Origin of the sequence: Paenibacillus sp. NPDC058177 (genome assembly GCF_042883835.1) — a bacterium.
Classification (GTDB): Bacteria; Bacillota; Bacilli; order Paenibacillales; family Paenibacillaceae; genus Paenibacillus_AQ; species Paenibacillus_AQ agri.
On sequence record NZ_JBHVVB010000004.1, the window covers coordinates 1 to 57,671 of the forward strand.

General features: G+C 48.8%; 54 protein-coding genes, 1 tRNA gene and 1 pseudogene (1 of these 56 running past the window's edge). 44 read left to right on the forward strand and 12 right to left on the reverse strand.

Annotation, left to right across the window (positions count from 1 at the left end):
• Positions 1 to 210 precede the first annotated feature (210 nt).
• Together ACFVU8_RS17230 and gyrA are read right to left on the reverse strand one after the other, a co-directional pair.
• A complete protein-coding gene (locus tag ACFVU8_RS17230; RefSeq protein WP_387428802.1) occupies positions 211 to 1,308 on the reverse strand; it encodes an HD-GYP domain-containing protein in 1,098 nt (365 codons plus the stop codon).
• A gap of 222 nt (positions 1,309 to 1,530) precedes the next feature.
• Positions 1,531 to 4,065 carry a DNA gyrase subunit A gene (gene gyrA, locus ACFVU8_RS17235; protein WP_379466690.1) on the reverse strand — a complete coding sequence of 845 codons (2,535 nt, stop codon included), beginning with the start codon at positions 4,063 to 4,065 and terminating at the stop codon, positions 1,531 to 1,533.
• 351 nt (positions 4,066 to 4,416) lie between these two features.
• On the opposite strand from gyrA, the gene ACFVU8_RS17240 reads away from it, so the two are divergent.
• Positions 4,417 to 5,274 carry a YheC/YheD family protein gene (locus tag ACFVU8_RS17240; RefSeq protein ID WP_387428805.1) on the forward strand — a complete coding sequence of 286 codons (858 nt, stop codon included), beginning with the start codon at positions 4,417 to 4,419 and terminating at the stop codon, positions 5,272 to 5,274.
• A gap of 108 nt (positions 5,275 to 5,382) precedes the next feature.
• Here ACFVU8_RS17240 and gyrB read toward each other — a convergent pair whose 3' ends face one another.
• The 6 genes from gyrB to dnaA all read right to left on the reverse strand — a co-directional run bounded on the left by gyrB (position 5,383) and on the right by dnaA (position 11,920).
• Entirely contained in the window at positions 5,383 to 7,293 is a 1,911-nt protein-coding gene (gene gyrB, locus ACFVU8_RS17245) for a DNA topoisomerase (ATP-hydrolyzing) subunit B (protein WP_387428807.1), read from the reverse strand.
• 47 nt (positions 7,294 to 7,340) lie between these two features.
• A complete protein-coding gene (remB, locus tag ACFVU8_RS17250) occupies positions 7,341 to 7,589 on the reverse strand; it encodes an extracellular matrix regulator RemB (protein ID WP_066377786.1) in 249 nt (82 codons plus the stop codon).
• A 16-nt stretch (positions 7,590 to 7,605) separates the two neighbouring features.
• On the reverse strand, positions 7,606 to 8,724 hold the full coding sequence (gene recF, locus ACFVU8_RS17255; protein WP_066377787.1) for a DNA replication/repair protein RecF: 1,119 nt from the start codon (positions 8,722 to 8,724) through the stop codon (positions 7,606 to 7,608).
• A 234-nt stretch (positions 8,725 to 8,958) separates the two neighbouring features.
• Complete coding sequence (gene yaaA, locus ACFVU8_RS17260) at positions 8,959 to 9,186, reverse strand: S4 domain-containing protein YaaA (RefSeq protein WP_066377793.1); 228 nt, start codon at positions 9,184 to 9,186, stop codon at positions 8,959 to 8,961.
• 49 nt (positions 9,187 to 9,235) lie between these two features.
• Positions 9,236 to 10,378, reverse strand: a complete 1,143-nt coding sequence (dnaN, locus tag ACFVU8_RS17265) for a DNA polymerase III subunit beta (protein WP_387428809.1) — start codon at positions 10,376 to 10,378, stop codon at positions 9,236 to 9,238.
• Between the two features lie 195 nt (positions 10,379 to 10,573).
• Positions 10,574 to 11,920 carry a chromosomal replication initiator protein DnaA gene (gene dnaA, locus ACFVU8_RS17270; protein ID WP_175373533.1) on the reverse strand — a complete coding sequence of 449 codons (1,347 nt, stop codon included), beginning with the start codon at positions 11,918 to 11,920 and terminating at the stop codon, positions 10,574 to 10,576.
• 676 nt (positions 11,921 to 12,596) lie between these two features.
• Between dnaA and rpmH the strand changes: the two genes are divergently transcribed.
• The 12 genes and pseudogenes from rpmH to ACFVU8_RS17330 form a co-directional block, all read left to right on the forward strand.
• On the forward strand, positions 12,597 to 12,731 hold the full coding sequence (gene rpmH / locus ACFVU8_RS17275; protein ID WP_019914530.1) for a 50S ribosomal protein L34: 135 nt from the start codon (positions 12,597 to 12,599) through the stop codon (positions 12,729 to 12,731).
• A gap of 392 nt (positions 12,732 to 13,123) precedes the next feature.
• A complete protein-coding gene (gene rnpA / locus ACFVU8_RS17280; protein ID WP_175373532.1) occupies positions 13,124 to 13,474 on the forward strand; it encodes a ribonuclease P protein component in 351 nt (116 codons plus the stop codon).
• Positions 13,475 to 13,560: 86 nt separating this feature from the next.
• Positions 13,561 to 14,445, forward strand: a complete 885-nt coding sequence (locus tag ACFVU8_RS17285) for a YidC/Oxa1 family membrane protein insertase (protein WP_379466687.1) — start codon at positions 13,561 to 13,563, stop codon at positions 14,443 to 14,445.
• A complete protein-coding gene (jag, locus tag ACFVU8_RS17290) occupies positions 14,442 to 15,170 on the forward strand; it encodes an RNA-binding cell elongation regulator Jag/EloR (protein ID WP_379466686.1) in 729 nt (242 codons plus the stop codon). Before ACFVU8_RS17285 ends, jag begins: the two co-directional genes overlap by 4 nt.
• Positions 15,171 to 15,522: 352 nt before the next feature.
• Positions 15,523 to 16,899 carry a tRNA uridine-5-carboxymethylaminomethyl(34) synthesis GTPase MnmE gene (gene mnmE, locus ACFVU8_RS17295; protein ID WP_379466685.1) on the forward strand — a complete coding sequence of 459 codons (1,377 nt, stop codon included), beginning with the start codon at positions 15,523 to 15,525 and terminating at the stop codon, positions 16,897 to 16,899.
• Between the two features lie 149 nt (positions 16,900 to 17,048).
• Entirely contained in the window at positions 17,049 to 18,935 is a 1,887-nt protein-coding gene (gene mnmG / locus ACFVU8_RS17300) for a tRNA uridine-5-carboxymethylaminomethyl(34) synthesis enzyme MnmG (RefSeq protein WP_379466684.1), read from the forward strand.
• Positions 18,936 to 18,938: 3 nt separating this feature from the next.
• Complete coding sequence (gene rsmG / locus ACFVU8_RS17305) at positions 18,939 to 19,661, forward strand: 16S rRNA (guanine(527)-N(7))-methyltransferase RsmG (RefSeq protein ID WP_387428811.1); 723 nt, start codon at positions 18,939 to 18,941, stop codon at positions 19,659 to 19,661.
• A 1,002-nt stretch (positions 19,662 to 20,663) separates the two neighbouring features.
• Entirely contained in the window at positions 20,664 to 21,479 is an 816-nt protein-coding gene (gene noc, locus ACFVU8_RS17310; protein WP_175373526.1) for a nucleoid occlusion protein, read from the forward strand.
• Between the two features lie 232 nt (positions 21,480 to 21,711).
• The gene (locus ACFVU8_RS17315; protein ID WP_066377813.1) at positions 21,712 to 22,473 is read left to right on the forward strand and encodes a ParA family protein; all 762 of its coding nucleotides are present in this window, start codon (positions 21,712 to 21,714) and stop codon (positions 22,471 to 22,473) included.
• Complete coding sequence (locus ACFVU8_RS17320) at positions 22,466 to 23,311, forward strand: ParB/RepB/Spo0J family partition protein (protein ID WP_175373525.1); 846 nt, start codon at positions 22,466 to 22,468, stop codon at positions 23,309 to 23,311. The genes ACFVU8_RS17315 and ACFVU8_RS17320 overlap by 8 nt, the downstream gene beginning before the upstream one ends.
• 96 nt (positions 23,312 to 23,407) lie before the next feature.
• Complete coding sequence (locus ACFVU8_RS17325; RefSeq protein WP_387428812.1) at positions 23,408 to 24,574, forward strand: aminotransferase class V-fold PLP-dependent enzyme; 1,167 nt, start codon at positions 23,408 to 23,410, stop codon at positions 24,572 to 24,574.
• Between the two features lie 106 nt (positions 24,575 to 24,680).
• Positions 24,681 to 25,016: pseudogene (locus ACFVU8_RS17330) on the forward strand (DUF4446 family protein); the annotation flags it as partial.
• On the opposite strand, the gene ACFVU8_RS17335 reads toward ACFVU8_RS17330, so the two are convergent.
• Together ACFVU8_RS17335 and yyaC are read right to left on the reverse strand one after the other, a co-directional pair.
• Entirely contained in the window at positions 25,014 to 25,094 is an 81-nt protein-coding gene (locus ACFVU8_RS17335) for a hemopexin repeat-containing protein (protein WP_387429466.1), read from the reverse strand. The pseudogene ACFVU8_RS17330 and the gene ACFVU8_RS17335 overlap by 3 nt on opposite strands.
• Positions 25,063 to 25,668: a spore protease YyaC gene (yyaC, locus tag ACFVU8_RS17340; RefSeq protein ID WP_387428815.1), complete on the reverse strand. Its 606-nt coding sequence runs from the start codon at positions 25,666 to 25,668 to the stop codon at positions 25,063 to 25,065. The genes ACFVU8_RS17335 and yyaC overlap by 32 nt, the downstream gene beginning before the upstream one ends.
• A gap of 119 nt (positions 25,669 to 25,787) precedes the next feature.
• On the opposite strand from yyaC, the gene ACFVU8_RS17345 reads away from it, so the two are divergent.
• From ACFVU8_RS17345 to ACFVU8_RS17360, 4 genes are all read left to right on the forward strand, one after another.
• Positions 25,788 to 26,057 carry a putative Se/S carrier protein gene (locus ACFVU8_RS17345; RefSeq protein ID WP_387428818.1) on the forward strand — a complete coding sequence of 90 codons (270 nt, stop codon included), beginning with the start codon at positions 25,788 to 25,790 and terminating at the stop codon, positions 26,055 to 26,057.
• Positions 26,050 to 27,075 (forward strand): mechanosensitive ion channel family protein, encoded by a 1,026-nt coding sequence (locus ACFVU8_RS17350; RefSeq protein WP_387428820.1) that lies wholly within the window; start codon positions 26,050 to 26,052, stop codon positions 27,073 to 27,075. Before ACFVU8_RS17345 ends, ACFVU8_RS17350 begins: the two co-directional genes overlap by 8 nt.
• Positions 27,075 to 27,287, forward strand: a complete 213-nt coding sequence (locus ACFVU8_RS17355; RefSeq protein ID WP_066377834.1) for a DUF951 domain-containing protein — start codon at positions 27,075 to 27,077, stop codon at positions 27,285 to 27,287. Before ACFVU8_RS17350 ends, ACFVU8_RS17355 begins: the two co-directional genes overlap by 1 nt.
• Before the next feature lie 43 nt (positions 27,288 to 27,330).
• A tRNA-Ser gene (locus ACFVU8_RS17360) sits at positions 27,331 to 27,421 on the forward strand.
• 373 nt (positions 27,422 to 27,794) lie between these two features.
• Here ACFVU8_RS17360 and ACFVU8_RS17365 read toward each other — a convergent pair.
• A complete protein-coding gene (locus ACFVU8_RS17365) occupies positions 27,795 to 27,992 on the reverse strand; it encodes a YjzC family protein (protein WP_066377836.1) in 198 nt (65 codons plus the stop codon).
• A gap of 213 nt (positions 27,993 to 28,205) precedes the next feature.
• On the opposite strand from ACFVU8_RS17365, the gene rpsF reads away from it, so the two are divergent.
• The 21 genes from rpsF to ACFVU8_RS17470 all read left to right on the forward strand — a co-directional run bounded on the left by rpsF (position 28,206) and on the right by ACFVU8_RS17470 (position 52,204).
• Positions 28,206 to 28,490: a 30S ribosomal protein S6 gene (gene rpsF / locus ACFVU8_RS17370; RefSeq protein ID WP_025706808.1), complete on the forward strand. Its 285-nt coding sequence runs from the start codon at positions 28,206 to 28,208 to the stop codon at positions 28,488 to 28,490.
• Between the two features lie 48 nt (positions 28,491 to 28,538).
• Complete coding sequence (ssb, locus tag ACFVU8_RS17375; RefSeq protein ID WP_175373518.1) at positions 28,539 to 29,051, forward strand: single-stranded DNA-binding protein; 513 nt, start codon at positions 28,539 to 28,541, stop codon at positions 29,049 to 29,051.
• A gap of 20 nt (positions 29,052 to 29,071) precedes the next feature.
• A complete protein-coding gene (rpsR, locus tag ACFVU8_RS17380) occupies positions 29,072 to 29,344 on the forward strand; it encodes a 30S ribosomal protein S18 (RefSeq protein WP_019914552.1) in 273 nt (90 codons plus the stop codon).
• A 556-nt stretch (positions 29,345 to 29,900) separates the two neighbouring features.
• Positions 29,901 to 31,898 carry an endonuclease MutS2 gene (locus tag ACFVU8_RS17385; RefSeq protein WP_387428822.1) on the forward strand — a complete coding sequence of 666 codons (1,998 nt, stop codon included), beginning with the start codon at positions 29,901 to 29,903 and terminating at the stop codon, positions 31,896 to 31,898.
• A gap of 311 nt (positions 31,899 to 32,209) precedes the next feature.
• Entirely contained in the window at positions 32,210 to 33,931 is a 1,722-nt protein-coding gene (gene opp4A, locus ACFVU8_RS17390) for an oligopeptide ABC transporter substrate-binding protein (protein ID WP_387428824.1), read from the forward strand.
• 220 nt (positions 33,932 to 34,151) lie between these two features.
• Complete coding sequence (locus ACFVU8_RS17395; RefSeq protein WP_387428826.1) at positions 34,152 to 35,105, forward strand: D-alanyl-D-alanine carboxypeptidase family protein; 954 nt, start codon at positions 34,152 to 34,154, stop codon at positions 35,103 to 35,105.
• Between the two features lie 359 nt (positions 35,106 to 35,464).
• On the forward strand, positions 35,465 to 36,490 hold the full coding sequence (locus ACFVU8_RS17400) for an LCP family protein (RefSeq protein ID WP_387428828.1): 1,026 nt from the start codon (positions 35,465 to 35,467) through the stop codon (positions 36,488 to 36,490).
• 191 nt (positions 36,491 to 36,681) lie between these two features.
• Positions 36,682 to 37,107 carry a CBS domain-containing protein gene (locus tag ACFVU8_RS17405; RefSeq protein WP_175373514.1) on the forward strand — a complete coding sequence of 142 codons (426 nt, stop codon included), beginning with the start codon at positions 36,682 to 36,684 and terminating at the stop codon, positions 37,105 to 37,107.
• A 175-nt stretch (positions 37,108 to 37,282) separates the two neighbouring features.
• A complete protein-coding gene (locus ACFVU8_RS17410) occupies positions 37,283 to 37,585 on the forward strand; it encodes a MazG-like family protein (RefSeq protein ID WP_175373556.1) in 303 nt (100 codons plus the stop codon).
• A gap of 6 nt (positions 37,586 to 37,591) precedes the next feature.
• On the forward strand, positions 37,592 to 38,509 hold the full coding sequence (locus tag ACFVU8_RS17415) for a DUF2232 domain-containing protein (RefSeq protein ID WP_175373513.1): 918 nt from the start codon (positions 37,592 to 37,594) through the stop codon (positions 38,507 to 38,509).
• 11 nt (positions 38,510 to 38,520) lie between these two features.
• Positions 38,521 to 40,527: a DHH family phosphoesterase gene (locus tag ACFVU8_RS17420; RefSeq protein ID WP_387428830.1), complete on the forward strand. Its 2,007-nt coding sequence runs from the start codon at positions 38,521 to 38,523 to the stop codon at positions 40,525 to 40,527.
• A complete protein-coding gene (rplI, locus tag ACFVU8_RS17425) occupies positions 40,524 to 40,970 on the forward strand; it encodes a 50S ribosomal protein L9 (protein WP_175373511.1) in 447 nt (148 codons plus the stop codon). The genes ACFVU8_RS17420 and rplI overlap by 4 nt, the downstream gene beginning before the upstream one ends.
• A gap of 1 nt (position 40,971) precedes the next feature.
• On the forward strand, positions 40,972 to 42,333 hold the full coding sequence (gene dnaB / locus ACFVU8_RS17430) for a replicative DNA helicase (protein ID WP_175373510.1): 1,362 nt from the start codon (positions 40,972 to 40,974) through the stop codon (positions 42,331 to 42,333).
• Between the two features lie 214 nt (positions 42,334 to 42,547).
• A complete protein-coding gene (locus ACFVU8_RS17435) occupies positions 42,548 to 43,834 on the forward strand; it encodes an adenylosuccinate synthase (protein WP_379466673.1) in 1,287 nt (428 codons plus the stop codon).
• A gap of 167 nt (positions 43,835 to 44,001) precedes the next feature.
• Complete coding sequence (locus ACFVU8_RS17440; RefSeq protein ID WP_175373508.1) at positions 44,002 to 44,679, forward strand: hypothetical protein; 678 nt, start codon at positions 44,002 to 44,004, stop codon at positions 44,677 to 44,679.
• Between the two features lie 309 nt (positions 44,680 to 44,988).
• Positions 44,989 to 46,563: a peptidoglycan DD-metalloendopeptidase family protein gene (locus ACFVU8_RS17445; protein ID WP_387428832.1), complete on the forward strand. Its 1,575-nt coding sequence runs from the start codon at positions 44,989 to 44,991 to the stop codon at positions 46,561 to 46,563.
• A 150-nt stretch (positions 46,564 to 46,713) separates the two neighbouring features.
• Positions 46,714 to 47,451 (forward strand): response regulator YycF, encoded by a 738-nt coding sequence (yycF, locus tag ACFVU8_RS17450; RefSeq protein ID WP_175373506.1) that lies wholly within the window; start codon positions 46,714 to 46,716, stop codon positions 47,449 to 47,451.
• Positions 47,448 to 49,277 (forward strand): cell wall metabolism sensor histidine kinase WalK, encoded by a 1,830-nt coding sequence (gene walK, locus ACFVU8_RS17455; protein ID WP_175373505.1) that lies wholly within the window; start codon positions 47,448 to 47,450, stop codon positions 49,275 to 49,277. The genes yycF and walK overlap by 4 nt, the downstream gene beginning before the upstream one ends.
• Positions 49,274 to 50,596 carry a YycH family regulatory protein gene (locus ACFVU8_RS17460; RefSeq protein ID WP_175373504.1) on the forward strand — a complete coding sequence of 441 codons (1,323 nt, stop codon included), beginning with the start codon at positions 49,274 to 49,276 and terminating at the stop codon, positions 50,594 to 50,596. The genes walK and ACFVU8_RS17460 overlap by 4 nt, the downstream gene beginning before the upstream one ends.
• 25 nt (positions 50,597 to 50,621) lie before the next feature.
• Complete coding sequence (gene yycI / locus ACFVU8_RS17465; protein WP_175373503.1) at positions 50,622 to 51,362, forward strand: two-component system regulatory protein YycI; 741 nt, start codon at positions 50,622 to 50,624, stop codon at positions 51,360 to 51,362.
• 35 nt (positions 51,363 to 51,397) lie between these two features.
• Positions 51,398 to 52,204, forward strand: coding sequence for an MBL fold metallo-hydrolase (locus tag ACFVU8_RS17470; protein ID WP_175373502.1), 807 nt, complete (start codon positions 51,398 to 51,400; stop codon positions 52,202 to 52,204).
• Here the strand turns inward: ACFVU8_RS17470 and ACFVU8_RS17475 are convergent.
• Positions 52,173 to 52,379 carry a hypothetical protein gene (locus ACFVU8_RS17475; RefSeq protein ID WP_175373501.1) on the reverse strand — a complete coding sequence of 69 codons (207 nt, stop codon included), beginning with the start codon at positions 52,377 to 52,379 and terminating at the stop codon, positions 52,173 to 52,175. The genes ACFVU8_RS17470 and ACFVU8_RS17475 overlap by 32 nt on opposite strands.
• A gap of 344 nt (positions 52,380 to 52,723) precedes the next feature.
• On the opposite strand from ACFVU8_RS17475, the gene ACFVU8_RS17480 reads away from it, so the two are divergent.
• The 6 genes from ACFVU8_RS17480 to cydD all read left to right on the forward strand — a co-directional run.
• Positions 52,724 to 53,965 carry a S1C family serine protease gene (locus ACFVU8_RS17480; RefSeq protein WP_175373500.1) on the forward strand — a complete coding sequence of 414 codons (1,242 nt, stop codon included), beginning with the start codon at positions 52,724 to 52,726 and terminating at the stop codon, positions 53,963 to 53,965.
• A gap of 290 nt (positions 53,966 to 54,255) precedes the next feature.
• Positions 54,256 to 54,456, forward strand: a complete 201-nt coding sequence (locus ACFVU8_RS17485) for a cold-shock protein (protein ID WP_039878010.1) — start codon at positions 54,256 to 54,258, stop codon at positions 54,454 to 54,456.
• A gap of 188 nt (positions 54,457 to 54,644) precedes the next feature.
• Positions 54,645 to 54,875 carry a cold-shock protein gene (locus ACFVU8_RS17490; protein WP_066377880.1) on the forward strand — a complete coding sequence of 77 codons (231 nt, stop codon included), beginning with the start codon at positions 54,645 to 54,647 and terminating at the stop codon, positions 54,873 to 54,875.
• A gap of 224 nt (positions 54,876 to 55,099) precedes the next feature.
• Positions 55,100 to 56,503, forward strand: coding sequence for a cytochrome ubiquinol oxidase subunit I (locus tag ACFVU8_RS17495; protein ID WP_387428834.1), 1,404 nt, complete (start codon positions 55,100 to 55,102; stop codon positions 56,501 to 56,503).
• Entirely contained in the window at positions 56,490 to 57,506 is a 1,017-nt protein-coding gene (gene cydB / locus ACFVU8_RS17500) for a cytochrome d ubiquinol oxidase subunit II (protein WP_066377886.1), read from the forward strand. The genes ACFVU8_RS17495 and cydB overlap by 14 nt, the downstream gene beginning before the upstream one ends.
• Positions 57,506 to 57,671, forward strand: the 5' portion of a protein-coding gene (cydD, locus tag ACFVU8_RS17505) for a thiol reductant ABC exporter subunit CydD (RefSeq protein WP_387428836.1). The gene runs 1,700 nt beyond the window's last position; only the first 166 of its 1,866 coding nucleotides appear in the window; the start codon lies at positions 57,506 to 57,508; its stop codon lies off the right edge, out of view. The genes cydB and cydD overlap by 1 nt, the downstream gene beginning before the upstream one ends.

Consider the following 57,671-nt stretch of genomic DNA (forward strand, 5'->3'; position numbering starts at 1 on the left):
GTCAAGCTCTTTTTTTGAATTTCGTTTTTCGAACTTCATTTTCGAGCTCGGCATCGTTATTTCTTGGCCGGAATTAGAATATACCATGTATAGAAAACCATTGCAAGTGTTTTTTTGAGAAAAACTGAACAGCTGCTATATATCTTTAGTTCTCTCTCCATAAAGCCATTAAAAGCCCAGGATATATAGCAGCTATACTGATGATATACATTAAGCAATGATTTCATCAATATACAGCTCACGTTCGGTAGCCAGGTTAACAATAGTGCCCTCAACCTGAACCATAGGCCGGGTAGGATGTGTGCGGTCAGTAAAGATAATCTCTCCATGACGACCATCACTAAGACGGATGCGTGTTCCGTTATACAGCTCTGTCGATTTCTGAATAAAGGTTTGAACGATAGCTGGGTCCAGCTTGCCGAAGCTCTCCGTTAAGATCTGCTCTAGCACAAGATAAGGCGACTGGGCCTTCTTGTAGGCTCTCTCCAGCGTCATAGCATGGAAGATATCCGCTACAGCTACAATCTTGGCGTATACATGAATCTGGCTGCCTTCCATCCGAAGTGGGTAGCCTGATCCATCCACCTTCTCATGGTGTTGCAGTGCCGCAAGCCTTACTCCCTCATTTATCGCCGTTACGTTGCGTAGCAATTGATAACCATAAGTAGTATGTCTGCGTACCTCTTCCTTTTCTTCGTTCGTTAAAGATTCAGGCTTCAGCAACAGTGAAGGGTCTACCTTTACGTTCCCTATATCATGCAGCAATCCTGCGAAGGCAGCCTGCAGCCAGTCCTTTTGCGGATAACCACACCATTGGGCAATCTTATATGAAGTCAACGCCGACAACACGGCATTATGATAATTGTAGTCCTGTTCGTTCAATGTCCGCGGCGCAAACTTCAGAACATGGTATTCCTTCAAATGGCCAATCAGTATTTCGAGTTGGTTTCTCAATTCAAGAATCGGGAGGGGTGCTGCCGCAGCAGAACGATAACAGTTCTTAATGAGGGCTATCATCTTCTCATATTCATCATGCAAAACCGAGTTTCGGGATAGTGTTGACTCATTGATGAGCGAACCTGTTTTTGCCGTAGCAGCTTTATTACCGGACTTGGCCGGCTCACTAGCCTTGGCCTCACTCTCGCTGCCCTCAATCTCCACCTGTTGAATCAAAAATGCCTGAAGAATCTCCATATCGCGCGGCAGCAACACCTTGCCCTTGGGAAACAACGTTCCTCCTAATGGCGTAACAACATCTTGTATAATTTTCGAACCTGGTTTAACTTCTCCAACTGTTATGTATGGCATAAGCTCAGCCCCTTTATTCACTAACCCATTAATAGTGACGCTCTTGTAGATTGAAACATATAACGTCCGGCTGATCGCAGTCCGAAGTTCCTTATTTCACCATGTCCCTAATTATAGTATGTAAGGGGGCAAGCGACCAGTATGAGGCAGGAGAATCCTGAATTTTATTTAAAAAAAGAGTGAAAGTCTCTGTAAAAGAAACTTCCACTCTTCAAATATACTTTATTCCAGATGATCGTCTTCGCTCTTCGTCTCTACTACTGACTCATCGCTTACGCTTTCCTCTGTAACCTGTCCTTCTTCGCCTTCCTCTGATTCAGACAAATCGTCCTCCTCATTCTTGTCGGCCCGGCAAAGGGTAGCCACTGCATCATCTTCACGAATATTGATCAATTTAACACCTTGTGCGTAACGACCCATGGTAGAAATGCCATCCATGCTGGTACGGATCAAAGTACCGCTGGTCGTAATGATCATAAGGTCCTCATCTTTCTTGACGACCTTCAGACCAACCACCAGACCGTTCTTGTCTGTAAGGTTGATCGTCTTGATCCCCTTACCACCACGCGTCTGGGAGCGATAATCGCCAGCTGGTGTACGTTTACCGTATCCCTTGGCCGTTACGATCAGCACCTCAAGATCCAGATCTACACAGTCCATACCAATAACATGGTCATTGCTGTCTAGGGTAATCCCTTTGACACCCGTTGCGCTCCGTCCCATCGACCGTACATCGTTCTCGGAGAACGTGATCGACATACCGCGCGCCGTACCGATAATAAGATTCTGCTCCCCGTCAGTCAGCTTCACTTCAATCAGGGAATCCTCTTCACGGAGATTGATAGCAATCAAACCGCCTTTGCGGATGTTGTTATAGTCTTCCAGAGGTGTCTTCTTAACGATACCTTCACGAGTGGCAAAGAAGAGATATTTATCACTGTCTGCATCCTCTACCTGAATAACTGCACTGATCTTCTCTCCCTGCTCGATCTGGATCAGGTTGATGATCGGCGTCCCCCGTGCAGTGCGGCCAAGCTCCGGAATCTCGTAAGCCTTGATCCGGTATACTTTACCCTTATCTGTGAAGAACATCAGGTAGTTATGGGAGTTACTCACAAAGAGATGCTCCACGAAATCCTGATCTTTCGTATCCATACCGATTACGCCGCGGCCTCCGCGCTTTTGACTGCGATAGGTCGTCACCGGCAGGCGTTTGATGTAGCCGGTGTGCGTAATGGTAATAACAACCTCTTCACGCGGAATCAAATCCTCGTCCAGGATGCTTTCTTCCCCGACGGTGATTTCTGTGCGGCGGTTGTCGGCATATTTATCACGCAGCTCCTGCAACTCATTGCTGATAATCTCTAGAACGAGGTGCTCGTTGGCCAGAATCTCACGGTATTCCGCAATTTTAGCCAGAAGCTCATTGTATTCGTTCTCGATCTTTTCGCGTTCCAGACCGGTCAGACGCTGCATCCGCATATCGAGGATAGCTTGAGCCTGCTCAATACTGAGGCTGAAGGTATTCATCAATCCTTCACGGGCAATGTCCGTGGTGCGGGAAGCTCTAATGAGAGCAATAACCTCATCAAGGTGGTCAAGCGCAATACGCAAGCCCTCCAAAATGTGGGCACGGGCTTCAGCTTTTTTCAGATCAAATTCTGTACGGCGGCGAATGACCTCAATCTGATGTTGCAGATAGTGGTACAACACATCGCGCAGATTCAGAATCTTAGGTTCGTTGTTTACAATCGCAAGCATGTTGATCCCGAATGTAGACTGCATCGAAGTATGCTTGTACAGATTATTCAGTACCACGCTTGGATTAACGTCACGTCTCATCTCTACAACGACACGCATACCGTTTCTGTCCGACTCGTCTCGAAGATCAGTAATACCGTCAATCCGCTTCTCACGTACCAGTTCGGCGATCTTCTCAACGAGCCGCGCCTTGTTCACCTGATACGGCAGCTCATGCACGATAATACGCGCCTTGCCGTTGTACTCTTCGATCGTAGCCTTCGCACGCATCGTAACCGAGCCCCGGCCTGTACGGTAAGCTTGGCGGATCCCTTCACGGCCCAAAATATATCCCGATGTAGGGAAATCCGGTCCTTGAATATATTCCATCAATTCCATTGGCGTAATCTCGGGATTACGGATCATTGCCTGTACCCCATCAATAACCTCTCCCAGGTTATGCGGCGGAATATTGGTCGCCATACCTACAGCAATACCAGATACACCGTTAACAAGCAGGTTGGGGTAACGGGAAGGCAGCACCACTGGCTCGTGCTCTTCACCATCATAGTTTGGTGCGAAATCTACGGTCTCCTTATTCAGATCCCGGAGCATTTCCATTGCGATTTTGGACAGACGCGCTTCCGTATACCGCATGGCAGCTGCCATGTCACCATCGATCGAACCGAAGTTACCGTGACCGTCAACCAGCATATAACGCATCGAGAAATCCTGAGCCATACGTACCATTGTTTCATATACGGCAGAGTCTCCGTGAGGGTGGTACTTACCGATAACCTCACCGACGATTCTCGCTGATTTCTTATGGGGTTTATCCGGAGACATTCCGAGTTCCGACATCGCAAACAGAATGCGCCTGTGAACCGGCTTCAATCCGTCCCGCACATCGGGTAAAGCCCGACTAACAATGATGCTCATTGCGTAATCCATAAATGAATCGCGCATTTCCACGCCAATGTCCCGGTCTTTGATTTGCGGGTTATTTTGTTCAGCCATGAGTGCTGGACCTCCTTCAGTTAAAAAACCGCTACCCTTTATTATATTACTTTCACAAAAGTAGCACAATTAAACATAATAGCCTTTTATCTTTTAAACCTGATTTCTTTTGTTCCTGTAAGGGTATATGCCCTGTCCGCGAACGCCCTCCACACATAGACTGTATAGAGAGAAAGATAGCTTTAATCGTTCCATGTTCGTCCAATAAAGCATAATCCCATATCCTTGTATTATACCATTGTTTAAAGAGCTTGTCCTGAAATTTCAGGCCACAGGAGATTAAGCTCCCTAAGGAGTTCTGCAAGCAAGACTCTAAGGAGCAGTACCTGCATATAACCTTTAAGGAGGAGAATGATGAAAATTCAACGAGTCTCCAGCAAATGGGCCAAAACAAATGCAATCCTTCTCAATCCCACATTATCAAATTACATTCCTGATACTCGCAAATACAATTTCTCTACACTTGTACAAATGCTCGCCGTGCACGCAACAGTGTATGTAAAGCCTGACCGAGGAACATATGGCAGCGGTGTGATGAGAGCCGAACAGCGAGTGGTCTCCCTGGCGCCCAGCATTCAGGCGGACGGCAGCGAAGACCACAAGGCGGTTCGGAAGGAAGAGAAAACGATGTACATTCTGCGCTACAACAAAACAGCGCAAATTTTTGCTTCCCCTCAGGAACTGCACGAGGCTATATTAGGCCGAACACAGGGGAAATTCTATCTGATTCAAAAAGGAATCGATTTGCTGCGGCATCATGACCGTCCATTCGACCTGCGGGTGCTGGCCCAGAAAACGCCGGTCGGCATCTGGGAAACCACCGGAATGCTTGGCCGGGTCGCAGCAGCGCAAAAAATTGTGACCAATTATCACAACGGAGGCCGCATTCTCCAGGTGAATACTTTATTCAAGGAGCATATGAACCCCTCTGAGTCCAGCACCGCCATCCAGCAGTTAAAGCAGCTTGGTGTTCAAATTGCAGGCCAGCTCGAGCTATCCTATCCGGGAATAAAAGAAATTGGTCTGGATGTCGCCCTGGATCAGCATCATGACATGTGGCTTTTGGAAGTGAACACCCTGCCTTCCATCATCGTTTTCAAGTTGTTCCCCGACAAATCCATCTATCGTAAAATCCACCGTTATGCCGTCGCCTACGGAAGGGTCAAGAAATCCGAGAGCACCCTTTCCTCCCGTCGCAAAGCACTCTGACGTCTTTTATTATCATTGTCTAAAAAAGAAAACCTCCGGCCTGCTTATTCCGAGCGGAATAGCAACCGGAGGTTTCTGTATTACTAATACTAGTTATTCTTGTTCAGCCTATACGTCAAGGTTCTTGACGGACTTGGCATGTTCTTGAATAAAGTCACGCCGCGGCTCGACATTGTCGCCCATCAGCGTATCGAAAATGCTGTCAGCCAGTATCGCATCTTCAATCGTGACTTGCAGCATCGTCCGGCTCTCAGGATCCATAGTTGTATCCCAAAGCTGCTCTGCATTCATCTCGCCCAGACCTTTATAGCGCTGGACATTGACTTTCACGTTCTCTCCGAAAGCGGCAATGATCTCATCCCGCTCTTTTTCGGTGCTGGCATACCGTACAACCTTGTTGCGCTCAATCTTAAAGAGCGGCGGCTGAGCGATATAAATATATCCCGTGTCGACCAGTTTACGCATATACCGGTAGAAGAACGTCAACAGCAATGTTCTGATATGGGCTCCGTCAACGTCTGCGTCCGTCATAATAACGACTTTGTGGTAACGTGCTTTGGACAGATCGAAATCATCCCCGATGCCCGTACCCAGAGCGGTAATGATTGCCCGAATCTCAGCATTGGACAAAATACGATCCAAACGGGCTTTCTCTACGTTCAGGATTTTACCGCGCAGCGGCAGGATCGCCTGGAAATGACGGTCCCGGCCCTGTTTGGCCGATCCACCGGCAGAGTCACCTTCGACGATGTACAGCTCACTGATGGAAGCGTCCTTGGACGAACAGTCGGCCAGCTTACCAGGCAGGGCACTGACCTCAAGCGCACTCTTACGACGAGTCAGCTCACGCGCTTTACGCGCAGCTTCACGGGCACGTGAAGCCTGCAGTGATTTCTCCAGTACACGGCGGGATACTGCCGGATTCTCCTCCAGGAATTCCTGAAGCTTTTCTCCGAACAGGGATTCTACAATACCGCGGACTTCACTGTTGCCGAGCTTGGTCTTGGTTTGACCCTCGAACTGAGGCTCAGGGATTTTGACGGAAATAATCGCCGTCAGGCCTTCACGCACATCATCCCCGGTCAGATTGGAATTACCGTCCTTGATCACACCGGATTTACGGGCATAATCGTTAATAATACGCGTTAAGGCGCTCTTGAAGCCCGATTCGTGGGTTCCGCCCTCATGTGTATTGATATTATTAGCAAAAGAATAAATATTCTCGGTGTAGGAATCGTTATATTGCAGCGCGACTTCAACCTGGATCATATCGCGTGAGCCTTCTACGTAGATAGGATCCTCGTGCAACGCTTCTTTTTTCTCATTCAGGTATTTCACGTACTCCACAATACCGCCATCGTATCTGAAGGCATTGGACACACCAGTGCGCTCATCTGTCAACGAAAGCTCAATTCCCTTGTTCAGGAAAGCCAGCTCACGAATACGGGTAAGCAGCGTCGTGTATTCAAAGATTGTAGTCTCGGTGAAAATCTCAGGGTCCGGATGGAACGTAGTTGTCGTACCTGTCTCTTCCGTCTCACCGGTAATCTTGATATCGTACTGCGGAACGCCACGTCTGTATTCTTGCTGGTGAACATGACCTTCACGTTTTACAGACACCACGACTCTCTCGGACAAGGCGTTCACTACGGAGATCCCCACGCCGTGCAGACCGCCGGATACCTTATATCCCCCGCCGCCGAATTTACCGCCAGCATGCAGTACAGTCATAACCACTTCAAGCGTCGACTTCTTGAGCTTTGTGTTCTCCCCTACAGGGATTCCCCGCCCGTTGTCGATAACGGTGATGCTGTTATCCTCGTGTATAATCACTTGAATCCGGTCGCAATAACCTGCCAGCGCCTCGTCGATACTGTTATCTACGACCTCCCACACCAAATGATGCAGACCTTTAGCGCTTGTAGAGCCGATGTACATGCCCGGGCGTTTCCGAACCGCTTCCAGCCCTTCTAGTACCTGAATCTGGCTCTCATCATATGTCGGTTGATTCATTGACATGCCTTCACCTACTTCTTTCAGATTATCTCTTTGTTACTGCGGTAGAGCTATATTTCCAACAGCATTTTAGCTCTTTTTTTGAGAGTGGAGGAGGAAATGGGGGAGTAGTACACGCTATTCTTGGTTACGACAATAGATTTCGCTTCCTCTTCGCCAATCCGAACCAGCTTCTTATCCTGCTGGGACTGAATGACGAACTGTTTCGATACCTTGGAAGATTTCTCAATCGAAATATCAAATATAGCAATCAGCTCTGATGACCGGATGATCTTTTCCCCGCCCAAATGAATATACATCTTCTTCCTCCGCTCTTTATAGCTCCACTTGTCCGTCACGGACATGATATAGGCTTGCGCCTTTTAATTTATCGGCATGCAGACCTTCAATTCCCGTAGCGGTAATGAATGTCTGTACCTTGCTTTGAAAGGTTTCAATAAGCTGAGTCTGGCGATAAGGATCAAGCTCGGATAGCACATCATCAAGAAGCAGCACAGGATACTCCCCGATCTCCTCATGGATCAGCTCGATTTCCGCCAGCTTGAGCGACAGAGCTGTCGTGCGCTGCTGTCCCTGAGACCCGTAGACCTGGGCTTCACGTCCGTTGATAAAAAAGGACAGGTCATCCCGATGGGGACCCGTCAGCGTCATGCCGCGCCTGATTTCCTGCTCTCTCGTTTGTGATAACTTTAACATAAAATTGTCTAATAAGACAGCTTCATCTTCTTCCTCTCTCTCGCCAAAAGAGGGCACGTAGCGCAATTTGAGCTCTTCTCCGCCATTTGTAATTCCCTTGTGGATGCTTTCCGCCCAGATCTGCAGCTTCTTTATGAATTCTTTCCTTTTTTTGACGATTTTAACACCATGCTCTACAAGTTGGGCATCCCAGATCTCCAGCATCTCAGTTCCGCCGGCGGGCTTGCCCCATAATTGCTTCAGCAGATTGCCTCTTTGCACCAGAATCTTCTGGTACTGCTGCAGGTGAAACAAATAGCCTGGCTGCACCTGTCCGATCTCCATATCGAGGAAACGGCGGCGAATACCCGGTGTACCTTTGACAATCTCCAGGTCCTCCGGAGCAAACATCACCACATTGAGCGATCCTACGAACTCACTCAGCCGGCGCTGCTCCAGACCGTTGACCTTCGCCTTCTTCCCTTGGGCAGAGAGACTGAGCTCCAGCTTCAGATCTCCGTATTTGCGCTGAATCTCGGCATAGATCTGCGCACTGCCGCTCGGGGCATCGAACGAGATTAGCTCACGATCCTTGGAGGTGCGGTGGCTTTTGGTCATCGCCAGGACGAACAAGGCCTCCATGAGGTTTGTTTTGCCTTGGGCGTTCTGACCGAGGATCAGATTGACATCCCCCAGGCTTTCCAGACGCAGCAGCCCGTAATTGCGATAATGCTGCAGGCCGATATTTTTAACAAACACGAAATGGTTCCTCCCAAGACCCCACAGGCGTGGAGTTTATGCTACAAAGCTTATTTCTTAAGCCAAAATCATGTGGTCCAAGATCGTATGAAGCTTCCACGAGCGTAAAATGCCCTAAAGCTTTATTTTATACCAAAAACACCGATTGTTGTAGTCTCGCAAATACTAGCCGTTCTTCGAACTCAAAAAAGCGACTCCGAAGAGCCGCTCTGATCACTAAGGGGTCTCCCCCTCTTATTTCTGCACTTCGCCGCCAATGACCTCGAACGTGCCTTCATCCTGCACTTCGATACGATCACCCGGATAGAGCTTTCTGCCCCGGCGTTCTTCCTTCTCCCCATTGACCAAGACTAGTCCTTCCTGCAACAGGGCCTTGGCCATTCCCCCTGTGGATACACAATCCGACAGTTTCAGAAATTGATCCAGCTTAATATATCCACTGTGGATAAGTATTTTTTTCATGATTTTTTATCCTTTCCACCACTTATCCACAGGCTCGTGAACAGTGAATTTAGTTAGTCGTACGATATGGCAAAATCACATACATGCTGCGGCTGTCATCAAGCGGACGCAAAATAATCGGACTCATCATTCCGGTGAAGGCAATGACAAGCTGCTCGCTTTCGATAACTTTGAGCACATCTAGCATATATTTGGAGTTGAACGAGATTTTGAGAGGTTCCCCTTTAAAATCAATAGTCTCCAGCTCTTCACGCACTTTACCCAGCTCTGAGGAACTGGAGGAAATTTCGATGCCGCCCTGATCCAGGGTCTGCATGCGGACAATGTTCGTTTTTTCCTCACGGGACAGCAAATAAGCACGGTCAATGGACTCACTTAATTTTTTTGTGTCCAAAGTTAGTTCTGTTTTGTATGCCGTTGGAATAATTCTAGAAGTATCCGGATAAATACCGTCCAAGATGCGGGAATAGAACAGCACTTTGTCGATTTTGAAGAGAACCTGGTTATCGGCTACGACAATATCCACCAGCATATTTTGGTCAGGGATAATTTTGCTCAGCTCGTTCAAGGTTTTACCGGCAATAACAACATTGCCAAAATGGACATTCTCTGTTCCCTCCAAATGGGCTGCCCGGGTAGCGAGCCGGTGACGGTCTGTAGCGGTGAACTTGAACTCGTTATCGCTCAAATTCCAGAGAATTCCCGTAAGAATCGGTGTCGTTTCCTGAGTGGAGATGGAGAATGCTGTCTGCTTGATCATATTTTTGAGCAAATCGCCCGGGATAGAGATCATATCATTTTCTTCGATGTTCGGCAGCACTGGGAATTCTTCCGGGTCCAGTCCTACGATCTGAATCTCGGTGGAACCAGAGGAAATATAGGTTTGGAAGCCTTCTTTGACTTCCATGTGGATTTCTTTGGACGGCAATTTCTTGATGATTTCGACGAAAAATTTAGCTGGAAGCACAACACTGCCTGGCTGCTCAACTTTTACTATGGTATGGCTATCATTCTCGGCAGAAATAAACGACTGAATGGAAATATCGGTGTCGCTTGCTGTCAAAGTTACGCCTTGATGGGTAACTTCCAGCTTAATCCCGGTCAGAATGGGAATAGTCGTTCTGCTGGAGATCGCTTTGGATACATGTCCAATGGATTCGTTGAGTTCGTTTTTGAGAATGCTTATTTTCATGGTTTCACTCCTAGCTGAAAATTGGGAAGTTGCGTTATGCAGTGAGTTGTTCACACCGTTTATAGATGATGAATTATTATAGTTATTTAATAGTATTAGTAGTAGGGGCGTCTAATATGTGGATAACCTTCGCAAGCCGCATAAAATTAAGCCTACCCACATGTGTATAGATTGTGTATAGGCTCTGTATTCCTCTTATGAAGGATTTTTAATTTTCTCCGCAAGATTATTTACCACTTTGTACAGCTCCTGATCGACCTTTAGTGATTGCGTTATTTTCTCGTGTGCATGAATAACTGTCGTATGGTCACGTCCCCCGAAAGCTTCACCGATCTTGGGCAAGGAATAGTCTGTTAATTCACGAGAGAGATACATGGCGATCTGGCGCGGGAAAGCTACGGCTTTCGTGCGTTTGCGTGCCTTAAAGTCCTCCAGGCGCAAATTGTAGTATTCACCAACTTTTTGCTGAATATCACCGATGGTAATCATCTTCGGACGGCTGGATGGAATGATATCCTTCAGCGCTTCCGCTGCCAGATGGGTGGTGACATCCTGATTGGTCAAGGAAGAATAGGCCACGACCCGAATCAGCGCACCTTCCAGTTCGCGAATGTTCGTATCAATCTGGTTAGCAATGTACATCATCGCTTCATTAGGGATGTCGAGGTTCTCCGCTTTCGCCTTTTTACGCAAAATCGCGATCCGTGTCTCCAGATCCGGCGGCTGAATATCCGTAATAAGACCCCATTCGAACCTGGAACGCAGCCGTTCCTCGAGAGTCGGGATTTCTTTTGGCGGTCGGTCACTGGAAATAATGATTTGTTTGCGTTCTTCATGCAGGGCGTTGAATGTATGGAAGAATTCCTCCTGCGTCGATTCTTTGCCGGCCAGGAATTGAATGTCATCAATAAGCAGGATGTCTACGTTGCGGTATTTGTTGCGGAAGCTTTCCCCACGGTTGTCACGGATGGAGTTAATGAACTCATTCGTGAATTTCTCGGAGGAGATATAAATAACCTTGTTATTGGGGTTATGCTCCAGCACGTAATGGCCGATCGCATGCATTAGGTGGGTTTTTCCGAGACCCACTCCGCCGTACAGGAACAAGGGGTTGTAGGCTTTGGCCGGCGCCTCGGCGACGGCCAGCGAAGCCGCGTGGGCAAAACGGTTGCCCGAACCGATGACGAATGTGTCAAAGGTATATTTGGGATTGAGCAGATGGGTCTGCGCCTCTTCGCGCGATACGGCAGGGGATGGGGCAGACTGCTGAATGATCAGCTCAGCCGGCTTATTCTCCTCGATGACGAATTTGACATCCACTTGTTGCCCGGTAACTTCCATAACTGTAGCTCCCACCAGCTTGGTGTAGCGACTTTCCAGCCATTCTACTGCGAATGTTGTCGGAGCCGAGATGATGAGTGACTGTTGGTTGAAGGTTAACGCTTTGGTTGCCTTAAACCAGGTATCGAAACTCGGCTTGCTCAGTTTGGATTGGATGATTGATAATATTTGCTGCCATAATTCGGAAGTATGGCTGTCCACAGACTGTCACTCCTTTAAATCTTCCAAATGTGGCATCAGCCATGAAGTGGAAATGTCGAAGAAAATATATAGATGCTGATATTTATCCCCAATACAAAGGACGAGGGGACAAAAAAATATGGATAAATTTGAATTGTTCACAACTTTATCCACAGCTTGTTGATAATATAGAGAGCAAACAAATCTATTCACATTCAAAAGTAATACCATCATAGCAAAAGCACCCCTGTTTTTCAATGATTCGGGCTATTTTATCCACAAATTCAATCACTTGTGTACAAAATTTAAGAACAACACTACATATTGTTGATAAATTGTTCACCGTTCGACATGAAGCGTCAGAGCTCCGATATTTTTATACACAGGTTGTCCTAGTTTGCGAACAATCGACTTCTTTTTTTAATCACAGGTGGATAAGTGTAGAATGCTGTGGATTATTTTTTGACGAATGGGGGTTGTGGATAATAGCCTTCTATAAGAGGGGAAGGAAGTCTGCAAAGACTGGTTGACTTTTGACCAATTATTGTGTTTAAATATATAAAGGTGTTTTCTGTGAGGATATGTCTTCAAACATTTAAATGATGATACTGTAGATACTGTCCCTACTTTAAGGACGGCCAAGCCGTTTCTGCTTAGATATGACAGTAATTAAGATCCTGTAAGGGAGGTGCAATACATGAGACCGACGTTCAAACCGAATGTGAGCAAACGCAAGAAGGTACATGGTTTCCGCAAAAGAATGAGCACGAAAAACGGCCGTAAAGTGCTGGCAGCTCGCCGCCTGAAAGGCAGAAAAGTTCTGAGTGCGTAAGTTAGGCCATTAAGGACCACTGCGGTGGTCTTTTTTTCAACATATAAGACTGTATTTGATCTCTATTCGTACTCCGCTTTCTTATAGTTCACATGTGAAACGGGTATCGTCTTTCGGAAAGGGCGGTACCCGTTTTTCGCTTGTTGCATTCATACTTTTCCGGTGAAACCCTGCGAAGGTCTAGATTACGCTAGTATGCGTCGGCTACACTTTGTGGGGCTATTCGTATACACCTATATAGGAAGTAATCGGAATTGTCGCACCGTTAAGCGTTGCTCAATCAGTGTACAAGCTGCCGTTTACGGCTATCGCCGGGTGAGTATACTACTAAATAGAAGGAAAAATTCCGGACAACCTAAAACAGACCGGTCTTTTCAAGTAAGGAGATTCTCGTGCACAAAAGTTTGCGATTACGAAACCGCGCCGACTTCAGCCGCGTATACCGCCATGGAAAGTCATTTGCCAACCACCAATTTGTGGTGTATTGGTTCAATAGAAAAGAGGTGGAGCGTTTCCGGCTCGGAGTGTCGGTTAGCAAAAAAGTGGGGAACGCTGTTGTCCGCAACCGGATGCGAAGACTCGTGAAGGAAATTGTCAGGCATCATGAGCCAGAGATCGCCAGCGGGTTGGATCTGGTGTTTATTGTGCGAAAAGGGGCTCTGTCCATGGAATACACAGAGCTTGAGAAAAGTGTGCTTCATGTGCTTCGCAAAGCCAAGCTACTAAAGGCTTCCCGCAAATAAGAAGGGCCGAAGAGGCTTGTTTATTTGTATTCATAATTATGGTATGATTTACGGTGCAATGGAATGTTCAAGAGAGGGGTTTTGAAGTGTCTCTAATGAAGACTAGACGAGGAAAATGGTTCTTCCTCATCGCTGTAATGGTGTTGATGATCGCTGTTTTGTCAGGTTGTTCTCCGTCAGCCACTGTTACACACACTACGGAGGATTTGAAGAATGGCGGTTTCTGGCAAAGTAACGTAGTTTATTATTTTGCTATCGCGCTGGAAACGTTCGCAAAGTGGTTTAACGGACAATATGGACTAGCCGTACTTGTTATGGTTCTTATTGTGCGCACGCTGATTTTGCCGCTTACCATGAAACAGGTGAAGAGTTCGCGTGCGATGCAGGCCATTCAACCGGAGCTCCAGAAGATCCAGAAAAAATATAAAGACACGCCTGAAAAAGTGCAGCAGGAAACAATGCGCCTCTTCCAGGAAAACAAGGTTAACCCGATGGCAGGATGTCTGCCGCTGATCGTGCAAATGCCGATTTTTATCGCACTGTACAACTCGATTTATTACAACCCGCATCTGCGTGAGCATTCCTTCCTGTGGCTGGAGCTTGGTAAGCCGGACCATCTGTTCATTCTACCGGCACTGGCTGCAATCACGACGTTCCTGCAGACCCGCATGATGACGAAGATGAACCCGATGCAGCAGCAGGGGCCTATGCAGTTCATGATGATGGTATATCCTGTCCTGATTTTCATCATGTCCTATAATTTCCCGTCTGCACTTCCACTGTACTGGTTCTACAGTAACATCTACACCATTGTTCAGAACTACTTCTTATACCGCAACAACGATACATCTAAATTCGCTGTCGTAAACTCCGCGAACGACAAGGAAGACAGTCCTGCGAAGAGCAAGAATACATCTTCCGCGAAGGGTAATGGCAGCAAGGCATCGAAGGGGGCCAAAAAGTCGAAATGAGCAAAGTCGTCGCGACAGGAAAAACCATTGAAGAAGCTGTAGAACGGGGAATAGCCCAGCTTGGCGTTAACAGGGACCGCGTTACAATCAATGTACTTGAACAGCCCTCAAGAGGATTCCTGGGATTGATCGGTGCTAAGGAGGCCAAGGTTGAAGTGACCTTGATCCCTGCACCGGCGCCCGCGGCGAGTGCTCCGTCAGTGCCTCAGCAGTCAACCAGAGAAAGTACACAGGAGGCTATCGGCGGTGTACCACGCCAAGATTCCGGACAACCGGGGGAAGAAGCTTACCAGCAAGCTGTACGTTTCATTGTGGATGTCGCCAAGAGCATGGGGCTCACGGTGGAAGTAGAAATCGTCCATGCCAAGGAATCGACTACTCTGCAAATATCCGGTCCCGATCTTGGACTGGTTATTGGCAGAAGAGGACAAACGCTTGATGCCTTGCAGTATCTGGCGAATATCGTAGCCAATCGCTACTCCGACAGCTTCATCCGTCTCGTCCTGGATGCAGAGAATTTCCGGGAACGACGCAAGAAGACACTAGAGGAGCTGGCTGATCGGCTTGCAGGCCGCGTCATCCGCACACGTAAAGAGGTTGTGCTGGAGCCGATGTCGCCTCAAGAACGGAAGATTATTCATTCCAGGCTACAGGATCACAAGCAGGTGAACACACTCAGCAAGGGCGATGAACCCAATCGCCGCGTCGTAATTACTTTGAAGTAGAGACTATATGCCGCAATGACTCCTAGTCTAATCTAAGGGGTCATTGCTTTTTTACAAATAAAACAGATTATATTAGATGAATAAAAGAGTGAAACAAAAAGCGAGAAGGAACGAAGGGGAAGTTTGGAACTGTAGGAGCGAATGCGATCGCCTGAAAGCTTTTCGTAGAAAAGCTGGCATCGAAAGCACAAGCTGTCCCCGGATTTCAACCGCTAGAAGCGGTATATATAGAAGAAATCTGGGGACAACAGCGACCGAAAGTCCAAACATTCTCCGTAGTGACGACTGAGCCTTATATTCGTATCTTAAGTTTATCTTATATAGTTTGTCATATAACGAGGTGAAAGACAGCATGTTCAGCGATACTATAGCCGCCGTCTCGACAGCGCTCGGAGAGGGCGGTATTGCCATTATTCGGGTAAGCGGCCCTGAGGCTATTCCACAAGTAGCTCCACTGTTCCGCAGTAGAGTTCCATTGACAGAAGCGGAATCCCATACGGTTCATTACGGGCATATCGTCAGCCCTGGGAATGGAGAAACCATGGAAGAAGTCCTGGTGACCGTGATGAAGGGTCCGCGCTCCTTTACAACCGAGGATGTTGTGGAGATCAGTGCCCATGGCGGTATTATTTCTGTGCGCCGTGTGATGGACCTGCTGTTGCAGCAGGATATCAGGCTGGCCGAACCCGGGGAGTTCACCAAACGGGCTTTCCTGGGAGGAAGAATCGACCTGACACAGGCTGAGGCGGTTATTGATCTCATCCGTTCCAAATCAGACCGTGCCTTCTCAGTAGCCCTGAAGCAAGTTAGCGGCTCTCTGTCGGAGCGAATTCACGCCCTTCGTCATACTTTGATTGAGACTTTAGCTCATATTGAGGTTAATATCGATTATCCCGAACACGATGTGGAGTCATTGACCGCTGAGTTTATTAAAGATAAGAGTAGTGAAGTGATGGAAGGCATCACTAAACTGCTGAAGACTGCAAGTGAAGGCAAGATACTTCGCGAGGGCATTACGACAGCGATTGTTGGACGTCCTAACGTTGGAAAATCCTCACTCCTTAACGCGCTGGCCCGTGATAATAAAGCGATTGTTACCGATATTCCTGGAACTACGCGTGATGTGATTGAGGAGTATGTAACCATCAATAACATTCCCCTGAAGCTGCTCGATACCGCTGGTATCCGTGAGACAATGGATATTGTGGAACAGATCGGGGTGGAGCGTTCCAAGGCTGCGGTCACCGGAGCTGACCTGATTCTGCTTGTGCTGAACTCCAATGAGGAACTGCATGAGGACGAATTGGCACTCATGGAACAAATCCACGGTAGACAATGCCTGGTGATCATGAATAAAATGGACTTACCGTCCAAATTGGATAAGGCCAAGCTGCTTGCTCATTTTGAAGAAAGCAGTATTGTCCCGATGTCCGTTCTGGAAGAGGAAGGTCTGGATAAACTGGAAGATGCTATTTCAACACTGTTCTTCGGTGGCAAGCTGGAGTCTGGTGATTTGACATATGTGAGCAACGTCAGACATATCGCCCTGTTGAAAAAAGCGTACAAATCGCTGCAGGACGCTTATGACGCTGCGGAGCAGTTCATTCCGATCGACATGATTCAAATTGATGTGCGGCTGGCTTGGGAACAGCTTGGCGAGATTGTCGGCGATACTGCTGCTGATTCGCTGCTCGACCAAATCTTCTCGCAATTCTGTTTGGGTAAATAGGCTTACAACCAAAATCGAAGCTGTCTCTTACGAACAGAGCCGCTACGGGTTCGAAAGGTTCTTACGACCCTCGGCTATGTTCACAGGAGAACGGTAATCACTGATTTTTAGGTTGAGCCATTAATTATTATAATAGGAGGCAACAGGACATGAGTTATGATGGAGGCAGCTATGACGTAATCGTCATCGGCGCCGGTCATGCCGGATGCGAAGCAGCTCTGGCTGCCGCCCGAATGGGCTGCAGTACACTAATGATCACGATCAACCTGGATATGGTAGCATTCATGCCCTGCAATCCGTCTATTGGCGGACCAGCTAAAGGACATGTGGTGCGTGAGATCGACGCTCTTGGCGGCGAGATGGGCCGTAATATAGATAAGACTTATATACAACTGCGGATGTTGAATACAGGGAAGGGGCCTGCTGTACATGCTCTGCGTGCACAAGCAGACAAGTACCTCTATCAACATGCGATGAAAGAAACGATGGAGAAGACACCTAACCTGACGCTGCGTCAGGGGATGGTAGAGCGCCTGATTATCGAAGATGGCCGCTGTGCGGGTGTTATTACGAAGACTGGAACAGAATATCACAGTAAGACTGTTATTCTGACTACCGGTACTTATCTGCGTGGTAAGGTGATTATGGGGGAACTCGCTTATGAGAGTGGACCTAACAATCAACAACCCTCCATTAAGCTGTCCGAGCATTTGCGGGAGCTGGGCTTTGAACTGGCCCGTTTCAAGACGGGTACACCACCGCGTGTACACAAGGATAGTATTGATTTCTCCAAGACTGAGATTCAACCGGGAGATAACAAGCCTAAATTCTTCTCCTTTGAAACAAAGTCTTCGGACAACGAACAGCTTCCTTGCTGGCTGACGTACACTTCGGAAGAGACGCATCAGATCATCAATGACAACCTGCACCGGGCACCTATGTTCACAGGGGTTATTGAAGGTACTGGTCCGCGTTACTGCCCATCCATTGAGGATAAGGTAGTCCGGTTCAGCGATAAATCCAAACATCAGATTTTCCTGGAGCCGGAAGGCAAAAACACATCGGAATACTATGTACAGGGTCTGTCCACGAGTCTTCCCGAAGATGTGCAGCTGGCCGTACTTCGCTCTATTCCTGGTATGGAAAAAGTAGAGATGATGCGTAATGGCTACGCCATCGAATATGATGCTATGGTACCTACTCAGCTCTGGCCATCTCTTGAAACGAAACGGCTGCCTGGCTTGTTCACTGCTGGACAAATCAACGGAACTTCCGGTTATGAAGAAGCGGCAGGACAAGGGGTTATGGCTGGTATTAACGCTGCCCGCAAAGTTCAGGACAAAGAGCCTGTTATTCTGGATCGTTCGCAAGGCTATATCGGCGTGTTGATTGATGATCTTGTAACCAAGGGAACCAACGAGCCATACCGTCTGCTCACATCACGGGCTGAATACCGTCTGCTGCTTCGCCATGACAATGCGGATCTGCGCCTGACGCCGATCGGTTATGACATCGGATTGATCAAGCAGGAACGTTACGATGCTTTTGTGGATAAGAAGGAGCGGGTAGAGCGTGAAATCATCCGCCTGCAAGAAACCAAGGTAAAACCAACGGAAGTGAATGCCATTCTGGAACAGTACGAATCTGCACCTATTGTGGATGGCAGCAACCTGCTGGTGCTCATGCGTCGTCCGGAAGTGGATTATAGTTTGGTCGATCAATTTTCCCCATCTCCTGTCGAACTGGATGAGGACATGAAGGAGCAAGTGGGAATCCAAATCAAGTACTCGGGTTATATCGAGAAACAGTTGCAGCATGTGGAACGTCTGCAAAAGATGGAGAAGAAGAAGCTTCCAGAGGATATTAACTACAATGAGATTCACGGCATTGCCATGGAAGCGCGCCAGAAGCTGTCTAACATCCGTCCAATCTCTATTGGTCAGGCTTCCCGGATCTCCGGAGTAACTCCAGCCGATATTTCCATCCTTCTTGTGTACTTGGAGCACTATAACCGGGTGACGGCGGCGAAAGGATAAGTTATGGATCAGACTGTAGCACAATTTACAGAGCTTCTGGGGCAGCATGGGATAAAGCTAAATTCTACCCAACTACATCAATTTGAGCTTTATTATCAGGAATTGGTGTCCTGGAATGAGAAGATGAATCTGACGGGGATTACCGAACGTGATCAAGTCTACACGAAGCACTTTTACGATTCCATTTCGCTGGCCTTTTATCTGAATCTGGAGGAGAGAGGAAGCTTAGCGGATATTGGCTCGGGTGCAGGCTTTCCAGGTATTCCTCTGAAAATATGCTTCCCGCATCTAAAGCTGACGATTGTAGATTCGCTCAGCAAGCGGATCAAATTCCTGCAGCATATCTGCGATACGTTGCAGCTGGAGGGTGTGCAATTGATTCATGGACGCGCTGAAGATATTGCCAGACAGGGTGCCCACCGTGATGCTTATGATGTAGTAACAGCTCGTGCAGTGGCACGGATGGCACTGCTGAACGAGTTCTGTCTTCCTTTTGTGAAGAAGAGTGGCGTCTTCGCGGCCATGAAGGGTAGCGATCCTGCCGAGGAATTAACGGAAGCTAAGTACAGTTTGAAGGAACTCCGAGGCCAACTCATGAAGGTAGAGCCTTTCAAGCTTCCTGTAGAGGAATCGGCACGGCATATTATTCTGGTTAGTAAGACAGCCACTACACCAGCGAAATATCCGCGTAAGGCAGGAATTCCTGCTAAAACACCGTTGGTATAAAATGTTTCACGTGAAACATCAGCAACCCTGGATTTCATAGTGGTTGTCCAAGAGCCACTCTCATCGTTGAAGATGGGAGTGGCTCTTTTTTTGTATCCGACAAATGTGTCTCAGATTTAAGCCTTCACTTGTGAATAGTTAATAAGCGGGGTTCATAAGTTGTGATTTCGTGTGTACGTGTTTAGTGCTGGCGAGTGTATTCGAAATCAATCAAGCTCTTGTTCTGATTACTCAGGGGGGTAACTGTACATAGAAGGTGGCAGCGATCATTTTTTATTAATAGAGATGGGGCCGTCTATATAAGATGGACAAAAGAAAATAACAGTAGCGAGAAGGGGTGAAGGTGGGAGCTGGGACTGTAAGGGAGCAGCGCTCGTCTGAAAGTCCGCTTCAGGAAAGGACTCGTTGAAAGCTCACGTCTAAAGTAAAAGCTGTCGCAAGATTTTAACTGCTAGAAGTGGCTATTAGAGAAGAAGTCTAGTGACAACAGCGACAGGAAGTACAAACATTCCACCTTAGTGACGACCTATCATAATGTTTTGATCTTAAGCTTGTCTTTATAAATATGCTGTTCATTTAAAATAAAAGCAGGTCGTTATATAAGGTGAACAAAAAATAACAAAGAGCGAGAAGGAACGAAGGAGAAGGTTTGGAATTGTAGGAGCGATGGCGCCTGCCTGAAGCTTTCCATAGGAAAGCTCGCATTGAAAGCATTGCAAGTGACGACACTCACGACACTCACTTATGAAATGTAAAGAGACGCATATTTGATAAATGCAGGAAAAATAGGTCTATATGGAGAATAGGATTATAGAAGAAAAAGTGATAGAATAATATAGTAAGAATTTTATGGGGAATAAGGCTCTCTTCAGTATTTATAGCGGGGGAGAGGGAAGAACTTGCTGGCCTAGGCGAGCAGTTTCCATTGCTGTACGATATGCTTTTACCGGGAATAAGGTCAAGAAGATCGTACTATAACGAAATTAGGTGGTTATGAACGGAATGAAAGAACAATTCACCAAGCTTTTTGGATTTTCCGAGCGGAGCAGCGGAGATGAGATCAAACAAATCCCGGTTCATGAGGTCATCAGCAGTCCTTATCAGCCACGGACAATATTTGATGATGAGAAGATAGACGAGCTGTGCCAGACGATAAAGACGCATGGCGTGATTCAGCCTATAGTCGTTCGCATGCGCGAATCACAGTATGAGATCATTGCCGGTGAACGTCGCTGGCGGGCTGTGAAGAAGCTCGGTATGGAGACCATTCCAGCTATTGTTCGCGAGTTCAATAATTCCCAGGCGGCCTCTATTGCATTGATCGAGAATCTGCAGCGAGAGGATCTAACCTCTATCGAGGAAGCCTACGCGTATCAGAAATTGATTGATCTTCATCAATTGACTCAGGAAAGTCTGGCCCAACGGATTGGTAAGAGCCAATCAACCATCGCCAATAAAATAAGGCTGCTTCAGCTTCCTGAAGAAGTGAAGACAGCGCTTATGGAACGCCAGGTAACAGAGAGGCATGCACGTTCATTGTTGTCTCTGGATAGTGTGGAAATGCAGCTGAAAGTTCTGGAAGAGATTATCTCCAAGGGCTTGAATGTTAAACAAACAGAAGCGCGTATCGCATTTTATAAAGAAGTAACACAAATTAAAAAATCAAAACGGGTTTCCTATACAAAGGATGTTCGTCTAGCTCTTAATACAATTCGTCAATCTATTGATATGGTGACAGGCTCGGGGATGGAAATCAAAACGTCGGAGAACGACCGTGGTGACCATTACGAGATTGTAATCCAAATTCCTAAAAGATAAATTGTTTCAGTAGCTGAAGGCGACCCTGGGGTGTTTGGTCGCCTTTTCTGTGGCCTAGCCAAGGATATACAGCGAATATTCATAATGTTATATCATCTGCTTCTTCGGAAAGGCATCCATAGATGCTTTGCTTATAATTCTCGCAGAAAGTGATGCTGTCCATCAGGTCAGCAACGCCGTTTCTACTTGCGACCTACAAGAAGACTCTTCCTAACTATTCGAGGTGAAATAAGTGTCCAAGATTATTGCCATAGCAAATCAAAAGGGTGGTGTCGGTAAAACAACGACCTCTGTGAATCTGGGTGCCGGCATGGCTACTCTGGGAAAGAGAGTGCTTCTTGTCGATATCGACCCTCAAGGCAACACTACCAGCGGCGTTGGCATCAACAAAGCAGATGTAGCAAATTGCATTTATGATATTCTAATCAATGAAGCCGAACCGGGGGAAACGATACTGGAGACCAAGATTGAAGGTCTGCATATTATTCCTGCCACCATCCAGCTCGCGGGTGCGGAGATTGAATTGGTATCCACCATCTCACGGGAGCTAAGGCTCAAGAAAGCCTTAAATACAGTGAAGGCTAATTATGATTACATCATTATTGACTGTCCACCTTCTTTAGGGATACTAACTATCAACTCTTTGACCGCTGCAGACTCTGTGATTATACCGATCCAGTGTGAGTATTATGCGCTTGAGGGATTGAGTCAACTATTGAACACGGTACGACTTGTTCAGAAGAACTTAAATCCTCAACTGAAGATCGAAGGTGTACTGCTGACGATGCTGGATGCCCGGACCAATCTGGGGATTCAGGTCATCGAAGAAGTTAAGAAGTATTTCCAAGAAAAGGTATATAGAACGATTATTCCACGGAATGTGCGGCTTAGTGAGGCTCCGTCTCATGGACAGTCTATTATTACGTATGATTCCCGTTCCAAGGGAGCGGAAGTGTACTTAGAGTTGGCAAAGGAAGTGATTTCTTATGAGTAAGCGTTTGGGTAAGGGACTGGATGCATTGATCCCGTCCCTGTCTATTAATGAAGATGATAAGGTGGTAGAAATCTCTTTAGGACAGCTTCGTGCTAACCCTTATCAGCCTCGTAAAGATTTCAACGAAGAGGCCATTCAGGAATTGGCAGAATCCATTCGGCAACATGGTGTTATCCAACCGATCATTGTTCGCAGTGTGCTAAAGGGATATGAGATTATCGCGGGGGAACGCAGATTCCGTGCTTCTCAATATTGTGGAAAAGCAACCATCCCTGCAGTTGTTCGCAACCTGAGCGATCAACAGGTTATGGAGATCGCATTGATCGAGAACCTGCAGCGTGAGAATTTGAATGCAATGGAAATCGCCGTTGCCTACCAAGGTCTGATGGATCAGTTCTCGTTGACCCAAGAGGAACTTTCTCTCAAAGTTGGAAAATCCAGATCACATATTGCCAATTTCCTGCGGTTGCTATCTTTACCTGAGGAAGTGAAGGAATATGTTTCACGTGGAACAATTTCTATGGGTCATGCCCGTGCCATTGTCGCATTGAAGGATGCTGACTTAGTCAAAGAGTTGGCGAAGCAGTGTGTGGAGCAAGAGTGGAGCGTACGTGAGCTTGAGGAGACAGTTAAAAATCTTGACCGCAAACCGGCAGGCGCAGCTAAGGCGAAAAGCGTGAAACGCGATCCTTACATTGATAATGTTGAGGAGTTACTGCGGGAACGGTTCAAGACTACAGTCAAGATCAAGCAGGGGAAAGAGAGAGGGAAGATCGAACTGAATTACTACAGTGCCCAGGACTTGGAGAGACTTCTGGAATTGTTAGGTAACTTGTAAGCGATAGTCACTGAAAAACATATCCTGAGATATCCTGGAATGGATAAGGAGGGGTATGTTTTTTAAAGTCAAAATAGAATTGAAGGTGGGCGAAGCGTGGAAGAGTTGGTGTACCTGGATCATGCAGCTACATCTTGGCCTAAACCACCAGAGGTAGCCTCGGCTATGATGGATGCCCTGCAGCATTCAGGGGCGAATGCAGGAAGAGGTAATCATTCCCTCGCCATGGGTGCTGGGCGTGTGTTGATGCGGGCTCGCAGTTTGTTGGCTGATTTGTTCGCAGTATCTAATGCGCAGGATATCGCTTTTACTCACAACACGACCATGGGTCTTAATATGGCAATCAGAGGCGCACTGCGTGCTGGAGATCATGTCATAGCGACGATGACTGAACATAACTCTGTTCGCCGTCCGTTAGAGTATTTGCGGAGGACTCAGGGCCTCGAAGTGGATTACATCCGGGTGAATGAGGAAGGGCAGCTTAATCTGCAGGAATTACAGACGGCATTTAAGCATAATACTAAGATGGTTATCTGTAATCACAGTTCCAACCTGTTAGGCAGTATTCTTCCGATAGGTGACATTGGCGATCTGGCGAAATCTCATGGCGCAATATTTCTGGTAGATGGTGCGCAGAGTGCAGGGGTGCTGGATATTAATGTGGCCGCGATGAATATTGATCTGCTGGCGTTTCCTGGACATAAGGGACTACTAGGTCCGCAAGGAACAGGTGGGTTGTATATCGCACCACATCTGGATCTTGAGCCGCTAATGCTTGGAGGGACAGGGAGTCAGTCTGAGAATATCGAACAGCCTTTGGTTCGTCCGGACAGGTATGAAGCAGGGACACAAAATGCAGTGGGGATAGCAGGACTGATGGCGGGTGTGAAGAAGGTCAGGTCTATCGGTGTAGACATCATTCGCGAAAGGGAATGGAGTCTGGCTCAAACGATGATGGAGGGTTTGACCGTTATTCCGGGCATCCGATTGTTAGGCCCTGCGCTTGGGGTACCGCGAACTGGTATCGTCTCCTTCGTGATTGAAGGGCATGATTCTGCTGGAATTGCCCATCGGCTGGATCGTGAATACAATATAGCTGTACGTGCAGGGATGCATTGTACGCCCTTGGCCCACACGGCAGTAAATACGTTGGCCAGTGGGGCCGTGAGGGCAAGTGTAGGTGTTGATTCAACCGAACAAGATATTAGTAGAATGCTGGCAGCTATGAAAGAACTCTACGGTAGTGCCCGCAGCACCAAATAAAAAGGATGGTCCATTCATGTCAGAAATGAATCAATTGATTAATGAACAATTGCAGTGGTTTGTATTGGGGTTCACAGTGTTAATTCTGGTGCTGTTGATTGTGGCCATGGTGCAGGGCAGCAGGCTGCGCAAAATGAAACGCAGATACGAGGCGATGATGACCGGCACAGGGGTAGAAGATTTGGAAAACCTACTGATTGATTTGAAAAATCAAAGTGATATGCTGGAAGATGGAATGCGTGATCAAGCTGCCCAATTGGAGGCTGCCCAGGTGAAAATCCGCAGTATGAAATCTAATGTAGCGCTAAAGCGTTACAATGCTTTTGGTGAGCGGGGCAGCGACCTAAGCTTTTCCTTGGCTGTTCTGGATGAGGACCGCAGCGGGGTCGTGCTGACCAGCCTCCACAACCGTGAGAACTCCTATATCTATTCCAAGCCACTACAGAATGGTGAATCGCCATACCCGCTGTCCCCGGAAGAAAAAGAGGTTATTGCTCTCGCGCTGCAGCGGTCTTAGCATGAAGATTCCATTGCTTCAGGGCTGAATAGAGGCTAGAAGCGATAATGTCCGACAATCGCATCACCAGACTTAATCGAGTGTTCTGAAGTACAAAGTATTCCATAAAGCCGCCGACGTTAACGATTCCTGTCAAATGGATATCGCCTACCGGCGGCAATTGTTTATTTACGCCGGCCCCAGGCTTGAGTGGACCGTCCACGACTTGTATGCATCCAACACTGGTGGAATGGCCCAGGCAGGCATCGATTCCAATAATGAACGGATTGCTGTATCTATTATTTATTAGTGCCAGGGTTTCTTCGAGATTCACGGCATGGACAGGTTCCTCCAGGGTTCCGTATAGCTCGAATAACGGGCTGTGAAAGCGGGTGAGTGCCGTGCCGACAAGCGGGCCGAGAGAATCGCCTGTGCTGCGGTCTGTGCCGATGCAGACGACCACAATCTGAGTGTCAGGAGTGGTGCGGGCAAAATGAAAGAGCAGTCTGTGCGTGATGGCGGAATAGATATCAGGATCAGTATGTGATATTTTTAAACAGGACAATTCTTGCATGGATGATGCTTTAGGCGAGTTCATCTCATCTTCCTTTCTGATGCTGATTCTATTTGATGATATCTAGTATATGGATGGAAGAGCGATTTTATACTATGGCCGTAAGAGATAGGACGAGATACCCAGAAGGAGGCGTGAGAGCGATGGAGGATGAGATGTTGATTGCTTTTGACTCTACCCAGCAGGCGCTGCGCGCCGAAATGCTGCTTGAGTATGCCGAGCTAGAGATTGATATCTTTCCAACCCCGAAGGAGATTACGGCGGGCTGCGCGATTTCCATTCAGTTTGAAGGGGAGAGGCTGGCAGAGGTTAGAAATATTATAGTGCACCAGAAGATTGAGATTCGCGGGATATTTGGTAAGAATAATGAAGGGTATGTTCTGATTGAGAGTGGGGGAGAACACCATGAATAAGTGGGTGCTTGAAGCTACGGCAGGTGATCAGGTAAAGGCTGCACTTCGTTTCAAGGATAAGGTCTGGAACCTGATTACGGATGTAGATATGTGGACCAATATATTATTTTCTGGGCTGAGACTTCTTCTTATTTTCATCCTGACGAGGGTCATTATTCGGGTGGTCTATAAGGTGATAGACCGTTCTCTGGATCGGAAAACAGGGGGAAGACTTCTGGCGAACACCCGAAGGTTCACTACCGTAGGTGAACTGCTCAAGAATGTGGTCACGGTCATCTGCAATTTTGTAATGATTCTGCTGCTTCTTTCAGAGTTCAACTTTAATCTGGCACCGCTATTGGCCAGCGCAGGGGTTCTTGGGCTTGCGATCGGTTTCGGGGCGCAGAGTCTGGTGAAGGATGTTATTACAGGCTTCTTTATCATTCTGGAAGACCAGTTTGCAGTCGGCGATGTTATTCAAACGGGCACGTATAAAGGGACTGTGGAGCTGATTGGACTCAGGACCACCAAGCTGCTTAGTTCGACCGGGGAGATGCATATTATCCCGAATGGCTCTATTACGAATGTTACCAACTACTCGTTGGCCAATGCGCTGGCGGTAGTTGATGTACCGGTTAAAATGGAACGTAGTCTGGAATCCACACTAGGCCTGATTGCTGAAGCGCTCAAGGGGATTGAAGAGCGTAACGCTAATGTATTGGCTTATCCGAATGTACTGGGCATCCAATCGATGAGCACCTCTGAGTACGTGATTCGTGTGGCAGCGCATTGTCTGCCTAATGCCCGGGATGAAGCGCAGCGGCAAATTCAAAGTGATATCAAGCACGCACTGGAGAAGCAATACGAGCTGGAAGCCGCTGAGGCCGAAGCTGAGGAGCGCGCGAAGGCTGAGGCTGAGGAATGTGTAGAAGCGGATAGGGCGGCCACAGAAGCGGCTGGAGAAGCTCAGAAGCCGGGTGGCGTTCAAGGACGTCAACAGGCGGCTGCAACACTGGAAAAAGAGGAGGAAGGGAAGTAATGGAACGTAAGGTATTTCAGCTTGGTGATGTGGTACAGATGAAGAAGTCCCATCCCTGCGGTACCAATGAAATGGAGATTATCCGTATGGGGATGGACATTCGTGTGAAGTGCACAGGCTGTCAGCACAGCGTGCTAATTCCCCGCGCCAAGTTCGAGAAGAACATGAAGAAGGTACTGCGATCAGCTGAGGGCGGAACTAACAATAATTAGACTTGCAAAAAGACAAGCTGCATGATAAAATAAATCTTGCTGCGGAGAGGTACCCAAGAGGCCCAAGGGGGCTGACTCGAAATCAGTTAGGCGTGTCACAGCGTGCGTGGGTTCGAATCCCACCCTCTCCGCCATTTAGACCTTAATATCAACTATCGAAACCTTCGTTCGAAGAACGAAGGTTTTTTTGTGTTTTATAAAGGATCGTTGTTACGTTAAGTTACTCCGGACATACAAAAAGAAGGACCCAAGGGTCCTTCTTTAGGAGGCAGCACATTTTTGATGTTCGGAATTTCTCTGTCTAAGCCCTAGAGTGACGATAGGCTTCGTGCAGGCTGCCGCTTTTTTAAGGCGGCAGCTGTTACTGTTCCCAACTTACAATAGATGCTGATTCAGAATTCCAGTGATTTGGTTCGACTACGAAGTCCAACGGAACCACACCTCTCTTTTGTACTGCCTGAGAATAGTATGTGTCAGGCGAGATTTTTTATACATCCTATTTTAAAATTAATGAACGCGGGCTTTCTCAACCTTTTTCCACTTGCGGTTCTTATTGCTGGTTTCGGGAAAAGTATCACCCTTCTCCATGTGAATACGCTTGGGGTTCTGGATTTCAGTGTGGAAGCTGCGCGCTTCTCCGACCTCTGTATACATGCCGGGGTTAGGGGCTTTATCGCCCTTTTCGTATTCTGTCTTCTCACCCATGGTAATCATCCTCCTTTTGAGTATTTAAGTCCGTCTTTATTGTGTGCGGAGAGGGAGGGGTTCATGTACAGCAGTAAAGGATTCGTGTCATCCAGAATATAGCTTGCACTTGACTGGCCATTTTGGTATATTAGTATGGTTCGAGTTTATGTTTGTGCTCGATCCTTGCTCCTGACGTGATCAGGGGCCTCAGACCATAAGGAGGTGAAATTTATGCGCAAATACGAAGTGATGTATATTATTCGTCCTGACATTGAACAAGAAGCCGTTCAAGCAGCAGTCGAAAAATTCCAAGGCATCATCTCCAACGGCGGGGAAATTACAAAGCACGACGTGCAAGGTAAACGCCGTCTTGCGTATGAGATCAAGAAATTCCGTGATGGCGTTTATGTTTTGGTTAACTTCACTGCAGAACCTGCAGTTGTTACCGAATTGGAACGTATCATGAAGATTTCCGACGAAGTTATTCGTTATCTCATCACGAACGACGTTGCCTAAGATTTTGACAAGCTTTGTAATCAATCGCTCTAAAGGAGGGGAACAGAATTGTTGAACCGTATCATTCTGATCGGACGGTTGACCCGTGACCCAGAACTTCGTTATACTCCCGCTGGTGTTGCCGTAACACAGTTTACGCTTGCCGTAGACCGTAACTTTACGGGCCAGAACGGCGAACGTGAAGCGGACTTCATTCCAGTTGTAACCTGGAGACAGCTTGCAGAGACCTGTGCCAATTATTTGCGCAAAGGACGTCTGGCAGCCGTAGAAGGACGTATCCAAGTACGGAATTACGAGAATAACGAAGGCAAACGTGTATACGTTACTGAAGTTATTGCCGATAATGTCCGTTTCCTGGAATCATCGCAGAACCGTGAAGGTGGAAATACCTCAAGTGGTGCAGGTATGCCTGAAGAACCATCCTATGGTGGTGGATCTGGTAATGGCGGTAACAGTGGACGCGGAAATAACAACAATTTCTCGCGTAACAACAATACTCAAGATCCTTTTTCGGGCGATGGTAAACCGATTGATATATCGGATGATGATTTGCCATTTTAATAAGGAAGGACTGAACTGACATGGCTTTCAAACAAAGAGAAGGCGGAGACAACGACAAGAGACCAGCTCGTCGTGGTGGACGCAACAAGCGTAAAAAAGTATGTTACTTCACTGTGAACAAGATTACTCACATTGATTATAAAGATACTGAGCTTCTCAAGAAATTCATCAGCGAACGCGGAAAGATTTTGCCGCGTCGTGTAACAGGCACAAGTGCAAAATACCAACGTGCTCTTACCATTGCTGTAAAACGCTCGCGTCAAATCGCGTTGCTGCCTTACACAACGGAATAGTACGCTTTACAGAGGCAGCCGGGCAACCGGCTGTCTTTTTTGTTGTGTTCCGACTATTTGTCCAGGAAGGGCGTGGACGGGAGAAGGGTTCGTTATATAAGAGCGGAGAAGTTTGACGTTAGCTGGTTTATGTAGTAAATTACAATTATCCTATAACTAAAGGGGAAATTTTGATGTTGGTGAGCGTTCTTAACTAGTAATTTCATATCACCTGGAGAAAAGACAGCAAGGCCCGTCTTAACAATAAGGCGTGCTCTGTTTGAGTCCGCGTTACGGCGGTTTCTGAAGTCCGAAGGGTGAATGAGTTAGTTAAGAACACACGAAGCGTCGAATAGCCTGTTTACGGCTGTTATTCTCTTTGTATTTAACCGTGCTCTTGCAGCACGGTTTTTTTGGTTTCATGGGCTCTGCAAGGGATCTGCAGCGTCATAGGAGCTGAACAAAGGACAATAGCCGGAAATGAGGGCAAAGACTGCCGTAGTGGCATTCTTTGCCCTTTTTTGCGTTGAAGGATAGTTAGATGGAAGCGAAAAGCAAGCCAAAGGAGGAAGAAAGCTTGGACAGACAAAGTATGATCACGCTGGAATATGAAACCATTAAAGAGGAGCTTGAACATTTTGCGGTTTCTTATGTGGGTAAGAATTTAATTCAGCAATTGGAGCCGATGAAGACTCTTACCGTGATAAGGAGAGCATTGGAGGAGGCAGAGGAGGCCAGGGACCTTCAGGACAGAGGGGCGAGTGTACCCATTCCTTCACTGGAAGGGATGGAATGGCTCATGTCACTGATAGGAACGGGGTATCTTTACAGTGAGAAGGATTTTACAGCGGTGGCCACCTTTCTGAACAGCTGCAGCCAGTTACGTAAATATATGGCCTCGAAGGAGCAGATTGCCCCCCGGATTGGCGCTTATGCGTCCTCATTAATGGAGCTAAGGCATGTACAGGATGAGATTAACCGGTGCATACGTTTTGGTGTCATTGATGATGGGGCCAGTAAGGGGCTGGAGCGGGCACGAAAGCGGCTTAAAGCGGCCCGGCTTCGTCTGCAAAGAAAAATCGAGGGGATCATGTCCCGTCACCAGTCAATTTTACAAGAACAGCTCTTCAGTATGCGCAACGGCCGGTATGTCATCCCCGTGAAACGGGAGTACCACAAGCAGGTCAAAGGGAGTGTGCTGGATCAATCCACAAGTGGGCAGACAGTCTATGTGGAGCCTGATGAGATAGCTGCGCTCCAGAACGAACTGGATCTGCTGTCAGCTGAAGAAGCACGGGAGGAGGCAATAATTCTGAGTATGCTAACCGGGCTTGTAGAGCGGGAGCAGGAAGCGCTGCGACTGAATATTGAGGTCACCGGGACGTATGATTTCATCTTTGCCAAAGCCAAATATGCCCGAAGTATCGGCGGAATTGCCGTCAGGCTCAATGAGCAAGGGATTCTGGTAATGAACGGCGGACGGCATCCGATGCTCAAAGAGATGATTCCCATCAACCTGAGCATTGGCAAAGGCTATCAGTCCTTGATTGTGACCGGACCTAATACGGGTGGCAAGACGGTGGTGCTTAAAACATTAGGCTTGCTAGCGCTTATGGTTCAATCCGGTCTGCTGATTCCGGTGGCGGACGGCAGCGAATTTCCTATTTTCACCGAGATCATGAGCGTAATTGGAGATGGACAGAGCCTGGCGCAATCGCTCAGCACATTCTCGGCACAGATGAAGAGTATCGAGGGCATGCTGCGCAATGCCAGTAAAGGTGTCCTGTTGTTGATTGATGAGCTGGCGGCAGGCACTGACCCAGGGGAGGGGATCGCCCTTTCTATAGCTATTCTGGAAGAGCTGAGCCGCCAAGGGGCGAATATCATCGTCACTACCCATTTTAATGAATTGAAAAGCTTCGCCGCCGCCACTCCCGGATTTCAGAATGCGCGAATGGAATTTGATAAAGATACATTGCAGCCGTTATACCGGCTGACCATCGGCGAAGCGGGTGAAAGCTATGCCTTGCAAATTGCGGAGAAGCTTGGCATTCCGGTCGAGGTCATCCGTCGTTCCCGGCAAATTGTAGAAGCACAGCAAGGGCAAGAACCGCAGGCTATCAATCTATGGAATACCATGTGTGAAGACCAGGTCAACAATATGGAACAGATGACGGGGAATGAGAGCAAGAAAGAGCGGAACCCATATAACAGCGGAAAGGGACAGCAAAGCACTCCTGAGGGAGCTCAAAGCCACGGTGAGGAGGGTCAGCAGATTCCAGTTCCGCGGCGGGATTTTGAAATAGGCGATGCTGTATTTGTCAGTTCACTGGGAAGGACAGGTATTGTCTACGAGCAGCGGAATTCGCTGGGAATGGTCGGCGTGATGATTCAGAAGCAGCGGCTAAGCATCAATCACAAACGTCTTAAGCCGTACATTTCGAAGGAGGAGCTGTATCCTGAGGATTATGATATGGATATTATTTTTGAGAGTAAGGAAAACCGCAAGAAACGCAAGCTAATGAACCGCAAGCATGTGGAAGGATTGACGGTTGAACTGGAAGAAGAACGGTAATAAACATACAAAGATACAAGGGTCTGCCCGCAGGGGCAGGCTCTTTTGCGCGCTATTTTGCCGGGACTGGAGGTGTATTGGTTAAATTATTGACTTCACTTTGCCCGAATTATTGTATATATTCTTCTATAGTATAAGTATAGTGGTGACTATTAGGCATTTTTAACAGATATATATTGAATTGACCAATGGTTTATTCTTCTCTAGAGGAGTACCCCGTTACAATCCAAAGGGATCTACATCCCTTTGCCTTTCATCCATCCTGTCACAGACACCCATGGCATCACAGAATAAGAGAAGGGAAGGAACATATGATTAACAAGAGAAGGAGCGGGATCGCACTGTGGCTGCTTATGATAGCAGTCCTGGTGTCCGCGTGCAACGGAAGGGACTCCAATAGTGCTCTGTCTGTTGCAAGCCACTCAGAAGCGGCAGAACAGCCACAGGCGGGCGGTATTGTTACGTATGGCTATGCTTCGCCATTTCAGGGGTTATTTGAACCTGCATTCTATGAAGGTGAAGATGATTATAATGTACTGCAATTCAGCACAGAAGCGATGTTCACTATAGAGGATGATTTATCAACGAAACCGAATATTGCCACTTGGATGGAAGCGGAGGATCACAGAGTATTCACTTTCAAAATCAAGCCGGGTATCCGTTGGCACAACGGGGACGAGTTGACGGTAGAGGATTGGAAGTTTGCGCTGGAAACCATTGCGAGTCCCGACTACACGGGTTCGCGTTACTATAGTGTGGAAATGATCCAGGGAGCTGACGCTTATCACACCGGGAAGGCTAAGGAAATATCCGGCATCAAGGTGGTTGATCCCTACACCATCCGAATTACGATGGCGACTGCAAGAGTGAACTCGATCGACAATCTGTGGCCGTATCCGATGAATAAGAAATATTTCACAGACGTTGCGGTCAAGGATATGCCAACCAGTGACCAGGTGCGGAAGCACCCCATCGGCATCGGTCCGTTTGAGATCACCCGAATTCAGCCGGGCCAGTCGGTGGAGCTGAAGCGTTTTGACAATTACTATCAGGGAAAAGCGCATTTGGATGGTGTACTGTACAAAGTATCTGATGAGAAGCGGATCACCAGTTTATTCGAACAAGGTGAGGTTGATATCGAAACGGTACCCCGCGATGCGTATGAGAGTTTAAACAAGCTGGATACTGTGGACTTGCTGCAAACACCGGAGCTGTCGTATGAATATATCGGCTTCAAATTTGGACACTGGGATAATGATGCGCAGAAGGTTGTCATGGACAACCCGAAATTCAAGGATAAAAGGCTGCGCCAGGCCATGTACTACGCACTGGACCGCCAAGGTATTATCAATACCTTTTCCTATGGGCTAGGCCGGCTTATAGAAACACCGATTCCGAGCAGTAGCTGGGCCAAAATCCCCGATTCCGAGATCAATACGTATCCTTACTCACCGGAGAAGGCCAAGGAGCTGCTTGATCAAGCGGGCTATATTGACAGGGACGGCGACGGATTGCGCGAAGATCCGCAAGGCAAGAAGTTCACTATCCATTATGATGCAATGATCGGTAGTGCGATGGCTGAACCACGCACAGCGGCTATTATCCAGGACTGGCGGGATGTTGGACTGGATGTTCGTCTGAGTGACGGAGGTCTGAAGGAGCTGAATACCTTCTACGATGCGGTAGAAAATGATGACCCCTCTATCGAGCTGTTCAACGGAGTCTGGGGTCTGGCCAGCGACCCTGATCCATCAGGCTTATGGCGGGAGAATGATCTGTGGAACTACCCAAGGTGGTCATCACAGCAGAATGAAGAGCTGATTCGTGACGGAGTTAGCATGAAATCTTATGATAAGGAATACCGTAAACAGGTGTACTATAAATGGCAGAAGCTGATTAATGAAGAGGTGCCTATGATCTTCTTCGCCGAACGGGAGACCATAACCGCAGTTAACAAGCGTCTGCAAGGTGTACGGGTCAACTCCATGGGCAATATTATTGAACCGCAGAAATGGTGGATCAAGGAAGAATAGAGGACGTTGTCCTTTGCTGCTTAACCGCAAGCCGGGTTTGTTATGTCAACCTGCTTGCGGTTTTTGTATTTTCATGGCGGTTATACGTTTCTTAACCTTGTGATTTTGGTGAAAAGTAGGTATCCGAGGGGTATTTTCCAAAAAAATATTTATTTTTTTCAAAAAATATGAAATCAAAATGGGGTTTCATTCGTCATATATATTATGGAGGATGACGACGATGATGAGACGGAGCATAATATGGGTCGCAGTAGCCCTAATAATCGTTGCCATACTTGTAGTGAGCCGGCCGGAGGGCCTGGGGTTCAAGCCGCGCATTGACGCTAGCGCGTCTGTACTGCTGGATATGGATAGCGATAGCATATGGATGGAATCGAACGGTGATAAGGCGATGCCGACAGCGAGCGTGACGAAGCTGATGACAGAGATGATTGTGCTGGACCGCATTTCCACGGGAGCCATCCACTGGGCTGACAGAATAACGGTTAGTCCCTATGCAGGCTCTCTGGGAGGCGCAACTTTATCCCTGAAACGAGGGGAAACCTACACTGTTAGAGAGCTGTTTGAAGGGATCACCGTGTATTCTGCGAATGATGCAGCCGTGGCCTTGGCTGAATATACGGCTGGTTCTGAGAATGCATTTGTGGTCCTGATGAATGAGAAAGCCCGCAGTCTGGGACTGTCGTCAGGCACAGTCTTCACCAATGCCTCCGGGCTGGCATCCAGTGAGCTGGGACCGAGCCGTCCGCCGGGATATATTAGCGGTGAGACCCTCATGACAGCCAAGGACACGGCAAGGCTGGCAGCAGCCCTGATCCGCAGCCATCCCGAGGTGCTGAACGCCAGCAGCCGGACACAGATGCAGCTAAAAGCTAAGGGAATGTATGCCAGTAATACGAACCTGATGCTGCCTGCCATGGGCGGAGCTTTTGCCTATGCTGGAACAGATGGCTTGAAGACCGGGTATGATATCCGATCGGGCTATTGCATCGCAGGAACGGCTCAGCGGGACGGGCACCGGCTGATTGCCGTTGTGCTGGGTGCAGAGACCAGCCAGAGCCGTTTTGAAGCCGCAACAAAGCTATTTAACCATGGATTCTACAGAAGTTTGCCGACCGGGGAGAGAGTGAAGCATGTCCTGAATGCGACCTTTTCCTTACTGAGCTGGAGATGAAGCATCATGCCGATTTACATCATCGGTATGGTGCTTTACCATTAATACTGTCGTTTTTTGTTGTTTCTTTTTGAGCTCATAGTGATTACAATAGAAATATTGTTCTACAGGCAGACTTAAAGGAGTGCAGTTATACATTTCCGGCCAAGCCTGAAGTCAAACGAAAATTCCAAATGTTTATTTAATAATTGGTATGACCCTATTTCCGGAAAGGGGGAACAATAAGGCAACAGAATAGGGACAACTATCATTACAGCCGGAGAAGTCCTATCATGGGCGCCTGCGTTAAGAGCGAAGGTGACCATTGCCAATACATTGTTTTTGTTATTCTTTCATTCCACAATAAAGAAGGTCAAATGATGAAAAAATTGAAAAAGCGATACATCGCGTTAATTGTGCTTGTGATTCTGGTGACGGGAGGATTTCTTTTCCGTAAACCTTTGATGGTGCTTGCGTTTGATCTGTTCCTCTCCGACCAAGTGGAGAGCAAGCTGGTGGAGAAGTCGTATCAGCCTTTGGTGAATGACGACAAGCCCAAGCCGGAGCCCATCGTGTATAAAAATGATCCGTTTTCCCTCATGCTGCTGGGAACAGACCAGCGCGGTAATGAGACCGCACGGTCGGACACGATGATCTACGCGGTGGTGCGCCCGGAGGATTACAAGATCCTGCTGGTGTCGATTCCACGTGACACCTATACGGAAATCATCGGACATAACGGCAACAAGAAAGACAAGATCAACCATGCCTTTGCTTTCGGTGGCCAACAAATGGCCAAGGACACGCTAGAGGCCCTGCTCGGACACGATATTCAATATTATGCCACTATTAATTTCCAGGGACTGAAGGATGCTGTTGATGCTATCGGCGGGGTACCGCTGCCGATCAAGAAAGATATCGTCAACAAGGGCAAGGATCATGAGAAATTCACAATCAAGGGCGGTAAATCCAATTACAACGGTGAAGAAGCGTTGAACTATACACGCTATCGTGAAGATAGCGATTTTAACCGGACCAAACGTCAGCAAGTGTTCATTGATGTGGTTGCGAACAAGATGCTGTCGATCAGCCAGATCGGCAACATTCCGGAGCTGCTCGATATTATGGGTGACAACTTCAAGACGGACATCCAGCCTTCCTTGATTCTTGATTTGGCTAAGAAGTTCATGAGCGGCAAGGAGATGGATATCTCCAGCTTCACCGTCATGGGTGAAAGCAAGCGAATAGACGGTATTTCCTATGACATTGTAGACCAAAAGGATTTGAGTGAAGCTAAGCTGATGATCGATAACTGGATCAATGCGGGAACGCCAGCAGATCAACTGATTCAGCCGGGCAAGGCACTAAACGCGCTGGAGCCGAAGTCTACGCCGGCGGCAGAATAAACCCTATAAATTCATACCATATGTTGAAAAAAGCAGCAGCCATTCATAATGTTAGTGGCTGCTGTTTGCTGTCTTCATGGTATAATAAGCTGGAACTATTCATGTGTTTCCGCGTATAATTACGGTGGCCCTATGACAAGGGGAAGGTTATGCACGTTATTCCTTCGGAAATCTTTGAGGAGGATCAAGACATGAACATTGCATTTTTTCTGCTCCCGAAGCAGGAGGTGGCTTGCGTTACGCTGGACTCTACACTGCGGCAGACGCTGGAGAGAATGGAGCATCACCGTTACACAGCCATCCCGATACTGAACAGGAACGGAGAATACGCTGGAACGGTCACAGAAGGTGATCTGCTCTGGTATCTAAAGGATTCGGACGGCAAGGTTACTTTCGAGAACGCCTCCAAATATCAGCTTAAAGATGTACCGCTCAGAATGAACAACAAGCCTGTATCCATTGAAGCGGATATGGAGGATCTGATCAACTTGGCCAAGATCCAGAATTTTGTGCCAGTGGTCGATGATATGAATCGGTTCATTGGCATTGTCCGTCGCAGTCAGATCATAGAATACTGTGAGAAGTTCGTCTCGCGGCAGTCACAGGAATCGTTATAACTAGCTTATCTTAGTCATCCGAGAGAGCGAAACCAAGGCCTGTATTTCCGGCACCAGCGGAATGCGGGCCTTTTTTGAAAGCGCCACTGCCGCCGGTGGGTTTGTGTGACCGCAATTTTTTTATGCTATAATGGAGAATAAAGCTTTTAGCCGGAGGTAGAGAGACGTGCCCAATGTGCCGAAGGATCTGGATGTAGCCAAACGCGCCAAGGTGATTGAATGGCTGAAAACCGAAGTAATTGATCAAGTCTCGCGGTTATTTAAAGCCTTATGGGAGGGCAGTACGACCCGTGTAGGTGACAGTCTGGCAAGCTTGCTTATGAGTTCTTATATTCTGGGGCGCAGACTCGGCATTTCTTATCGTGAAATGGATGATCTGCTACTGGAGAAGCTGAGAAAACACCGCCAGGAAGGCCATCAGCTAGAAGAATGGTACCAGGATATATCCGCATTAGAAGACCATATGCGTAAGAGGTGAATACTTTTGAAATTTCGTTGGACATCGGTAGCTTGGAGTATCGCTTATTTGCTCTTGCTGCTATCTCTATCGACCCCGCTGCTAATTATCACCACATTATTTATGATTGTTCCGGCTGTTGTGTTGTTCACGAGCCTTAGTACCAAGCAGTTTATTCTGCATGTAGTGCCGGTGCTGCTGATTATTGCTTTAATCACCCCGGTATACTTATTGATTGCGCTTTATTTCTTAATTCCGGCCCTGGTGATGGGCAGATGGTACAGAAAGCGTGCTTCAGCAATGTCCACCTTGCTCGCAGGGACGATTACCATTCTTGGTGAGTTCATGCTTATGCTGCTGCTGGGAACAGCACTGTTCCATTTTGACCTGACTGGCTACGTGAACGATGTACTGGAAATGGTGACTTCACCGATGTCGCAGCTAGGTACGACCAATCCGCTATTGAACGATCTGAGCTTTACGTCTGAGGATGTACGAATGATCAGCCACATGACGATCCAGATGATCCCGATGACGCTGATTGTGAGTTCCTTTATGATTGCTGTTATTACACACTCCATCGTCCGTCCTATCCTGAACAGCATGGATCTTGCGGTTCCGAAGCTCAAGCCTGCACGGGAATGGAGACTGCCGAGATCTTTTATCTGGTACTATTTGATTGGAATTGTGATTCAACTGATTTTCTCGGGTTCAAAAAGCAACTATATGCTCATGATCGCCGCCAATCTGCTGCCACTCTTGCGAATTGGCTTTATGATTCAGGCCATCGGATTCTTCTTCTTTTTGGCGCATGAACGGAAATGGAATAAAGTGATGCCGATTTTGCTGGCGGTTCCTGTTATCCTGCTTCCGCCGCTGCGGATCATCGGGATCATTGATCTGGTGTTCCCGCTGCGCGAGCTTGTGACGAAATCGAAACGATAGGGTGAGAGGTCATGCCTAAATTTCTGCAACGACGCTGGCACGGCTATCATACCGTCTGGGCGTTCATGCTGCTGCTGGTTCTTATTATAGTCGTGAGCATCTATAATTGGGCCCTGGGAATCGTCAGTCTGTTTCTGGCGGGCACCTTATGCTTCACGATGCTGAAGGCGGAGATTTCGTTCCGCCGGAATCTGGTGGAGTATATTAACGGGCTGTCGTTTCGCATTAAGCGGATTGAAGGGGAAGCGGTCAGTATGCTGCCGCTCGGGATTATCCTCTACAGCGAGGACCGTACCGTAGAATGGCACAACCGGAATGCGGGAGATATTTTTGCCCGCAAGTCGCTGGTCGGGGAGGCGATTCAGGAACTCCTCCCTGATCTGATGCCTTCCCTTGCCGGAAGCGCACAGGGGAAGCGTGAAGCCGCCAAAGACGGCGCGGTAAAGGACCACCGTGTGGAAATTACCGTGGATGAACGGTATTACCAGGTGGTGATTATCCCTAGTGAACGTCTGCTCTACCTGTATGAGATTACAGAGCTTGTTGTTCTGCGTGAACGTTACGAGGGGGAGAAACTTGCCCTTGGCATAGTCATGATGGACAATTTGGACGAGTCGGCGCAGGGGATGGATGACCAGCAGCGGACCTCGCTGATTGCCAAGGTGACGAGCGAGATTACCGAGTGGAGCAAGGAGTATGAGGTATATCTGCGGAGACTTTCGTCAGAGCGGTACCTTATGCTGCTCAACCACCGCAGCTTGCAGGCACTGGAGGAGAGCAGGTTCGTCATTCTCGACGAAGTGCGGGAGATGACCGCTGATCTGAAGGTGCCGATGACACTGAGCATCGGGCTGGCCTTCGGGGCCGACTCTGCCAGCGAGCTTGGGGCGCTGGCTCAGTCCAGCTTGGACATGGCGCTAGGGCGGGGCGGCGATCAGGCGGCCGTCAAGTCCGGCCAGCGGCTGTCCTTCTACGGCGGCAAGAGCAACGCCGCTGAGAAGCGGACGCGGGTGCGTGCGCGGGTCATCGCCCACGCATTGCGCGATCTGATGCAGGAGAGCGACCGGGTGCTGATTATGGGGCACCGGACGCCAGACATCGATGCCGTCGGGGCATCGATTGGGCTGCTCAAAGCAGCACAGATGTACAACGTGGAGGCTAACATTGTGCTGGAAGGGCCCAACCCGTCCATCACGCGTATGTTGGAACAGATACGTAAAGATGAGGAGCTGCACAAGTCTTTCATCTCCACTGAGCAGGCTATGCAGATCATGACCGAGCATACGCTGCTGATTGTGGTCGATACCCACAAGGCATCGATGACGATGGAACCGCGGCTTGTGCAGCATGCGAGCCGGATTGTGGTTGTCGATCATCACAGGCGGGGTGAGGAATTCATCAACGAGGCTGTGCTCGTGTACCTGGAGCCGTATGCCTCGTCCACCTGCGAACTGGTTACGGAGCTGTTGCAATACATCCATGACAAGGTTCAGCTAAGTCCGCTGGAAGCGACAATGCTGCTGGCGGGAATCACGGTGGACACGAAGCATTTTGCGCTCCACACAGGATCACGCACCTTCGAAGCCGCAGGGTTTCTGCGCCGGATCGGCGCGGATACGATCCTCATTCAACGGATGCTGAAAGAGGATCTCGAAGAATACATCTCCAAGGCGGAGATTATCAAGCACGCACGTATGGTCTATGACCATATCGCCCTGGTAGTGACTCAGCCGGGGATGAAGATTCCCCAGCTTCTGATTGCACAGACGGCAGATACGCTGCTGGGCATGACGAATGTGGTGGCATCCTTTGTCATCAGTGAGCGGCCTGACGGCCTGATTGGCATTAGCGCCCGTTCACTTGGGCGCATGAATGTGCAGGTCGTAATGGAGAAGCTGGGCGGTGGCGGACATTTATCCAATGCTGCAGTTCAGCTTGAGGCAACTTGCAAGGAAGCAGAGGCCAGACTGCTTAAGGTGCTGGCAGAAATTGAAGCGAAAGAGGGTCTGTTCGAATGAAGGTCATTTTCTTAAAAGATGTTAAGGGACAAGGTAAAAAAGGTCAGGTCAAAGAGGTATCCGAAGGCTACGCTACTAACTTCCTGCTGCCACGTGGTCTGGTTCGCCCAGCTACAGAGGGCAATGTGAAGGTGCTGGAGAATCAGGCTGCTGCTGAACAGCGCCGCAAGGATAATGAGAAGGAAGAAGCACAGAACCTTGGCAAGAAGCTGGACGAGTTGACGCTGACAATGAAGGCCAAAGCCGGCGAAGGCGGCCGTTTGTTCGGTGCTATCACCAGTAAGCAAATTGCTGAAGCCCTGGCTTCCGCAAACGGCATTACTATTGATAAACGCAAAATTGAGCTAGGCGAACCGATTCGTCACCTGGGTGTAACTCAGGTAAGTGTGAAGCTGCATACGGAAGTAAAAGCTACGCTTAAGGTTCAGGTAACGGAGGAATAAGATGGGCGGAGATCTCTTTTTCGATCGGATTCCCCCGCAGAATCTGGAAGCGGAGCAGGCTGTCATCGGCGCTGTTCTACTCCAGGATGAGGCGTTAATTACCGCAATGGAGCGGGTGAACACCGAAGACTTCTACGATAAACCGCATCAGATGATCTTTGAAGCGATGGTGCAGCTCGGAGAAGAGAGCCAGCCGATTGACCTTGTTACGCTGACCGCCAAGCTGCAGGATAAGGGCGAGCTTGAGGATATCGGAGGTGTCAGCTACTTGGCCAAGCTGGCACATGCGGTGCCGACTGCGGCCAACGTAGATTATTACGCGCAGATTATCGAGGAGAAGGCGATGCTGCGGCGGTTAATTCGTACAGCGACGCAAATTGTGAGCGAAGGATATACCGGCGGCGAAAATGTCGGTGATATGCTGAGCGATGCCGAGCGGCGGATTCTGGAAATCTCCAACCGCCGCAGTGGCAGCGGGTTCGTCGCCATCCGTGATGTCCTGATGGAAGTCTTCGAGCGGGTCGAAGTGCTCCATCAGAACAAGGGCAACACCTCCGGAATCCCTTCCGGATTCGCCGATCTCGACAAGATGACGAACGGCTTCCAGCGGAATGACCTTATCATTGTGGCCGCACGGCCTTCCGTAGGGAAGACAGCCTTTGCGCTCAACATCGCTCAGAATGTCGCGGTTCGTGCCAAAGAGACCGTCGCTATCTTCAGTCTGGAGATGGGGGCAGCCCAGCTTGTGCAGCGGATGATTTGTGCCGAGGCCAATCTGGATGCCAACCTTATGCGTACCGGTGACTTCAAGAGCGATGATGATTGGTCCAAGCTGACGATGGGGATTCAATCCTTATCAGAGGCTGAGATTTATATTGATGATACGGCGGGGATTACCGTCACTGATATTCGTTCCAAATGCCGCCGGTTGAAAAAGGAAAAGGGCCTCGGCATGATCCTGATCGACTATCTACAGCTGATTCAAGGTCGCGGCAAGGCCGGTGAGAATCGTCAGCAGGAAGTCTCGGAAATTTCCCGGACCCTTAAGATGATCGCCCGTGAGCTGGATGTGCCGGTTATCGCACTGTCACAGCTCAGCCGTGGTGTGGAACAGCGCCAGGATAAACGGCCGATGATGAGTGACTTGCGGGAATCCGGTTCTATCGAGCAGGATGCCGATATCGTTGCCTTCCTGTATCGCGACGATTATTACAACCAGGAGACCGAGAAGAAGAACATCATCGAGATTATCATCGCCAAGCAACGTAACGGACCGGTGGGTACGGTGGAGCTGGTGTTCCTTAAGAATTTCAACAAGTTCGTCAACTACGAGAGGGCCCATGCAGAACCTTTTGCAGGCTAAACCTAATTCTGACAATATCCGAACGATTGTACATTTCTATGTATAATCGTTCGTTTTTATTTGACTTTGAAAATGACGGCTGGTACACTGGTTATTGTGCTTTAACGGGAAAAACCGCTGAAGCGCCCGCAAGGGCTGCGTACATAAGATCAGTGTACAGGGCCCATATTATGAAAAATAATGGTGCTGTGCGAGCACCTACGGAGGAATGAACATGTCAACGGTAGTCGTCGTGGGAACACAATGGGGAGACGAAGGCAAAGGGAAAATCACTGACTTTCTAGCAGAGAGCGCAGATGTAGTTGCCCGGTATCAGGGGGGCAACAATGCCGGTCACACGATTCTGATTGACGGTAAGAAATTCAAGCTGAGCTTGATTCCATCAGGCGTATTTTATAAAGAGAAATCTTGTGTCATCGGCAACGGAATGGTTATCAATCCGGTTGCGTTGATCGAGGAAATTAATTATATTCACGAGAACGGTTTTGACACAGAAAATCTGGTCATCAGCGACCGTGCTCACGTTATCATGCCATATCATATTCTGCTTGACGCACTAGAAGAAGACCGCAAAGGTCCGAACAAGATCGGAACGACCCGTAAAGGGATTGGCCCATGCTACATGGACAAGGCTGCCCGTAACGGAATCCGGATTGCTGACCTGATGGATGCAGAAGAGTTCGAATTGCGTCTGCGTCATCTGATGGGAGAGAAGAATCAGGTTATCACTCAAGTGTACGGTGCAGAGCCGCTGGACGTTGAGGAGATTCTGACTCAGTATCTCGAGTATGCTGAAGTGCTGCGCAAGTATGTGGCTGATACATCGGTTGTCCTGAATGATGCAATTGATGCTGAATCCAAGGTATTGTTCGAAGGCGCACAAGGGGTAATGCTTGATATCGATCAAGGCACATACCCGTTCGTGACCTCTTCCAATCCTTCAGCTGGCGGTGTCTGCATTGGTTCCGGTGTGGGTCCATCTAAAATCAAACAGGTTATCGGGGTTGCCAAATCCTACACTACCCGTGTGGGTGACGGTCCATTCCCTACTGAGCTGAATGATGAGATTGGCGATTATATCCGTGAGACCGGACATGAGTACGGTACCGTTACTGGACGCGCCCGTCGTGTGGGCTGGTTCGATAGCGTAGTGGTTCGCCATGCTCGTCGTGTGAGCGGGATTACAGGCTTGTCGCTGAATTCGCTTGACGTTCTGAGCGGACTGAAGACAGTAAAAATCTGCACCGGCTATAAATACCGTGGCGAGGTTATTACACATTACCCGGCTAGCCTCAAAATGCTGGCTGAATGTGAAGCTGTCTATGAAGAGCTGCCAGGCTGGAGTGAGGATATCACGTCTGCTAAGACCCTGGAAGATCTTCCAGCCAACACGCGGAAATATGTAGAGCGTGTAGCGGAACTTACAGGCATTCCAATTGCGATCTTCTCCGTAGGACGCAACCGTGAGCAGACAAATCAAGTATTGCCAATCTATATCTAATTTTGAAGGGGCCTCGTCAGAGGCCTCTTTTTTGTTGCCTTTTTTCCGATTTCATGGATACTTCAAGGTTTCCCGAGGTCTGTTCCCGTCAATACTGGAAGGATGGATGTAGAAGCGGCATGATCCTTAAGGGTCAGCGTTGAACAGATACTAAGGGAGTGGTAAACATGAAACTGGTAAAGCGTGCGCTTGCCGTATGCATGATTGTAGTGCTGGCGAGCACCCTTTCGATTCTGACGACGGGAGTTGTGGTGAATGCCTATATTCAATCGGTGCTGGCGAGCTTTGATATCAAGCTGGAGAAACCTGCACCGGGGATAGTCGGGATGATGCGGAGCCTGATGGGTACGAAGGAGAAGCCTGCTGTTGCAGAGGTTGTGAATGGGGACAAGGGGAAGACGGTACAGGATAAGGGCAAGAGCAGCAGCAACACGGATACGCCAAAAGCGTCAAGTTCCCCTTCCCCGTCCGGTGGCGATAAGCCAGCTGAGGAGAAGGTGCCGGAGGATGCGCTCCCGGTCATGGGACAGGCTGCTGGCGAGTCCACAGATTCTCATAACCAAGGGGGAAGCGCCCTGGACCAGCAATTGGTGATGACCCCGGAGGCTATGCGTGACCTGAAGGACAACCTGCCGTCTGCAGAGAAGGTTAACATTTTCAATATCCTGATGAACAAGCTGCCTCAGGAGGAAATGCAGAAGATTTCGGCTGCGATGGAGGACGGGCTGACGGAGGCGGAGGTTAAGGAACTCCAGGCGGTTATCGCGAAATATGTGGACCCCAAGGAATATGACGAGTTGATGAAAATGCTTACGCCTACAGTGCCGGAGACTTCGCTGCATTGAAATCTGTCATTATTTGGACACGGAATCACCCTTTAATATCCATATAACTGGAAAAAACCCGCTGAAAACGCGGGTTTTTCCATACCGGTAAAGTTGAAAATCCTCGGCTGGCTATGTTAAAGTAGACAAGGACTAAATAAGGTTAATATTTTGTAACCTTTTTCGAGGCCATATCACCAGAGATAATCATACGAATCTAAGCAGCAATAGAAGCAGAAATATATACAGCAGAGGATACACGTGGGGTCGTAATTCTAAGCTTGGCCGCTGACCTGCGGCATGGAGATGCAAGCTGAAAGGGAGAGTTTCATGAAAGGATTCAATTTTATACGCCGGATGGGGAAGCTGCAGAACAACGCGGAGACGCCTGCGGAATCCGGAGTGAAGGATGTTCATGAAGAAGGGAAGCCTCGAAGACGTTGGCGCTACTGGATAATGGCTTCAGCCGGTCTGGCGCTTCTCACCGTAATTGGCATCAATGCAGAGAAGAAGTATGTGACTGCCAACACGGAGAGCTTTTACCGGGTAATGCTGCATGACAAGGAAATTGGCACAATCCGCGATGCGGAGGAGCTGTCCGTCCTCTTCGAGAAGAAGAGACAGGAATATCAGACTAAGTACCCGGGAGCGCTGATGGTTGTACAGACGGAAGGGATTACGACGAAGCCTGACCGGGCATACAAGCCAACGGTTGAAAGCGAAGCCACTCTGAAGAAGCTGGATGGCATGCTCAAGGCGTATGCGGTAGGTGTGCAGCTGATGGTGAACGGCAAGGCTGTCGGCATCGTCAAGGATCAGGAAACTGCTAATGCTGTGCTGCAGGGAGTGAAGCAGCATTATGTGCCAGAAACAGAAGGATCACAAGGCGCCCAGCTGAAGCGGACAGCAGCGAGCGGGACAGCAGCATCCACTGCTTCCAAATCCTCGCCGGAGCTGGTAGAATCGGCCAAGATACGTGAGCAGGTGACGATTGAACCGACTAAGGCGGACCCCAACAAGGTGCTGAACATAGAAGAAGCGGTCAAGGTGCTGACGGAAGGCAAAGATGCCCCGCTGCTCTATGAGGTTCAGGAAGGCGACACCATCTCGGCTATCGCCAAGCGGTTTGGGATCACGCAGGCTGATATTTTCCGCAACAATCCGGAGGTCAAGGAATTGACACTACAGATTGGGGATGAGCTACAGCTGACGGTGCCTCAGCCCGAACTTACCGTTGTGACGGTAGAGAAGGTATCCGAGCAGATTGTAACGGAACCGGAAGTGGTCGTGCGTACAAGTGATCTTTTGGAAGCGGGCAAGAGTAAGGTGGTTCGTCCCGGACAAACCGGACTTAAAGAAATGCAGTACCGGTTGACCAAGGAGAATGGAACTGTGGTGCGAGAGGAATGGCTAGGCCAGACGGTGTTGAAGGCCTCACTCCCGGAAGTTGTATACCGGGGGACCAAGGTGGCCATGCAAGCATCCGGCACTAAAGCGGCCTCGCAAGCATCCGGCACCAAAGTAATCGGGCAAGCATCCGGCATGTTTGCATGGCCGGTCAGCGGTGCTACGATCTCCAGCAGCTTTGGGGAACGCTGGGGCCGTGCCCATAAGGGCGTAGACCTGGTGTCAGGCAACAGGAGCATCAAGGCCTCAGATGCGGGTACAGTCTCCTTTGCGGGCGTGCAGAGCGGCTATGGCAATGTAGTGATTATTAATCACAACAACGGCTATGAGACCTACTATGGTCATCTGAGCAGTATTTCAGTATCCCAAGGACAGCGCCTGGAGCAGGGTGCGAAGATCGGCGTCATGGGCAGTACAGGACGTTCCACCGGCACGCATCTGCATTTTGAGATCCGCAAGAACGGATCGGCATTGAATCCTATGAAGTATTTGAAATAATTCATATCTTCTAACAGGCCGTCCGAAACTTCCTTCGGGCGGCTTCGTTTTTCCCTGTGCAGACTGCTTAATTGGTAGGATGTGAGGCCACGGCAGGTATGTTAGAATAAAGGAATGTAAGCAAGTACAGATAGAAAGGTGAAGCCGCATATGCAGATGGGAACGATTCTGGTGGTGGACGACGAGCAGCCTATTGCTGATATTTTGAAATTTAATCTTGAAAAAGAAGGCTATGAGGTCATTTGCGCCTTTGATGGAAATAGCGCAGTAGAGTTGGCTTTGTCCAAACGGCCTGATCTCATGCTGCTGGATCTCATGCTTCCCGGCAAGGACGGGATGGATGTATGCCGGGAGGTACGTTCGGCCCATCTGGACATTCCGATCATTATGCTCACAGCCAAGGACGGGGAGATTGACAAGGTGCTTGGGCTGGAGCTGGGAGCTGACGATTACGTAACGAAGCCGTTCAGCACGCGTGAGCTGCTGGCCCGGGTCAAGGCACAGATGCGCCGGCAGCACAAGCCCAGTACGGCGGAGACGCTCAGTAATGAGTCTCCCGTTGCCAAGCAGGGCATTCACCATTTCGATTTGTTTATAGATACGGATATGTACATGGTTTATAAAGATGGAGAAGCGCTCGATCTAACGCATCGGGAGTATGAACTACTCTATTACATGATCCGCCATGCCGGCAAGGTCATGACCAGGGAGCATTTGCTGCAAGCCGTTTGGGGTTTTGAATACTTCGGCGATGTGCGGACCGTGGATGTTACGATCCGGCGTCTGCGGGAGAAGATTGAGGAGAATCCCAGCAAACCGGAATATATCTTTACCCGGCGCGGTCTTGGCTATTTGATGCATAGCCCCAAAAACGGAGGGTTAGGATGAAAGGACTGTCCTTTTTCCGGACGATTCAGGCCAAGTTCATTATCATTTATGTCCTGCTGATCCTGATTGCGATGCAACTGATCGGCGTCTATTTTGTCAGCTCGATGAAAAATTCACTGACCGATAACTTTACGAAGGACCTCAAGGCGAGAGCGGAGATGCTATCCATTCTGACTGCCGACAAGTTCGGTAGTGAGGCCGGTACCATCGATGAGGAGACAGCGGTAGAGAGCCTGCGCGGCATGGTGAACAATCTCTACATTAACGGTGCCGAAATACAGGTGCTGGATGCCAGCGGCAAGATTATCACGACGTCTGTCCCTTCACAGAATGACTATGTAGGTCAGCGGAATACGCAGACCGTGGTCAGCCGTGCCCTTCAAGGTATCAGCGACAATGAGGAATATATTATTGGCGATGACAATGTGCGGAAAAAGGTCGTAGCGAAGCCGGTACTCTCCGGTGGCAAGGTCGTTGGCGCTATCTACATCGCCGCCGATATGAAGGATCTCTATGCCACGATGAGCCGGATTAACAGCGTATTCATCTCCGGGCTGCTACTGGCACTGACCCTTACGGCGGTACTGGGTGTTATCATCGCCCATACGTTCACACAGCCGATCAAGGAGATGACTCGTCATGCTACGGCAGTGGCTGAGGGACGCTTCAATCGGAAAATGCCTGTGTTTGGCAATGACGAGATCGGCCAGCTGAGCCAGGCCTTCAACTATATGACAGGCCGATTGCATGAGGCGCTGTCACAGAATGAGGAAGAGAAGGAGAAGCTGGCCTCTATTCTGACGAACATGAGCGATGGCGTGGTAGCAACCGACGAGACCGGCGTGGTCATCCTGATGAACCGCCGTGCTGCGCTGATGCTGGGCGCCGAAGGGCCGCTCCCGGAGGGCGCGCCCTTGAATGAATTACTCGGCCTCGACTCTGAGCAGGCTGGTGCCTTGCCGCGCGACAATGCACACTCGGCCATGCTGCATCTGTCGCCAATCGGCGGTGGTGACCCCAATATTGTGCGGGTCACCTTCACGCCGATCCACCGCCGGGAAGGCGGGATCGCGGGAACGATCGCCGTGCTCCAGGATGTCACGGAGCAGGAGAACCTGGAGGAATCCCGCCGCGAGTTCGTGGCGAATGTATCGCATGAGCTGCGTACGCCGCTCACGACGATCAAAAGCTATGCCGAGGCGCTGGATGATGGCGCGCTGGATGATCCGCAACTGGCCGCCCGCTTTGTCGGAGTCATCCGCAACGAGACCGAGCGGATGATCCGGCTGGTAACGGACCTGCTGCATCTGTCGCGGCTCGACTCCAAGGAGGCCCGCCTGCGCATACAGCAGACGGATGTGGCCGAGATGCTAGAGGATGTGGCGGACCGCTTCTCCTTCCAGATCCGGCAGAAGCGGATCCATATCAGTACGAGAGTGCGCAGGGAGGCTGCTTCCGCCTGGCTGGACCGTGATCAGATTGATCAGGTGCTAGGCAATCTGGTGTCCAATGCACTCAAGTACACGCCTGAGGGCGGCAGTATTGAGCTGGAAGCCCTGCAGAATGAGGAAGGTATGCTATCGATCTCTGTGCGAGATTCCGGAATAGGAATTCCAAAGAAGGATATTGAGCGCATTTTTGAACGCTTTTACCGGGTAGACAAGGCCCGCTCACGCAACATGGGAGGAACCGGACTTGGACTCTCCATTGCCCGGGAAATTGTGAAGGCGCATGGAGGCTCTATTTCCTTGCAATCTGAAGTTAACCAAGGCTCGAAGGTTACCTTCACGCTGCCTCCGGACGAGCAAAGGGGGAGTGAAGCGTGAAGGAAAGAGTAAAGACATGGATTCTTGCGCTGCTCGTCCTCAGCAGTCTTGTGGAGAGTTATTATTTGATCTATCGCCTGCCGGGCAGCGACTCAGCGGTGATGTCAGAGAATTTGTATGTAAAGACAGACAATATGGGGCCAGAAGAAAAGGTCGAGAACCTGCTCTACCCGGACAAGATGATTATTCATATGGGCGAGGACAAGCACACGTTGTTCTATCCCAGTTCAACGTTCTATAACCTGATTATCAACCGGATAAAGGGACGCACCTTCGAGAGCTTCCAGCGGCGGTCGGTGGATGACTTTGACTGGAATAAGATTCGCAAAGAGAACCCCGGCATCGAGCTTTCCTTCGGTGCGGGGATTCCCGTAACGTTACTGCAACGGGTGATGCAGCTCTCGCCCGACTCCTTATTCGCCGGGGAGAGCATCAACCGAATCTGGATTTACAATGTTAAGAACGATTCCAAGGCGCATGCCATCTTCTTCAGTACGAGGGGTGACATCGTCTATGAGGCGGCCAAAGCCGACCTGACGGTGCAGGACGTCCAGCAGCATGTGGACTTCGGCAAGAACTGGACGCCGTATACAACGGCGAACGGGGATTATTATGTGCCGTCAGACAAGCTGTCACTGGTGCAGGTCGAGATTCCTTCCGGCCTGTATACGATTGAGCAAATGCAGAGTAATCTATTCTTCGATACTAGCAGCACGCGATATATTCGCGAGAAGGACGGATCGGAGATCTATACGGACAGCAAGCGCAGTCTCCAGGTGGATCAGGAGCAGAACTGGATGAGCTATAGTGATCCGGCGGCTCTGCCGGCCGGAGAGAGCACGCCTGCGAAGGATGCGCTGGAAGCCGTAGACTTCGTGAACCAGCATGGTGGCTGGAATGGAACCTACCGGCTGGCTGCAGCGGAAGACGAATCGCAGGATCAACTGCCTATCGGGGACGGCGGCAAGGAGCGGCGAGTATCTTTTCAACAATATTATGGTTCTTACCCGTACGGATCGTACCCGATCCTGAACCGTCCGCAGCTGAAATTCGGCGTGATTCATCTGGAGCTGCAGAAGGGCACCGTCTCTTCTTATGAGCGTTCGCTATTGTATCTGAACGAGAGTCAGGCGGTGAAAAAGGTGGCCGAGCTATCGGGTGGTGAGACGCTGCTTAGTCAATTGGCCCAAATCAGCAAGACCTCGCCGGTTCAGGATTTAACGCCGGCCTACATCCCTTCTCTGAAGGGAGAGAAGCTGCAGCTCGTGCCGGTATGGAAGGTTACGCTGCGTGACGGCAGTGTGCTTACCCTGAATTAAGCTATTCACTTGAAGGAGGAACGGTATGGATTGGGGAAGAGCCAAGAATGTGCTGATCTACGCTTTTTTACTGTTGAACCTACTGCTGTGTTATCAGTTGTGGATTGACCTGCGCGATCAGGTCAGCGCCAATCTGGATTTTACTTCCCTCTCCGAAACCACACAGCAGGTGATGGAGCAGAAGGGAATCCGTATTCTGTGCCCCATCCCGGCGGCAACGCCGCAGCTCCCTGGGATTACATACCGTTACTCCGGGGATGAACAGAGCGAGCAGCCAGTGCCACTGAAGCGGCCCATAGACAGTAAGCTGATCTTTACGTTCTCCGAGCTTAGTCGTGAGCTGCAAAGTGAAATTCCGGATATCTCTGATTATCAGTTCGATCCCTTGGAGAGCGAAGCAGGCAAATTCGTGCTGCATCCACTGGTGAAAAAGGAGTGGCCGCTGTTCAGAGTCAGGCTGGAGCTGATCTATAATAATCAGAAGATTGTAGCGTACCGCCGCCCCAATATCGAGATAGGGCCCGGTAACAATGAGGATGTGCAGAAGGTGCTTCCAGCATCCAATGCCCTAAGCAGCCTGATTGAAAAATATTTTCCGCCGGACACGGCAGTCAAGGAAATTGTACTTGGTTACTACGGGGAGTTATTCAATTCCGAAAGTCAGGTGGCTGCCCCGATGTGGCGGTTCATGCTGGAGAATGGCAAGTCCTATTATGTGGACGCCATCAGTGCGGACATCATTAGTCCCAAGACAACAACAGATTAGAATATCGTGATTTCAGGATAGAAGGAGTAGTAAACATGGGGATATCTTTTTCAGTATTGTCCAGCGGTTCTACAGGTAACGTGACTGTGGTGCGTAATGGGGAGACGACGCTGATGATTGATGCGGGTCTTAGCGCGAAGCGGATTGACGAACTATTGGGCATGCGTGAGCTGACCGGGCAGGATATAGACGGAATTCTGGTGACCCACGAGCATTCTGATCATATCAAGGGGCTCGGGGCTATGGCCCGCAAGTATGAGCTCCCCATCTACGCCAACACCAATACCTGGAGGGCAATCGAGAAGGGCATCGGGAAAATACCGGACCATCATCGCATTATTATGGAGACCGGACAACAGAGGGATTTTGGCAGCCTGCGCGTAGAGTCGTTCGCAATCTCTCATGATGCAGCAGAGCCGGTGGGCTACAACTTTTATGATGGCAAAGAGAAGCTATGCGTGGCTACAGACCTGGGGTATGTCAGCGATAAGGTAAGGATGGCGATTGCCGATTCTGATGTGCTGGTGCTAGAGGCTAACCATGATATCGAGATGCTGAGGATGGGACGCTATCCGTGGAATACCAAACGCCGTATTCTCGGCGACATGGGCCACCTCTCTAACGAAGCTGCAGGCGCAGCCCTGAGTGAAATCCTGACGGGGCGGACGAAACGCACCTATCTGGCACACTTGAGCCTGGATCATAACATGATGGATCTAGCGAAGATGTCTGTACGCGGCGCCATGGAGGACCGGGGCTGCTTCTACAAGGATAGTGAGTTCAAGCTGTGCGAGACATATTATGACCGTCCTACGCCATGGGATATGGTGAGCCAGCCATAAGCTGGTCCAGTTCGGCCGTCTTGTGCTCCAGTTCCTGACGGGTGATCAGGCCCTTGTCGATCAACAGCTCGATGATGGCGCTGAGGGCAAGTGTCATATGGTAATGCTCATCTTTTAAATCACCGAGCTTACCCATAAATTGCACCAAATCCATGCTTATCGAAGAGGATTCCATTTCTTTGCACCTCCTTTGGGGATGAGATAGGGGTTTGGGAAAAATGTGCAGAATAATTACGGCGGAAAATCCGCGAAAGCGTGCCCGCCTGTGATACAATCAATACAGAGCGTTTAGGCGTAAGTGACAATTGGAGCTTTCTACTATTGTAGTCTTTTAAGTCGTAAAATATTCCCTGATTGAAAGAATATGAGACCCCTACGCTTGGAACCCGCCTATTTGGGTGAATGGATAAAGTGAAACCTTTTGGCACTCTTTGGAGTCTTAGAAGAGTACGAAGCCGTTCGGGTGTTGCTTGGCGTTCAGGTATGAATGCAGTAGCAATAGAGGGGAGAGGATTACCGTTGGGATTGTTTGATGATGATTTCTATTCAACGAAGGTACCACGGCGGAGCAGAGAACAGGATAAATCCAAAGGCTTGTCACGGGGTTGGCGAACTAGCAGATCGCGCCGGAGTCTCTCAACATGGCAAATCTCTGCACTTAGCTCTGTAATCAGTGCGGTGGTAGCAGTATTGCTGTTCAGCCTGGTGACCGGGCATTGGGCGCCGGAGAGAGCAGCAGGGTCTACCGTCATTGAGAACGTGACGCCGAGCAGTGGCGATCCTTATGATCGTATTATTCAGGCGGCGGCGATGGTTCGTCCTGCCGTAGTGAGCATTGTTAACCATAAGGAAGACAACAAGGAAGAGAATATTCTGGATCAGTCATCACTGGGTTCCGGAGTTATTTATAAAAAAGATGCCAACAAGGCCTACATCATTACCAATAACCATGTTGTTCAGGGTGCAGGCAAGCTGGAGATTGTTACGGTGTCTGGAGAGACCCGCAGAGCGGAGCTGGTCGGCGCAGATAAAGTAACCGATATTGCTGTGCTGTCGATTGATGCCAAGGGCATCAACACCATCGCTCAGATAGGTGACTCTTCCAAGCTGCGTCTTGGGGAGACCGTCATAGCTATCGGCAATCCACTTGGTCTTGGTGATACGCTAACTTCCGGTATTATAAGCTATACGGAGAGGAAGATTCCCGTATCGCTCAACCAGGATGGTGTGTACGACTGGGAGCAGGAGGTCATTCAGACCGATGCGGCGATCAATGAAGGTAACAGTGGTGGCGCACTAGTTGATCTCAACGGCAAGGTGATCGGGATCAATACGATGAAAATTTCGGATACCGGCGTAGAAGGGCTTGGCTTTGCCATACCGACCAATCATGTTATGGAGACGGCAGATGAGCTAACCAGCAAGGGTAAGATCTCACGATCCTATCTGGGCGTCTACACGGTGGATCTGAACAATCCTTATGTCCCGTTGGCCGAAGACCAGCGCAAGGAGCTGAATCTGCCTGTGGCTGTTAAAGACGGTGTAGTTGTACTCGATGCTGTTGGACCGGCAAAGGTTGCGGGACTCCAGTTCAACGACGTTATCACAAAATTTGACGGAGAGCCCATTACGTCTACCCTTTCACTGCGGAAGTATTTGTATAATCACACTAAGATCGGTGATGAATTACAGATTACTTTTTACAGAAACGGGGTTCTAAAGCAGGTATCGGTAAAACTTTTGGAGAAGCCTGAGGAATAAAACCTTCAGAAATGGTATATAATGATATAGCAGTCATGACCAGCCAGGCTGACAGCCCTTACATTGGGAAGTCAGCCTTTTGTGGGAAAAAACGGTGATATTCGGATGGGTCAGCTTGCCTTTACTTCGAAGGTGTGGTACTATGAGAACAATCATACATTTGATACCTAATTCTCGTGTTGAAAAGGGCTGTCAAGTTAAGTAATATACAACCTTTTTCAATGTGTGAATTTTTTCTTTGTTTGAAGATAAAAAGAACATATTAATTTAAATTTGTGGAGGTTACACACATGCAAACAGGTACAGTTAAATGGTTCAACGCTGAAAAAGGATTCGGATTTATCGAAGTTGAAGGCGGTAGCGACGTATTCGTACACTTCAGTGCGATCACTGGCGAAGGCTTCAAAACTTTGGACGAAGGCCAACGCGTTGAATTCAACGTTGTTCAAGGCAACCGTGGTCCACAAGCCGAAAACGTTGTAAAACTGTAATAATAGAAGGTACCGTCCCCGCTTGTTGAAAGTTGGGACGGTCTTTTTTTAACAGAACTCAACAACCTTTGTAAGGGCTCCGTACTGGGGCTTTTCTTATTATTATAGAGGTGTAAGCATAAATCTTAACATTTTGGGGTATCATGTATCGTTAATCCACTTGTGACATAAAGGAAGGAGGAACGGCAATGAACTACCGGAAGAAACCCGTGGAGGAAATCCCGGAAGAGAATACCGCGATTTGGGCCTGTACTAACGAGGGGTGCAATGGATGGATGAGGGACAATTTTGCTTTTGACACTGTGCCTTCTTGTCGTCTCTGCAACGCTCCAATGGTCCGCAGTATGAAGATGCTGCCGCTGCTGCTCAATTCCAACGGTGATCTGAAGTCGCTGAAGAAGGGTATTTCCATTACGTGACCGGCGCCTTTATGAGCCAAGCTTAGTATAGAATAACGCACAAACTCCGAGACGGTTAAACCGTCTTATTTTTTTTGTTTTTTTGTCACTACTTTGTGATATTTGTCACAAAATTATTATTTTTATAGCAAAAATAGAGCGTATAATGTGATTTACATCACACAGTTCCCTTAAAATTTTTGACAAAATAGACGTATTGATAAGGGAGAGGGAAGGGGAGAAATATGGATACAATCATGCTGTCACGTATTCAATTTGCGTCGACGACAATTTTTCACTATTTCTTTGTGCCGGTGTCTATTGGGCTAGCGCTTTTGATTGCCATCATGGAGACTATGTATGTAAGAAAAGGCGATGAAGAGTACAAGAGAATGGCGCAATTCTGGGGAAAGCTATTCCTCATAAATTTTGCAGTCGGGGTAGTTACAGGTATTCTGCAGGAATTCCAGTTCGGGATGAACTGGTCCGATTATTCACGATTCGTTGGTGACGTGTTCGGTGCACCGCTGGCCGTGGAAGCTCTACTGGCTTTTTTCCTGGAGTCTACATTCATCGGGCTATGGATCTTCGGCTGGGACAAAGTCTCTAAGAAGGTGCATTTGCTCTCCATCTGGATGGTTGCTTTTGGTACGATGATGTCGGCGTTCTGGATTCTGACCGCTAACTCATTCATGCAGCATCCGGTGGGCTTCACGATCAATAATGGACGTGCTGAAATGAATGATATCTTCGCTCTCATTACGAACGGACAATTACTTGTGGAATTCCCACATACGGTACTGGCGGCGTACGCTACAGGCGCGTTCCTTGTAACGGGTATCAGTGCCTACAAGCTGCTGAAGAAGCAGGAAGTATCTTTCTTTAAGAAATCTTTTCAAATTGCAGCGATTGTCGGCATTATCTCTTCGGTGGGTGTAGCGGTGGCAGGACATGCTCAGGCGCAATACCTGGTAGAGACTCAGCCGATGAAAATGGCGGCTTCCGAAGGACTATGGGGCGAGAGCGGCGATCCTGCACCTTGGACGGTGTGGGCGAATATTGACCCTACGAACAAGACTAACAGCGGTGAATTCAAAATCCCGTATTTGCTTAGCTTCCTGTCTTACAGTAAGTTCTCCGGTGAAGTTAAAGGGATGAACCAATTGCAAGCAGAGTATGAGCAGCAGTACGGACCTGGGGATTATATTCCTCCGGTACGGACCACCTTCTGGAGCTTCCGGATCATGGTCGCTGCGGGTACGGCAATGATCGTGCTTGGTCTGTATGCGATTTACTTGATCTGGCGTAAAAAGATGGACCGTCCGAACACCTGGTTCATGCGGTTCATGTTCTGGGGACTGCTGCTTCCGCCAATCGCCAATACAGCGGGCTGGGTTATGACTGAATTTGGCCGCCAGCCGTGGACGGTATTCGGCTTGATGCAGACCAAAGACAGTGTGTCGCCTAATATCACGAGCGGACAGGTATTATTCTCGGTGATTTCTTTTACAACGATCTATTTAATTCTGGGTCTGGTATTGGTCGGCTTGTTCATCAAAGTTATCAAAAAAGGTCCTTATGCCATGGATAACGATCACGGCGATTCCCATGATCCATATAACAAGGAGGGGTCCCATGCTTTCTCTTAATGAATTGTGGTTTGTATTGATTGCGGTTCTGTTCATCGGGTTCTTCTTCCTGGAGGGTTTTGACTTTGGTGTAGGAATGGAAACACAGCTCTTGGCCAAGAATGATACGGAGCGCCGGGTGCTGATCAACTCGATTGGACCGTTCTGGGATGCCAATGAAGTATGGCTGCTGACGGGTGCAGGCGCGATGTTCGCGGCCTTTCCGAACTGGTATGCTACGCTATTCAGCGGATTTTATATTCCCTTCGTGTTCGCGCTACTGGCGCTGATCGCCCGGGGTGTAGCATTTGAATTCAGGGGCAAGCGGGATTCCCTGGCCTGGAAAAGAACTTGGGATGTCTGCATCTTCCTCGGCAGCTTCCTCCCGCCGTTCCTGCTGGCTGTCGTCTTCGCAAGCTTCATCAAGGGCTTGCCGATTGACGCCAATATGCAGATGTATGCCGGATTCACGGATATCGTTAATATCTACACCGTTGTTGCCGGAATTACAGTAGTTCTGCTCTGTCTGGTACACGGCCTGATGTTCACTACGCTGCGTACGATTGGTGATCTGCAGGTACGGGCCCGCAAGCTGGGGCAGAAGCTGTTGATTCCACTGGGCGTACTGCTGCTGGGTTTTGTGGTAATGACCTACTTCATGACCGATATCTTTGAAAAGCGTGGAACAGTGCTTCTGAGTATAGTAATATTGGGTATTATTGCATATGTACTGGCAGGCTACTTCATGTTGAAGAAGAAGGACAGCTGGGCATTCGGCATGACTGGAGCGGTATTCGCCTTGTCGGTGGCTTCGATCTTCGTGGGACTGTTCCCGCGGGTGATGATCAGCTCCATTGATCAGGCGTTCAACCTGACGATCACGAATGCGGCTTCCGGACATTATTCACTGAAGGTTATGACGATTGTGGCGTTGACGCTGCTGCCGTTCGTATTGGGTTATCAGATTTGGAGTTATTTTATCTTTCACAAACGGGTTCACGAGAAGGAGCATCTTGAATACTAATGGATAAAAATTTGCTTGGGTACAAAGGAGTTAAGCCGGTCTTTCTGATCGTCGGCTTCCTGACCCTGGTGCAAAGCCTGTCCATTCTTCTGCTGGCCAAATGGCTGGCGGAAGTTGTCTCTGCGCTGTTTGCGGGAGCACCGCTGAAGGAACAATGGGGTACTT

Bases quoted from the DNA above. Each gene is read 5' to 3' on its own strand.
- ACFVU8_RS17435 (WP_379466673.1), top strand. From the start codon at position 42,548: ATGTCAACGGTAGTCGTCGTGGGAACACAATGGGGAGACGAAGGCAAA.
- rpsR (WP_019914552.1), top strand. From the start codon at position 29,072: ATGGCTTTCAAACAAAGAGAAGGCGGAGACAACGACAAGAGACCAGCT.
- opp4A (WP_387428824.1), top strand. From the start codon at position 32,210: ATGATTAACAAGAGAAGGAGCGGGATCGCACTGTGGCTGCTTATGATA.
- ACFVU8_RS17355 (WP_066377834.1), top strand. From the start codon at position 27,075: ATGGAACGTAAGGTATTTCAGCTTGGTGATGTGGTACAGATGAAGAAG.
- gyrA (WP_379466690.1), bottom strand. From the start codon at position 4,065: ATGGCTGAACAAAATAACCCGCAAATCAAAGACCGGGACATTGGCGTG.
- mnmE (WP_379466685.1), top strand. From the start codon at position 15,523: ATGTTCAGCGATACTATAGCCGCCGTCTCGACAGCGCTCGGAGAGGGC.
- ACFVU8_RS17350 (WP_387428820.1), top strand. From the start codon at position 26,050: ATGAATAAGTGGGTGCTTGAAGCTACGGCAGGTGATCAGGTAAAGGCT.
- yycF (WP_175373506.1), top strand. From the start codon at position 46,714: ATGCAGATGGGAACGATTCTGGTGGTGGACGACGAGCAGCCTATTGCT.
- dnaB (WP_175373510.1), top strand. From the start codon at position 40,972: ATGGGCGGAGATCTCTTTTTCGATCGGATTCCCCCGCAGAATCTGGAA.
- cydB (WP_066377886.1), top strand. From the start codon at position 56,490: ATGCTTTCTCTTAATGAATTGTGGTTTGTATTGATTGCGGTTCTGTTC.
- rpmH (WP_019914530.1), top strand. From the start codon at position 12,597: ATGAGACCGACGTTCAAACCGAATGTGAGCAAACGCAAGAAGGTACAT.
- dnaN (WP_387428809.1), bottom strand. From the start codon at position 10,378: ATGAAAATAAGCATTCTCAAAAACGAACTCAACGAATCCATTGGACAT.
- rplI (WP_175373511.1), top strand. From the start codon at position 40,524: ATGAAGGTCATTTTCTTAAAAGATGTTAAGGGACAAGGTAAAAAAGGT.
- ACFVU8_RS17495 (WP_387428834.1), top strand. From the start codon at position 55,100: ATGGATACAATCATGCTGTCACGTATTCAATTTGCGTCGACGACAATT.
- ACFVU8_RS17395 (WP_387428826.1), top strand. From the start codon at position 34,152: ATGATGAGACGGAGCATAATATGGGTCGCAGTAGCCCTAATAATCGTT.
- remB (WP_066377786.1), bottom strand. From the start codon at position 7,589: ATGTATATTCATTTGGGCGGGGAAAAGATCATCCGGTCATCAGAGCTG.
- ACFVU8_RS17490 (WP_066377880.1), top strand. From the start codon at position 54,645: ATGAACTACCGGAAGAAACCCGTGGAGGAAATCCCGGAAGAGAATACC.
- ACFVU8_RS17405 (WP_175373514.1), top strand. From the start codon at position 36,682: ATGAACATTGCATTTTTTCTGCTCCCGAAGCAGGAGGTGGCTTGCGTT.
- ACFVU8_RS17230 (WP_387428802.1), bottom strand. From the start codon at position 1,308: ATGCCATACATAACAGTTGGAGAAGTTAAACCAGGTTCGAAAATTATA.
- rpsF (WP_025706808.1), top strand. From the start codon at position 28,206: ATGCGCAAATACGAAGTGATGTATATTATTCGTCCTGACATTGAACAA.
- ACFVU8_RS17470 (WP_175373502.1), top strand. From the start codon at position 51,398: ATGGGGATATCTTTTTCAGTATTGTCCAGCGGTTCTACAGGTAACGTG.
- ACFVU8_RS17420 (WP_387428830.1), top strand. From the start codon at position 38,521: ATGCCTAAATTTCTGCAACGACGCTGGCACGGCTATCATACCGTCTGG.
- ACFVU8_RS17445 (WP_387428832.1), top strand. From the start codon at position 44,989: ATGAAAGGATTCAATTTTATACGCCGGATGGGGAAGCTGCAGAACAAC.
- ACFVU8_RS17335 (WP_387429466.1), bottom strand. From the start codon at position 25,094: ATGCTAAGACCGCTGCAGCGCGAGAGCAATAACCTCTTTTTCTTCCGG.
- ACFVU8_RS17320 (WP_175373525.1), top strand. From the start codon at position 22,466: ATGAGTAAGCGTTTGGGTAAGGGACTGGATGCATTGATCCCGTCCCTG.
- ACFVU8_RS17440 (WP_175373508.1), top strand. From the start codon at position 44,002: ATGAAACTGGTAAAGCGTGCGCTTGCCGTATGCATGATTGTAGTGCTG.
- ACFVU8_RS17365 (WP_066377836.1), bottom strand. From the start codon at position 27,992: ATGGGTGAGAAGACAGAATACGAAAAGGGCGATAAAGCCCCTAACCCC.
- rsmG (WP_387428811.1), top strand. From the start codon at position 18,939: ATGGATCAGACTGTAGCACAATTTACAGAGCTTCTGGGGCAGCATGGG.
- ACFVU8_RS17475 (WP_175373501.1), bottom strand. From the start codon at position 52,379: ATGGAATCCTCTTCGATAAGCATGGATTTGGTGCAATTTATGGGTAAG.
- yaaA (WP_066377793.1), bottom strand. From the start codon at position 9,186: ATGAAAAAAATACTTATCCACAGTGGATATATTAAGCTGGATCAATTT.
- ACFVU8_RS17485 (WP_039878010.1), top strand. From the start codon at position 54,256: ATGCAAACAGGTACAGTTAAATGGTTCAACGCTGAAAAAGGATTCGGA.
- mnmG (WP_379466684.1), top strand. From the start codon at position 17,049: ATGAGTTATGATGGAGGCAGCTATGACGTAATCGTCATCGGCGCCGGT.
- gyrB (WP_387428807.1), bottom strand. From the start codon at position 7,293: ATGTCAATGAATCAACCGACATATGATGAGAGCCAGATTCAGGTACTA.
- yyaC (WP_387428815.1), bottom strand. From the start codon at position 25,668: ATGAACTCGCCTAAAGCATCATCCATGCAAGAATTGTCCTGTTTAAAA.
- yycI (WP_175373503.1), top strand. From the start codon at position 50,622: ATGGATTGGGGAAGAGCCAAGAATGTGCTGATCTACGCTTTTTTACTG.
- ACFVU8_RS17400 (WP_387428828.1), top strand. From the start codon at position 35,465: ATGAAAAAATTGAAAAAGCGATACATCGCGTTAATTGTGCTTGTGATT.
- noc (WP_175373526.1), top strand. From the start codon at position 20,664: ATGAAAGAACAATTCACCAAGCTTTTTGGATTTTCCGAGCGGAGCAGC.
- ACFVU8_RS17345 (WP_387428818.1), top strand. From the start codon at position 25,788: ATGGAGGATGAGATGTTGATTGCTTTTGACTCTACCCAGCAGGCGCTG.
- ACFVU8_RS17240 (WP_387428805.1), top strand. From the start codon at position 4,417: ATGATGAAAATTCAACGAGTCTCCAGCAAATGGGCCAAAACAAATGCA.
- jag (WP_379466686.1), top strand. From the start codon at position 14,442: ATGAGCAAAGTCGTCGCGACAGGAAAAACCATTGAAGAAGCTGTAGAA.
- walK (WP_175373505.1), top strand. From the start codon at position 47,448: ATGAAAGGACTGTCCTTTTTCCGGACGATTCAGGCCAAGTTCATTATC.